51 protein-coding genes, 3 tRNA genes and 1 riboswitch (2 of these 55 only partly in view) are annotated in these 55,376 nt (G+C 70.8%); of the genes, 31 read left to right on the top strand and 23 right to left on the bottom strand.

The window, feature by feature from the left end; genetic code table 11:
- The 4 genes from ACSDR0_RS09990 to ilvC all read left to right on the top strand — a co-directional run.
- Positions 1 to 2,531: the 3' portion of a putative bifunctional diguanylate cyclase/phosphodiesterase gene (locus ACSDR0_RS09990; protein WP_435288469.1), read on the top strand. 130 nt of this gene lie to the left of the window's left edge; the window shows 2,531 of its 2,661 coding nt (coding positions 131-2,661); the start codon falls outside the window, past its left edge; it ends in the stop codon at positions 2,529 to 2,531.
- Between the two features lie 176 nt (positions 2,532 to 2,707).
- The gene (locus ACSDR0_RS09985) at positions 2,708 to 4,495 is read left to right on the top strand and encodes an acetolactate synthase large subunit (protein WP_435288468.1); all 1,788 of its coding nucleotides are present in this window, start codon (positions 2,708 to 2,710) and stop codon (positions 4,493 to 4,495) included.
- Positions 4,496 to 4,497: 2 nt separating this feature from the next.
- Positions 4,498 to 5,022 (top strand): acetolactate synthase small subunit, encoded by a 525-nt coding sequence (gene ilvN / locus ACSDR0_RS09980; protein WP_386265310.1) that lies wholly within the window; start codon positions 4,498 to 4,500, stop codon positions 5,020 to 5,022.
- 39 nt (positions 5,023 to 5,061) lie between these two features.
- The gene (gene ilvC, locus ACSDR0_RS09975; RefSeq protein ID WP_435288589.1) at positions 5,062 to 6,042 is read left to right on the top strand and encodes a ketol-acid reductoisomerase; all 981 of its coding nucleotides are present in this window, start codon (positions 5,062 to 5,064) and stop codon (positions 6,040 to 6,042) included.
- Between the two features lie 140 nt (positions 6,043 to 6,182).
- Here the strand turns inward: ilvC and ACSDR0_RS09970 are convergent, their stop codons facing one another.
- Positions 6,183 to 7,046, bottom strand: a complete 864-nt coding sequence (locus ACSDR0_RS09970) for a CAP domain-containing protein (RefSeq protein ID WP_435288467.1) — start codon at positions 7,044 to 7,046, stop codon at positions 6,183 to 6,185.
- Between the two features lie 357 nt (positions 7,047 to 7,403).
- Between ACSDR0_RS09970 and ACSDR0_RS09965 the strand changes: the two genes are divergently transcribed.
- Entirely contained in the window at positions 7,404 to 8,771 is a 1,368-nt protein-coding gene (locus ACSDR0_RS09965) for an MFS transporter (protein WP_435288466.1), read from the top strand.
- Positions 8,772 to 8,874: 103 nt separating this feature from the next.
- On the opposite strand, the gene ACSDR0_RS09960 is transcribed toward ACSDR0_RS09965, so the two are convergent.
- A complete protein-coding gene (locus tag ACSDR0_RS09960) occupies positions 8,875 to 9,420 on the bottom strand; it encodes a DUF1707 and FHA domain-containing protein (protein WP_435288465.1) in 546 nt (181 codons plus the stop codon).
- An 88-nt stretch (positions 9,421 to 9,508) separates the two neighbouring features.
- On the opposite strand from ACSDR0_RS09960, the gene ACSDR0_RS09955 reads away from it, so the two are divergent.
- From ACSDR0_RS09955 to ACSDR0_RS09945, 3 genes are all read left to right on the top strand, one after another.
- Positions 9,509 to 10,096 (top strand): PadR family transcriptional regulator, encoded by a 588-nt coding sequence (locus ACSDR0_RS09955; RefSeq protein WP_435288464.1) that lies wholly within the window; start codon positions 9,509 to 9,511, stop codon positions 10,094 to 10,096.
- Between the two features lie 49 nt (positions 10,097 to 10,145).
- A complete protein-coding gene (locus ACSDR0_RS09950; protein WP_435288463.1) occupies positions 10,146 to 10,853 on the top strand; it encodes an ABC transporter ATP-binding protein in 708 nt (235 codons plus the stop codon).
- A 61-nt stretch (positions 10,854 to 10,914) separates the two neighbouring features.
- Positions 10,915 to 13,521 carry an FtsX-like permease family protein gene (locus ACSDR0_RS09945; RefSeq protein WP_435288462.1) on the top strand — a complete coding sequence of 869 codons (2,607 nt, stop codon included), beginning with the start codon at positions 10,915 to 10,917 and terminating at the stop codon, positions 13,519 to 13,521.
- A gap of 133 nt (positions 13,522 to 13,654) precedes the next feature.
- Here the strand turns inward: ACSDR0_RS09945 and ACSDR0_RS09940 are convergent, their stop codons facing one another.
- Positions 13,655 to 14,509: a hypothetical protein gene (locus ACSDR0_RS09940; RefSeq protein ID WP_435288461.1), complete on the bottom strand. Its 855-nt coding sequence runs from the start codon at positions 14,507 to 14,509 to the stop codon at positions 13,655 to 13,657.
- 293 nt (positions 14,510 to 14,802) lie between these two features.
- On the opposite strand from ACSDR0_RS09940, the gene serA reads away from it, so the two are divergent.
- Positions 14,803 to 16,392 carry a phosphoglycerate dehydrogenase gene (serA, locus tag ACSDR0_RS09935; RefSeq protein WP_435288460.1) on the top strand — a complete coding sequence of 530 codons (1,590 nt, stop codon included), beginning with the start codon at positions 14,803 to 14,805 and terminating at the stop codon, positions 16,390 to 16,392.
- 496 nt (positions 16,393 to 16,888) lie between these two features.
- Here serA and ACSDR0_RS09930 read toward each other — a convergent pair whose 3' ends face one another.
- Positions 16,889 to 17,449: a C40 family peptidase gene (locus tag ACSDR0_RS09930; RefSeq protein ID WP_435288459.1), complete on the bottom strand. Its 561-nt coding sequence runs from the start codon at positions 17,447 to 17,449 to the stop codon at positions 16,889 to 16,891.
- A 35-nt stretch (positions 17,450 to 17,484) separates the two neighbouring features.
- Positions 17,485 to 17,718, bottom strand: a riboswitch (cyclic di-AMP (ydaO/yuaA leader).
- Positions 17,719 to 17,858: 140 nt separating this feature from the next.
- Here ACSDR0_RS09930 and ACSDR0_RS09925 point away from each other — a divergent pair.
- Together ACSDR0_RS09925 and ACSDR0_RS09920 are read left to right on the top strand one after the other, a co-directional pair.
- Positions 17,859 to 18,905 carry a 3-isopropylmalate dehydrogenase gene (locus ACSDR0_RS09925; RefSeq protein ID WP_435288458.1) on the top strand — a complete coding sequence of 349 codons (1,047 nt, stop codon included), beginning with the start codon at positions 17,859 to 17,861 and terminating at the stop codon, positions 18,903 to 18,905.
- Between the two features lie 173 nt (positions 18,906 to 19,078).
- Entirely contained in the window at positions 19,079 to 20,173 is a 1,095-nt protein-coding gene (locus ACSDR0_RS09920) for a branched-chain amino acid aminotransferase (RefSeq protein WP_435288457.1), read from the top strand.
- A 111-nt stretch (positions 20,174 to 20,284) separates the two neighbouring features.
- On the opposite strand, the gene ACSDR0_RS09915 is transcribed toward ACSDR0_RS09920, so the two are convergent.
- Together ACSDR0_RS09915 and ACSDR0_RS09910 are read right to left on the bottom strand one after the other, a co-directional pair.
- On the bottom strand, positions 20,285 to 20,872 hold the full coding sequence (locus ACSDR0_RS09915) for a Uma2 family endonuclease (protein ID WP_435288456.1): 588 nt from the start codon (positions 20,870 to 20,872) through the stop codon (positions 20,285 to 20,287).
- 101 nt (positions 20,873 to 20,973) lie between these two features.
- Positions 20,974 to 21,627 carry an O-methyltransferase gene (locus ACSDR0_RS09910; RefSeq protein WP_435288455.1) on the bottom strand — a complete coding sequence of 218 codons (654 nt, stop codon included), beginning with the start codon at positions 21,625 to 21,627 and terminating at the stop codon, positions 20,974 to 20,976.
- 471 nt (positions 21,628 to 22,098) lie between these two features.
- Here ACSDR0_RS09910 and cimA point away from each other — a divergent pair, with 471 nt between their 5' ends.
- Positions 22,099 to 23,673 carry a citramalate synthase gene (cimA, locus tag ACSDR0_RS09905; protein ID WP_435288454.1) on the top strand — a complete coding sequence of 525 codons (1,575 nt, stop codon included), beginning with the start codon at positions 22,099 to 22,101 and terminating at the stop codon, positions 23,671 to 23,673.
- 124 nt (positions 23,674 to 23,797) lie between these two features.
- Here cimA and ACSDR0_RS09900 read toward each other — a convergent pair whose 3' ends face one another.
- Positions 23,798 to 25,477, bottom strand: coding sequence for a heparinase II/III domain-containing protein (locus tag ACSDR0_RS09900; protein ID WP_435288453.1), 1,680 nt, complete (start codon positions 25,475 to 25,477; stop codon positions 23,798 to 23,800).
- A gap of 311 nt (positions 25,478 to 25,788) precedes the next feature.
- Here ACSDR0_RS09900 and ACSDR0_RS09895 point away from each other — a divergent pair, with 311 nt between their 5' ends.
- The gene (locus tag ACSDR0_RS09895) at positions 25,789 to 26,385 is read left to right on the top strand and encodes an HD domain-containing protein (protein WP_435288452.1); all 597 of its coding nucleotides are present in this window, start codon (positions 25,789 to 25,791) and stop codon (positions 26,383 to 26,385) included.
- 209 nt (positions 26,386 to 26,594) lie between these two features.
- Here ACSDR0_RS09895 and ACSDR0_RS09890 read toward each other — a convergent pair whose 3' ends face one another.
- From ACSDR0_RS09890 to ACSDR0_RS09860, 7 genes are all read right to left on the bottom strand, one after another.
- Positions 26,595 to 26,999 (bottom strand): antibiotic biosynthesis monooxygenase family protein, encoded by a 405-nt coding sequence (locus tag ACSDR0_RS09890; protein WP_435288451.1) that lies wholly within the window; start codon positions 26,997 to 26,999, stop codon positions 26,595 to 26,597.
- Positions 27,000 to 27,060: 61 nt separating this feature from the next.
- A complete protein-coding gene (locus ACSDR0_RS09885; RefSeq protein WP_435288450.1) occupies positions 27,061 to 27,648 on the bottom strand; it encodes a hypothetical protein in 588 nt (195 codons plus the stop codon).
- Between the two features lie 64 nt (positions 27,649 to 27,712).
- Positions 27,713 to 28,522, bottom strand: coding sequence for a DUF6286 domain-containing protein (locus tag ACSDR0_RS09880; RefSeq protein ID WP_435288449.1), 810 nt, complete (start codon positions 28,520 to 28,522; stop codon positions 27,713 to 27,715).
- Positions 28,522 to 29,199, bottom strand: coding sequence for an Asp23/Gls24 family envelope stress response protein (locus tag ACSDR0_RS09875; RefSeq protein ID WP_435288448.1), 678 nt, complete (start codon positions 29,197 to 29,199; stop codon positions 28,522 to 28,524). Before ACSDR0_RS09875 ends, ACSDR0_RS09880 begins: the two co-directional genes overlap by 1 nt.
- Positions 29,196 to 29,384, bottom strand: a complete 189-nt coding sequence (locus ACSDR0_RS09870; protein ID WP_435288447.1) for a hypothetical protein — start codon at positions 29,382 to 29,384, stop codon at positions 29,196 to 29,198. The genes ACSDR0_RS09875 and ACSDR0_RS09870 overlap by 4 nt, the downstream gene beginning before the upstream one ends.
- The gene (locus tag ACSDR0_RS09865; RefSeq protein ID WP_435288446.1) at positions 29,381 to 30,154 is read right to left on the bottom strand and encodes a hypothetical protein; all 774 of its coding nucleotides are present in this window, start codon (positions 30,152 to 30,154) and stop codon (positions 29,381 to 29,383) included. The genes ACSDR0_RS09870 and ACSDR0_RS09865 overlap by 4 nt, the downstream gene beginning before the upstream one ends.
- 143 nt (positions 30,155 to 30,297) lie before the next feature.
- Positions 30,298 to 30,792 carry an Asp23/Gls24 family envelope stress response protein gene (locus ACSDR0_RS09860; RefSeq protein WP_435288445.1) on the bottom strand — a complete coding sequence of 165 codons (495 nt, stop codon included), beginning with the start codon at positions 30,790 to 30,792 and terminating at the stop codon, positions 30,298 to 30,300.
- Positions 30,793 to 31,024: 232 nt separating this feature from the next.
- Here ACSDR0_RS09860 and ACSDR0_RS09855 point away from each other — a divergent pair, with 232 nt between their 5' ends.
- Both ACSDR0_RS09855 and gltX read left to right on the top strand, forming a co-directional pair.
- The gene (locus ACSDR0_RS09855; protein WP_435288444.1) at positions 31,025 to 31,801 is read left to right on the top strand and encodes a fumarylacetoacetate hydrolase family protein; all 777 of its coding nucleotides are present in this window, start codon (positions 31,025 to 31,027) and stop codon (positions 31,799 to 31,801) included.
- Positions 31,802 to 31,829: 28 nt separating this feature from the next.
- Positions 31,830 to 33,161, top strand: a complete 1,332-nt coding sequence (gene gltX, locus ACSDR0_RS09850; protein ID WP_435288588.1) for a glutamate--tRNA ligase — start codon at positions 31,830 to 31,832, stop codon at positions 33,159 to 33,161.
- A 237-nt stretch (positions 33,162 to 33,398) separates the two neighbouring features.
- Here the strand turns inward: gltX and ACSDR0_RS09845 are convergent, their stop codons facing one another.
- On the bottom strand, positions 33,399 to 35,132 hold the full coding sequence (locus tag ACSDR0_RS09845; protein ID WP_435288443.1) for a carboxylesterase/lipase family protein: 1,734 nt from the start codon (positions 35,130 to 35,132) through the stop codon (positions 33,399 to 33,401).
- 206 nt (positions 35,133 to 35,338) lie between these two features.
- Positions 35,339 to 37,318, bottom strand: coding sequence for a M3 family metallopeptidase (locus ACSDR0_RS09840; protein ID WP_435288442.1), 1,980 nt, complete (start codon positions 37,316 to 37,318; stop codon positions 35,339 to 35,341).
- A gap of 175 nt (positions 37,319 to 37,493) precedes the next feature.
- Between ACSDR0_RS09840 and ACSDR0_RS09835 the strand changes: the two genes are divergently transcribed.
- From ACSDR0_RS09835 to ACSDR0_RS09820, 4 genes are all read left to right on the top strand, one after another.
- Positions 37,494 to 37,565, top strand: a tRNA-Gln gene (locus ACSDR0_RS09835).
- A gap of 62 nt (positions 37,566 to 37,627) precedes the next feature.
- A tRNA-Glu gene (locus tag ACSDR0_RS09830) sits at positions 37,628 to 37,703 on the top strand.
- A 13-nt stretch (positions 37,704 to 37,716) separates the two neighbouring features.
- A tRNA-Glu gene (locus ACSDR0_RS09825) sits at positions 37,717 to 37,789 on the top strand.
- Between the two features lie 229 nt (positions 37,790 to 38,018).
- Positions 38,019 to 38,531 carry a PaaI family thioesterase gene (locus ACSDR0_RS09820; RefSeq protein ID WP_435288441.1) on the top strand — a complete coding sequence of 171 codons (513 nt, stop codon included), beginning with the start codon at positions 38,019 to 38,021 and terminating at the stop codon, positions 38,529 to 38,531.
- Positions 38,532 to 38,681: 150 nt separating this feature from the next.
- On the opposite strand, the gene ACSDR0_RS09815 is transcribed toward ACSDR0_RS09820, so the two are convergent.
- Positions 38,682 to 40,421: a hypothetical protein gene (locus ACSDR0_RS09815; RefSeq protein ID WP_435288440.1), complete on the bottom strand. Its 1,740-nt coding sequence runs from the start codon at positions 40,419 to 40,421 to the stop codon at positions 38,682 to 38,684.
- Positions 40,422 to 40,756: 335 nt separating this feature from the next.
- Positions 40,757 to 41,473 carry an IclR family transcriptional regulator gene (locus ACSDR0_RS09810; RefSeq protein WP_329085241.1) on the bottom strand — a complete coding sequence of 239 codons (717 nt, stop codon included), beginning with the start codon at positions 41,471 to 41,473 and terminating at the stop codon, positions 40,757 to 40,759.
- A 70-nt stretch (positions 41,474 to 41,543) separates the two neighbouring features.
- Between ACSDR0_RS09810 and leuC the strand changes: the two genes are divergently transcribed.
- The 4 genes from leuC (at position 41,544) to ACSDR0_RS09790 (ending at position 44,216) form a co-directional block, all read left to right on the top strand.
- Positions 41,544 to 42,920 carry a 3-isopropylmalate dehydratase large subunit gene (leuC, locus tag ACSDR0_RS09805; protein ID WP_435288439.1) on the top strand — a complete coding sequence of 459 codons (1,377 nt, stop codon included), beginning with the start codon at positions 41,544 to 41,546 and terminating at the stop codon, positions 42,918 to 42,920.
- Between the two features lie 12 nt (positions 42,921 to 42,932).
- Positions 42,933 to 43,520: a 3-isopropylmalate dehydratase small subunit gene (gene leuD, locus ACSDR0_RS09800; protein WP_435288438.1), complete on the top strand. Its 588-nt coding sequence runs from the start codon at positions 42,933 to 42,935 to the stop codon at positions 43,518 to 43,520.
- A complete protein-coding gene (locus tag ACSDR0_RS09795; protein ID WP_435288437.1) occupies positions 43,499 to 43,753 on the top strand; it encodes a hypothetical protein in 255 nt (84 codons plus the stop codon). The genes leuD and ACSDR0_RS09795 overlap by 22 nt, the downstream gene beginning before the upstream one ends.
- Positions 43,754 to 43,916: 163 nt before the next feature.
- Complete coding sequence (locus ACSDR0_RS09790; protein WP_362867883.1) at positions 43,917 to 44,216, top strand: HU family DNA-binding protein; 300 nt, start codon at positions 43,917 to 43,919, stop codon at positions 44,214 to 44,216.
- Positions 44,217 to 44,334: 118 nt separating this feature from the next.
- On the opposite strand, the gene ACSDR0_RS09785 is transcribed toward ACSDR0_RS09790, so the two are convergent.
- Together ACSDR0_RS09785 and cofC are read right to left on the bottom strand one after the other, a co-directional pair.
- Positions 44,335 to 44,538: a hypothetical protein gene (locus tag ACSDR0_RS09785; RefSeq protein WP_435288436.1), complete on the bottom strand. Its 204-nt coding sequence runs from the start codon at positions 44,536 to 44,538 to the stop codon at positions 44,335 to 44,337.
- A 151-nt stretch (positions 44,539 to 44,689) separates the two neighbouring features.
- Complete coding sequence (gene cofC, locus ACSDR0_RS09780; RefSeq protein WP_435288435.1) at positions 44,690 to 45,409, bottom strand: 2-phospho-L-lactate guanylyltransferase; 720 nt, start codon at positions 45,407 to 45,409, stop codon at positions 44,690 to 44,692.
- Between the two features lie 79 nt (positions 45,410 to 45,488).
- Here cofC and ACSDR0_RS09775 point away from each other — a divergent pair, with 79 nt between their 5' ends.
- The 4 genes from ACSDR0_RS09775 to ACSDR0_RS09760 all read left to right on the top strand — a co-directional run bounded on the left by ACSDR0_RS09775 (position 45,489) and on the right by ACSDR0_RS09760 (position 49,916).
- On the top strand, positions 45,489 to 46,211 hold the full coding sequence (locus tag ACSDR0_RS09775; RefSeq protein WP_435288434.1) for a lysophospholipid acyltransferase family protein: 723 nt from the start codon (positions 45,489 to 45,491) through the stop codon (positions 46,209 to 46,211).
- A 292-nt stretch (positions 46,212 to 46,503) separates the two neighbouring features.
- Positions 46,504 to 47,514, top strand: coding sequence for an NAD(P)H-dependent glycerol-3-phosphate dehydrogenase (locus ACSDR0_RS09770; protein ID WP_435288433.1), 1,011 nt, complete (start codon positions 46,504 to 46,506; stop codon positions 47,512 to 47,514).
- A 16-nt stretch (positions 47,515 to 47,530) separates the two neighbouring features.
- Positions 47,531 to 48,757: a trans-sulfuration enzyme family protein gene (locus ACSDR0_RS09765; protein WP_435288432.1), complete on the top strand. Its 1,227-nt coding sequence runs from the start codon at positions 47,531 to 47,533 to the stop codon at positions 48,755 to 48,757.
- 49 nt (positions 48,758 to 48,806) lie between these two features.
- Complete coding sequence (locus tag ACSDR0_RS09760; protein WP_435288431.1) at positions 48,807 to 49,916, top strand: D-alanine--D-alanine ligase family protein; 1,110 nt, start codon at positions 48,807 to 48,809, stop codon at positions 49,914 to 49,916.
- On the opposite strand, the gene ACSDR0_RS09755 is transcribed toward ACSDR0_RS09760, so the two are convergent.
- A complete protein-coding gene (locus ACSDR0_RS09755) occupies positions 49,899 to 50,345 on the bottom strand; it encodes a DUF3515 domain-containing protein (protein WP_435288430.1) in 447 nt (148 codons plus the stop codon). The two genes, ACSDR0_RS09760 and ACSDR0_RS09755, sit on opposite strands and share 18 nt — an antisense overlap.
- 102 nt (positions 50,346 to 50,447) lie before the next feature.
- Positions 50,448 to 50,681, bottom strand: coding sequence for an Lrp/AsnC family transcriptional regulator (locus ACSDR0_RS09750; protein ID WP_435288587.1), 234 nt, complete (start codon positions 50,679 to 50,681; stop codon positions 50,448 to 50,450).
- On the opposite strand from ACSDR0_RS09750, the gene ACSDR0_RS09745 reads away from it, so the two are divergent.
- The 3 genes from ACSDR0_RS09745 to thiD all read left to right on the top strand — a co-directional run bounded on the left by ACSDR0_RS09745 (position 50,673) and on the right by thiD (position 53,827).
- Positions 50,673 to 51,689, top strand: a complete 1,017-nt coding sequence (locus tag ACSDR0_RS09745; protein ID WP_435288586.1) for a thiamine-phosphate kinase — start codon at positions 50,673 to 50,675, stop codon at positions 51,687 to 51,689. The genes ACSDR0_RS09750 and ACSDR0_RS09745 overlap by 9 nt on opposite strands.
- Positions 51,690 to 51,914: 225 nt before the next feature.
- Positions 51,915 to 52,883 (top strand): hypothetical protein, encoded by a 969-nt coding sequence (locus tag ACSDR0_RS09740; RefSeq protein ID WP_435288429.1) that lies wholly within the window; start codon positions 51,915 to 51,917, stop codon positions 52,881 to 52,883.
- Positions 52,884 to 53,017: 134 nt separating this feature from the next.
- Positions 53,018 to 53,827 (top strand): bifunctional hydroxymethylpyrimidine kinase/phosphomethylpyrimidine kinase, encoded by an 810-nt coding sequence (gene thiD, locus ACSDR0_RS09735; protein WP_435288428.1) that lies wholly within the window; start codon positions 53,018 to 53,020, stop codon positions 53,825 to 53,827.
- 144 nt (positions 53,828 to 53,971) lie between these two features.
- Here the strand turns inward: thiD and rpmB are convergent, their stop codons facing one another.
- Positions 53,972 to 54,157 (bottom strand): 50S ribosomal protein L28, encoded by a 186-nt coding sequence (rpmB, locus tag ACSDR0_RS09730; protein WP_012894387.1) that lies wholly within the window; start codon positions 54,155 to 54,157, stop codon positions 53,972 to 53,974.
- A gap of 264 nt (positions 54,158 to 54,421) precedes the next feature.
- On the opposite strand from rpmB, the gene ACSDR0_RS09725 reads away from it, so the two are divergent.
- A protein-coding gene (locus ACSDR0_RS09725) for a DAK2 domain-containing protein (RefSeq protein WP_435288427.1) crosses the window boundary here: on the top strand, positions 54,422 to 55,376 show its 5' portion. The gene runs 632 nt beyond the window's last position; 955 of the gene's 1,587 nt are visible here — the first part of the coding sequence; the start codon lies at positions 54,422 to 54,424; the stop codon falls past the right edge of the window.

Here is a 55,376-nt window from a genome sequence, read left to right as displayed (position 1 = left end):
CGGCCGCCGCGGGCTCGCTGTTCGCCGCGGCCTCCAGGGTGACCGACCGGCGCAGGGCGCTGGCCTGGCGCTGGCTGGCCGGAGGCTCGGTCACCTGGCTGGCCGGGGTGGGCGTGCGGCCGATCGCGGACGGCGCGCCCTTCGTGGTGACCTTCGCCGACCTGGTGCTCCTGGCCGGCACGTCCATGCTCGCGGTCGGCACCGCGCTGTCGGCGGCCAGGCCCGCGCGCGGGCACGCCCTGCTGCGCGACCTCGCCGACTCCTACGTGTGCGCCGCCGCCATCATGGTGATCATCTGGGTGTCGCTGGTGGGGCCGGTCTACGGCGACAACGGTGACGCGGGCGACGCCGCGGTCACCTTCGCCTCGCCCCTGGTCTGCCTGATCCTCGCCTGTGTGGTGGGCCCCGCGGTGGTGCCGATCCGGCGGTCGGCCTGGCCGGTGGGCCTGGCCGCGCTGGCCGTGCTCGCCGCCGTCGCGACCTCCGAGACGATCACCGCTCTGGCCCGGGTGAGCGGTGACACGCCGTCCCTGACCTGGGTGTGGCTGGCCCCGGCCGCGTTCCTCGTGCTCGCCGCGGTCCCGTGGAGCGGGCCCGCGACGCGGCCTCCGGAACCCGCGGACGACGAGCCGTCCGTCCGCGAGAGCACGTCCTCGCTGATCGCGGCGGTGCCGCTGTTCCTCGTGGCCGTGGCCACCGTCGTCGTGCTCCTTCGCGTGATCAGCGGCGGGGTGCAGGGACCTCCGGCGGTCCTGGCCTCGGTGTGCGCGTCGATCGTCGCCGTCCTGCTGGTACGCCTGTTCGTGATGCTGGTGGAGACCGGGCGGCTGCGGAGCCTGCTCCACCTCGGCGAGCGGCAGCTGCACGACCTCGCCGAGAGCTCCGGGGACGTGGTCATGCTGTGCGACTACGAGGGCGTGGTGCGGCAGATCGGCGAGGGCGTCGAGATCACGTACGGATACCGCCCCGACGACGTGGTCGGCGGGAAGATCTTCGACTACATCCACCCCGAGGACGTGCCGGGAATCCAGGCGGCGCTGAGCGCGATGAGCCTGGAGGAGGAGGCCGAGGAGGGGCCGGGCGCGTGCATGGTCGCCTGCCGGGTCCGGGCCTCCGACGGGACCTGGCGTCCCGCCGAGTCGGTGGCCACCCGGCACGTGCGCGGTGACGACCTGCTGCTCGTCACCACCCGCGACATCAGCGACCAGGAGGCCCTGCGCAGCCAGGTCGCCCACCTGACCTTCCACGACGGCATCACCGGCCTGCCCAACCGGGCCTACTTCGAGGAGCGCACCCGGGAGGTGCTGGCCCGGCCGGGCGCGAGCAACGTCGCCGTGGTCTTCCTGGACCTCGACGGCTTCACCGCGGTGAACGACTCGGTCGGCCACGCCAGCGGCGACTACCTGCTCGGCCAGGCGGCCCGCAGGCTCCGCGCGGCCGTACGGGCCGACGACACCCTGGCGCGCTGGGGCGGTGACGAGTTCGCGGTGCTGCTGGAGGCGCCGGTCGACGCCCAGACGGCGGTCGACCTGGCCGAGCGGCTGGTCCGCACGGTCTCGTCCGAGCCGTTCCGGGTCGCCGACCGCGACATCGCGCTGACCGCGAGCGTCGGGGTGGCCTTCGCCACCGACGACGTCTCCTCCGCCGACCTGATCCGCAACGCCGACGTGGCGATGGCCAGGGCCAAGGAGCTGGGCGGGCGCAGGGTCGAGGTGTTCGCCGCGCACATGCACGCCGACGTGGTGCGACGCCTGGAGCTCGCCGCGGACCTGCAGCGGGCACTGCTGGAGAACCAGTTCGCGATCGAGTACCAGCCGGTGGTCGACCTGGCCACCTCGCGCGTCACCGCCGTCGAGGCGCTGGTGCGCTGGTGCCGGGGCGGCGAGTTCGTCCCGCCGGAGCAGTTCCTCGGCCCGGCCGAGGACACCGGCCTGATCGTGCCGCTGAGCGAGTGGATCCTGCGCGAGTCCTGCCGGGAGGTGGCCGCCTGGCGTGCCTCCGCCTGGGAGATAGGGCTCTCGCTCAACCTGTCCGCCCGGCAGATCATGGCGCCGCGCTTCGTGGAGACCGTGGAGGCGGCCCTGGTGGAGAGCGGGCTGCCGCCCAGCGCGCTGACCCTGGAGGTCATCGAGGAGATGCTGGTCGAGGACGCGGAGGAGACCATCACCCGGCTCTCCGAGCTGCGCGCCCTCGGGGTCCGGCTGGCCATCGACGACTTCGGCACCGGTTACGCCTCGCTGGCGTTCCTGCGGCAGCTCCCGGTCGACATGATCAAGATCGACCCGTCCTTCGTGTCCGGGCTCGGCCGTGACGAGACGCTGACCCTGCTGACCCGCACGATCGTGCGGCTCGGCCACGACCTGGGGCTGATCGTGGTCGCCGAGGGCATCGAGCGGCCCGAGCAGCTGGAGCTGCTGCGTGAGATGGGCTGCACCCGCGGCCAGGGATTCCTGGTGGCGCGTCCGATGGCCGCGCGCGGCGTCGACTCGCTGATGCGCACGAGCCTCTCCAGCCTCGGGACTCCCGCGTGACATCCCATCTCGGACTCTGAGACACGTGTCCCATGAATTTGACGCGGGGGTGCTCTGTCGGCCATGGTGGAGCCATGCAGCTTCACCGTGGGATTCTCGTAGTACTTCGCAGGCGCGCTGGTCGCTGAGCCGAGTACTCCGCCCGCGCGCCGCCCCAGCTCCGCCGACCAGGCGGAATGGGGCATTTTTTTTGCCATCAAGCATGCTCAGCCACAAGGAACGAGCCGATGACCGAACAGATGACAGGAGCCCAGGCCCTCGTGAGGGCGCTGGAGCACGTCGGGGTCGACACTGTGTTCGGGATCCCGGGCGGCGCGATTCTCCCCGCCTATGATCCTCTCTACGACTCGACCAAGGTCCGGCACGTGCTCGTACGGCATGAGCAGGGCGCGGGGCATGCGGCTCAGGGGTACGCGCAGGCCACCGGCAAGGTCGGGGTCTGCATGGCCACCAGCGGTCCCGGCGCGACCAACCTGGTCACCCCGATCGCCGACGCCTACATGGACTCGGTCCCGATGGTCGCGATCACCGGCCAGGTGCCGAGCGGCGCCATCGGCACCGACGCCTTCCAGGAAGCCGACATCTCCGGCATCACCATGCCGATCACGAAGCACAACTTCCTGGTCACCGACGCGGACGACATCCCCAGGACGATCGTGGAGGCCTTCCACATCGCCTCGACGGGGCGTCCGGGGCCGGTGCTGGTCGACATCGCCAAGGACGCGCTCCAGGCGAAGACGACCTTCCAGTGGCCGGTCGTCATGCAGCTGCCCGGCTACCGGCCGGTGACCCGGCCGCACTCCAAGCAGATCCGCGAGGCGGCGAAGCTGATCGCCGAGGCCAGGCGGCCCGTGCTCTACGTGGGTGGCGGTGTGCACCGGGCGGGGGCGTCGGCGCAGCTGCTGGAGTTCGCCGAGCTGACCGGCATCCCCGTGGTCACCACCCTGATGGCGCGGGGCACCTTCCCCGACAGCCACCCGCAGCACATGGGCATGCCCGGCATGCACGGCTCGGTGTCGGCGGTCGGCGCGTTGCAGAAGTCCGATCTGATCATCGGGCTCGGCGTCCGCTTCGACGACCGCGTCACCGGTCAGCTGTCCACCTTCGCGCCGTACGCGAAGATCGTCCATGCGGACATCGACCCGGCGGAGATCTCCAAGAACCGGCACGCGGACGTCCCGATCGTGGGTGACTGCAAGGAGGTCATCTCCGACCTGATCGCCGCGGTGCGCAACGAGGAGCGCAAGGGCGACTACACCGACTGGTGGACGGCGCTCAACGCCTACAAGGCGACCTACCCGCTGGGCTACGCCGAGTTCGAGGACGGCTCCCTCGCCCCGCAGTACGTCATGGAGCGGCTGGGGGCGCTGGTCGGCCCGGACGCGATCTACACCGCGGGTGTCGGCCAGCACCAGATGTGGGCCGCGCAGTTCATCGGTTACGAGAACCCGGGGACGTTCATCAACTCCGGCGGCGCGGGCACGATGGGCTTCTCCCTCCCGGCGGCGATGGGGGCCAAGATGGGCCGTCCCGACACCACGGTGTGGGCCATCGACGGCGACGGCTGCTTCCAGATGACCAACCAGGAGCTCGCCACCTGCACGATCGAGGGCGTGCCGATCAAGGTCGCGATCATCAACAACGGTAACCTGGGCATGGTCAGGCAGTGGCAGACGCTGTTTTACAACCAGCGTTACTCCAACACCGACCTGCAGACGGTCCGCCGGATCCCCGACTTCGTCAAGCTGGCCGAGGCGTACGGTTGTGTGGGGCTGCGGTGCGAGCGTCCGGAGGACGTGGACGCGACGATCAAGAAGGCCATGGAGATCAACGACGTGCCGGTGGTCGTCGACTTCGTGGTGCACCAGGACGCCATGGTGTGGCCGATGGTCGCGGCCGGGACCAGCAACGACGAGATCAAGTTCGCGCGCGACATGGCGCCCGTCTGGGACAGCGAGGACTAGGCATGAGCAGGCACACGCTCTCCGTGCTGGTGGAGAACAAGCCGGGCGTGCTCGCGCGCGTCGCGTCGCTGTTCAGCCGCAGGGGGTTCAACATCGACTCGCTGGCGGTCGGGCCGACCGAGCACGCGGACATCTCCAGGATGACCATCGTGGTCAACGTCGCCGACCTGCCGCTGGAGCAGGTCACCAAGCAGCTCAACAAGCTCGTCAACGTGCTGAAGATCGTGGAGCTCGACCCGGTGCAGTCGGTGCAGCGCGAGCTCACACTGATCAAGGTGCGGGCCGACGCGGACAACCGTTCCAGCGTGCTGGAGCTGGTCAACCTGTTCCGGGCACGCTGTGTCGACGTCTCCTCGGACGCGGTGACCATCGAGGTCACCGGCACGCCGGACAAGCTGCAGGCCTTCATCAAGGTCCTGGAGCCGTTCGGCATCAAGGAGCTTGTCCAGTCGGGCATGGTGGCCATCGGCCGCGGAGCCCGTTCCATCACCGACCGTTCTCTCCGGGCCCTGGACCGGACCGCGTAACGCGTACGAGAAACTCGAAAGGTTAAGCAAGTGACTGAAATCTTCTACGACGACCAGGCCGACCTGTCGATCATCCAGGGCCGGCACGTCGCCGTTCTCGGATACGGCAGCCAGGGCCACGCCCACGCGCTCTCGCTGCGCGACTCCGGCGTGGACGTCAGGGTCGGCCTGCCCGAGGGTTCCAAGAGCCGGGAGAAGGCGGAGGCCGACGGCCTGCGCGTGCTCACGCCCTCGGAGGCCGTCGAAGAGGCCGACCTGACCATGATCCTCGCGCCGGACCACATCCAGCGCCACCTGTACGCCGACCACGTGGCCCCGAACCTGGTCGAGGGCGACGCGCTCTTCTTCGGGCACGGCCTCAACATCCGCTACGGCCTCATCGAGGCGCCCGAGGGCGTGGACGTGGCCATGGTCGCTCCCAAGGGTCCCGGTCACCTCGTGCGCCGCCAGTACACGGCGGGTCGCGGCGTGCCGTGTCTCATCGCGGTGGAGAAGGACGCCAGCGGAAACGCCCTGGAGCTCGCCCTGTCGTACGCCAAGGGCATCGGCGGCACCCGCGCCGGGGCGCTGAAGACGACCTTCAAGGAGGAGACCGAGACCGACCTGTTCGGTGAGCAGGCCGTGCTGTGCGGCGGCGTGTCCGAGCTGATCAAGGTCGGTTTCGAGACCCTGATCGAGGCGGGCTACCAGCCCGAGGTCGCCTACTTCGAGTGCCTGCACGAGATGAAGCTGATCGTCGACCTGATGTACGAGGGCGGCATCCACAAGATGTACTGGTCGGTCTCCGACACCGCCGAGTACGGCGGCTACTCCCGTGGCCCGCGCATCGTGACGCCGGAGACGAAGAAGGAGATGCAGCGCATCCTCGCCGAGATCCAGTCCGGCGAGTTCGCCAAGGAGCTGGTGGACGAGTTCGACGGCGGCCAGAAGAAGTTCACCGCCTACCGCGACGAGCTCGCCGAGCACCCGATCGAGAAGACCGGCGCCAAGCTCCGCCCGATGATGAGCTGGCTCAAGTAACGGAGCCGAGGTGACGGCGCCCAGGTGAGGGCGCCGGGTGAAAGCAGCGGCCCGTGCCCCCCGCGACGTGAACTCGTCGCGGGGGGCACGGGCCGTTTTCCGCCGGGTGGCAGGTGGGTGCCCGGCGGCCCGGTGTGGCTCTAGTGCTTGGCGAAGTTCTGGGTCCAGTAGATGCCCCGGGAACTGTTGGCCACGCCCACCCCGAGGTGGGTGTAGGCGCAGTTCATGATGTTGGCCCGGTGGCCGGAGCTGTTCATCCAGGCGGTGACCACCTCGGCCGGGGTGCGCTGGCCCATCGCGATGTTCTCGGCCCAGGCCCGCATCGGGCTGAACCCGCTCGCCTTGATCCGGGCGGTCATGTCGCGGCCGTCCTGCGAGGTGTGGCTGAAGTAGTTCTTGGCCGCCATGTCGTCCGAGTGGCCCTGCGCGGCCGAGCGCAGTTGCGGGTCGGAGACCAGCGGGCCGCAGTTGCCCTTCTGCCGCTCGACGTTGGTCAGGCGCACCACTTCCTCGGACACGGAGGATCCCGGCGCGGAGCTGGGAGTCGTGGTGGGTGTGTCGCTGGACGACGGTGCCGGCGTCGGCTTGGGGGTGGTCGTCGGCGCGGGGGTGGGGGTGGGTGTGGCGGTGGGGGAGCAGCCGAGCCTGACGGGCTTGGAGCGGCCGCTGTTGCCCTGGTAGTCGGTGACGACGGCGTAGTAGACGCCGGGGGCACAGCGCAGTCTCACCGTCACCCGCCCGTTGATCCCCTGCCGGGACGCGCTCTTGACGATCGGGTCGGCGCCGGCCACGGCACGCTTGATGCGGATGCGGACCAGGGCGGCTTCGTCGCAGCCCAGCCGTGCGGCGGAGGCCTGGATTCGTCCAGCGGCGGTGACGTACGGCTTGGCGGCGTAAACACGGCACTCGGCTTGGGGAGCAGCCGCGGCGTGAGCCGTGGCGATCGGCGTGCTGAGGGCCGCCAGGCTCCCGAGGCAGAGCAGCGCCCCTAGCGGTCTGCGCATGTCGGTTCCTCCAGTTGGTTAGACGCTGGATGGACTCCGCATTCTGTCGGGGACGGATCGGTCTTGTCAGCAAATTCCGGACATTAACTGTGGGTCCCAGGTAAACCAAAGTGATCGCAGATGCGTCGGGGGTCGTTGGTGCACCGCCTCGCGCCTGGGGTGCCCAAATCCGGATATATCCCTCTATATGCCGCCTGAGCTGGACATATGCCACATGTGGTGCCGCCGGGACGCGCGGCGCGGACGGCGGCCCGCGAGCCGGTGTCCCCGGCCGGGAGGAGCCGAAATATTCTCGTCTTGAGGGACCGCGAGGTTCAGGGGCCTACCGGGCGGATACTCGCTGCGATTGAATGTGGCATGGTCTCCCCGGCGCCCTCCCCCGCCGTCGTCACCGTGTCGCGCGGCGTGCGCGTCGGCTACGGTGTCGGCTCAGTCTGTACCGCGACCTTCTCCACGGTCCCCGGACTGCTGCTGCTGTTCTACATGACGAACGTGCTCGCGGTTCCCGCCTGGATCGCGGGCATGGTGGTCTTCCTGCCCAAGCTCTGGGACATGTTCATCAACCCCTGGGTGGGTCAGCGCTCCGACCGCACGGTCTCCCGCTTCGGCGCCCGCCGCCCCTGGATGCTCCTGGGCGCGCTCACCCTGCCGGTGACGTTCGCCCTCACCTTCGCGGGCCCCCCGCTCACCGGTATCTCCGCCGCCCTGTACGTCGCCTTCTTCTACTTCCTCACCGCGACGGCCTACGCCTTCTACGAGGTTCCGTACAAGGCGATGCCGGCGGAGATGACCGACGACTACCACGAGCGCTCCTCGCTCCTGCAGTGGAAGATGGTCTTCGTCGGCCTGGGGATCCTGCTCTCCGGGGCCGTCGCGCCGGTGATCGCGGGCACCGAGGCCTCCGGCTACCGGACGATGGGGCTGGTCATCGGCGGCGCGCTGCTGCTGTCGATGCTCGCCGCCTTCTTCGGCACGGCTCGCGCCCCGGTGATCGCGCGGGCCGAGGCGGAGCCGTCGATCGCCGCCCAGTTCGCCGCCGCCCGCTCGAACGGGACCTTCATGGTGCTGCTCGGCCTGAGCTGCGCCCAGATGTTCTCGGCCGGCGTCATGCTGGCCGGCGCCCCGTACTTCGCCACCTACACGCTGGGCGATCCGGGGGCGACCACCACGCTCTTCCTGGGCATCGTCGGCCCGCTGCTGATCACCATGCCGCTCTGGGTCTGGCTGTCCAAGCGCTACGACAAGCGCGGCGCGATGATCCTGGCGTCGGCGCTGTTCATGGCGGGCGCCGTCGGGATGGCCTTCTCCGGCCCGCTCGGTTCGGCGTACGCGCACGCGTGCGTGCTCCTCGTCGGCATCGGCTACGCGGGATTCCAGCTGCTGCAGTTCTCGATGCTCTCCGACGTGATCGTCCACGACGCCCTGGTCACCGGCAAGCGCCGGGCCGGGGTGTTCACCGGGCTCTGGACGGCCGCGGAGACCGTGGTCTTCGCGTTCGGCGCGCTCGTGCTCGGCTGGCTGCTGGGCGCGACCGGATTCGTCGAGTCCGACCCCTCCACCCCGGTCGCGCAGCCCGCCTCGGCGACCACGGCGGCCCTGTACGGCTCGACGCTGCTGCCCGCGATCCTGATGGGGATCAGCATCCTGCTGACCATGCGCTACACCCTGACGGCGGCGAAGATCAAGGAAGCCCAGGCCGGAGCCGCCGAGGCTCAGGACGGCTGAGGCGACCTCCGCCCGGAGCGCGCGCCACGGTTCGAGGTGACCGTGGCGCGGCCGGGGATGAGAGCGAGGCCGGGGTGGCCGGTGCGCGGCCGGGCGGGGCCGGTCAGAGCATCTGAGGCGTGATCATCAGGAAGCCGCAGTCGCCGAAGGAGACGACGTCGCCCGGCCGGACCTTGGCCGGGCCGACCAGGCGCCAGTCGTTCAGACGGGTGCCGTTCAGCGAGCCGAGGTCGACCAGGACCCAGCCCTCCTCGTCGCGGCGCAGCTCGGCGTGCACCCGGGAGACGGTCAGGTCGGCGAGGACCAGGTCGCAGGCGGAGCCCCGGCCCACCACGTAGCGGGTCCTGCCGTCGCCCGGCAGCGCGAGCCGGGGCAGTCGCGGGCGCCGCCAGGCCGACTCCACGCGCTTGGTGAAGTCGGAGGCGGAGGCGACGGCCTCGGTGACCATGCGGCGCAACCGCCCGCGTTGCGGCAGGTCGGCGACCAGATTGTCGAGCTCGCCCTGATTGCGTGCGCGAAGGGCCATGTCGACGCGGCCGAGGAAGGTGTCGTGCGACAGTCGCCCCTCGACGGCACGGTCCCGCAGTTCGCTGATCGCGCGATCGCGGTCCCCGTCGGAGGCGCGGGCCGGGGGATGCGTCGAGCTCATCCTCCGAGTATCGGCCCCAGGGGCGGAACCTGTCCAGAATATGCAGATCTCTTGCCTCATGGATACTGAGTATGCATACTCAGTATCCATGGCGATCCGACAGGGGCTTCTGGCCCTGCTGAGTCAGGGGCCTCGTTACGGCTACCAGTTGCGTGCCGAGTTCGAGGCGTCGACAGGGGCGACCTGGCCGCTCAACATCGGCCAGGTCTACACGACGCTCTCCCGCCTGGAACGCGACGGCCTGGTGAGTCCCGGCGAGCAGGACGAGCAGGGCCGGGTCGTCTACTCGATCACCGAGGCCGGTCTGGCCGAGATGGAGCGATGGTTCGGCACACCCGTCGCCCAGTCGGACCGGCCTCGGGATGAGCTGGTCATCAAGCTCGCCCTGGCGGTCACCGCCGCCACGGACGTGCGGCCGATCATCCAGGCCCAGCGCACCGCGACCATGCGCACGCTGCAGGGGTTCGTCCGCGCCAAGCGCGCGAGCGTCGAGAGCGCCGCCCAGCGGCTGGTGCTCGACTCGATGATCTTCCAGGCCGAGGCCGAGCAACGCTGGCTCGACCACTGCGAGGCCGTGCTCGCGGCCTCCCCCCAGACACGGGACGCCCAGGCACGGAATCCCTCCACCCGGGATTCCGAGGCCCAGGATCCTCAGACGCAGGAGACAGACAGTTGACATCCTTCCCGAAACTCAGATCAGGGGCCCGCGCACCGGAGGGAGTCAGATGACCTTCGGCCCGGTCGTACGGCTCTCGGACGTGACCCGCACGCACGGTGACGGACCGCGGAGCACGGCGGCGCTGCGCGGGGTGAGCCTCGACGTCGACGCCGGAGAGCTCGTCGCGGTGATGGGCCCCTCGGGGTCGGGCAAGTCCACCCTGCTCAACCTCGCAGGGGGCCTCGACCTGCCCACCTCCGGCTCCGTGGTCGTCGAGGGCACGCCACTGGCGAGCCTGCCCGCCGGGGAGCTGGCCGGGCTCCGGCGCAGACGCGTGGGCTACGTCTTCCAGGACCTCAACCTGATCCCGTCGCTCACCGCGCTGGAGAACGTGACCCTCCCACGCGAGCTGGACGGGATCGCCTTCAAGAACGTCCGGCGTGAGGCGATGGAGGTGCTCGCGGAGGTCGGTCTCGGCGAGGTCGCCGACCGTTTTCCCGACGAGATCTCCGGCGGCCAGCGCCAGCGCGTCGCCATCGCCCGCGCGTTGGTGGGGGAGCGGCGGCTGATCCTGGCCGACGAGCCCACCGGCGCGCTCGACACCCCGACCGGCGACGACATCCTCCAGCTCCTGCGCACCCGCTGCGACGCGGGAGCCGCCGTGCTGCTCGTCACCCACGAACCCCGCTACGCCGCCTGGGCCGACCGGGTGGTCTTCCTGCGCGACGGCGAGATCGCCGACTCCACCGCCACCCCACTGGAGAGCGCCCGATGAGCGGGCGACCGGACACGCGGGGCGCGTTCGCGGATCTCCGGCGGCGAGCGGAGGTGGTCGCGTGAGCGCCCTCCTCGCCGCCCTGCGCGTCTCCCGCCGGGAAATCGGCCGGGCCAAGGGGCGCAGCGCGCTCATCATGGTCATGATCGGCCTGCCGGTCATGCTCCTCGCGGCGGGCCTGACCTGGCAGGCCACCGGGGACGTCACGCTCAGGGAAGGGCTCGACTGGAACATCGGCACGGCCGACGCGCACGTGCGGGAGACGGCCTTCAACAAGCCGGTGCGGCAGAGCGCCGACGGCCAGGCCTTTCCCACGGGGGGCCGGGGCAGCATGCAGAGGACGCTCACGGAGCGGGAGGTCCTCACCCTCTTCGGGCCGGGAAGCCGCGCGGTCCCCTCGCGCCTGTCCCGGACCGGCTACGAGGTGTCCGGCACCTACCGGGAGGCCAACCTTCGGGAGATCGACCTGCACGACCCGATCACCACGGGCATGTACACGCTCCTGGCGGGGCGCCTGCCGCGGGTGGCGGGGGAGGTCGCGGCCGTCGCCCGGCTGAGGCTGCGGGAGGGGAGCACCGTGACCCTGACCGGTACGGGCACGGTCGTCACCGTGGTCGGCGTCGTCGAGCCCCCGGCCGATCCCGAACGCCAGGAGATCGTCGCACCCCCGAAAACCGTGTTCGGCGACGGCGGAAAGGTCGCCCCGACCTGGCTCGTCGACACCCCCGCCCCGGTTTCCTGGCAGCGGGTTCGTGAGATCAACCGGCACGGCGTCGCGGTCCTCTCGCGGGCGGTGATCAACGATCCGCCCCCCGCGGGAAGTGGCCGAGAGGATCCCGTCTCCTACAGGTCGATGAGGATCTCCGACGTCGTGATGGCCGCCCTCGGCACGGCCGTCGTCGTGCTGGAGGTCGTCTTCCTGGCCGGACCGGCGTTCGCCGTCGGCATCCGGCGGCGTCGGCGTGAACTCGCGCTGATCGCCGCGCAGGGCGGCTCGCCCCGCCATCTGCGCGGCGTCGTCCTCGCGGACGGGCTCACCCTCGGGCTCGCGGGCTCCCTGCTCGGAGCCGCGAGCGGGATCGGGATCGCCGCGGCCGTCACGCCGTTCGTCCACCGCGGACCCCTGGAGGTGCCCGCCGGCCTGATCGCGCTCGCCGTGCTCCTGGGGGTGGTGAGCGCGGTGCTCGCGGCGGTCGTTCCCGCCGTCCAGGCGTCGCGGGCCGACGTGGCGGAGGTGCTGGCCGGTCGCCGGGCCCGGACCCGGGCCCGGCGCGGCCTGCCGGTGCTGGGCGTGGTGCTGCTGGCGGCTGCGCTGGCGGCCGTCCTCATGAGCGCCACCATGAGGCAGTGGACGCAGTACTACGGGCAGGGTTACGGGATCAGCCTGCTGCTGGGGGCGGTGCTCGGGCAGCTCGGGATCGTCCTGCTGACGCCGTGGCTGGTCGGCGCCGCCGCGCGCCTGGCCGCCCGGCTGCCGCTGCCGTTCCGGATGGCCGCCAGGGACGCCGCGCGCAACCGGGGCCGCACGGCACCCGCAGTGGCCGCGGTGCTCGCCGCGACCACCGTCTTCGCCACCATGGCGGTGCTCGTCTCCAGCCAGGCCGCCAACGCGCGGGAGCGCTACACGCCCAAGTACGTGATGGGAAGCACGGTCGTGTCCTCCTACGCGCCCAACCCCATGGTCTGGCGAGAGGTCAGGAAAATCGTCACCTCCGCCCTGCCCGGAGTGCCGCTGATCGAGGCGGGGACGCTCACCGGGCCCGGCGCGCTACCCGTCAACATCGTGATCCAGCCGGGCTGCGGGAGGAACTGCGGGGCACACCTTCAGGCCACGTCGTTCCGGAGCCCGCCCGTGGGCGGTGCCGACCTGGTCCGCCATTTCCTGCGCGGTCCCGATCCCGCCGCCGAGGCCACTCTCGCCGACGGCAAGGCGGTGGTGTTCGACCCGAAGGTGTTGCGCGGGGGGCGGCTGGTCTTCACCACCGAGATCGAGAAACGAATCACGCGCTCGGTGCCCGCGGTCGTCCTGCGCCCCCGGGGCGAGCCGCCGGTGGCCGCGGTGCTGCCCGTCTCGGTGGCGGCCGGATTCGGCTTCACCGTCGGCTACGACACCTTCATCGCGGACCCGGCCGCGCTGAGCACGACGCCGGAACAGGAGGAGCGGCTGCACGCCGCCGTCCAGGACGTCGGCTTTCCCGTCGCCGCCTGGGTCGAGCGGGGTTTCCGCGATGACAGCATGGCGGCGACGCTGCTCGCCTTCGCCCTCGGCGCGGCGGTCCTGGTCCTCGGGGGTACGTTCGCCGCGACCTCCCTGGCCGTGGCGGAGGGCCGCCCCGACCGGGCCACGCTGGCGGCGGTGGGGGCCACGGGCCGCGTCCAGCGCCTTCTCGTCGCGGGACAGGCCGCGTTCGTCGCCGGCCTGGGGGTGGGGGCGGGAACGCTCATCGGGCTGGTCTCCGGTGTGGCGAGCGCCTTCAGCAGGTTCTACCGTGACCAGATGTTCGGAGGGGGGTCGGTGCGCGGCATGTCGTCCGGCCTGGTCCACTTCTCGGTCGACGTGCCCTGGCTCATGCTGGCGGGCGTGCTGGTCGGCCTGCCGCTGCTCGCGGCGCTGCTGGCCGGATCGTGCGTCCGGACGAGGGTGGTGCTCACCCGCCGCCTGACCTGACCGGCCGTGCCTGGCCGTGCCCGGCCGTCCCCCGGTGCTCCGGGGAACGGCCGGGCATCGGCACGTGCGGGCACGGGGAGGCGCTCGCGGGGGTCGCCTTCACCCCCGGGATCCGCCTCCCCGACCGGCGCGCTCAGTCGGTGACGTCGGCGCAGACCACGTGGGCGCCCAGCTCGACCATCCGCTGCTCGCTGCGCGCGTCGGCGACCCTGGCCATCAGGATCGGCGCCTCGCTCGCGGCGAGCTGCGGCAGCCGGGCGCGCACCCCGCGATGGATGTCCCTGACCACGTCCTCGGCCGCCGACATGTGCACCTTCACGTGCAGCATGATTCCCGGGGCGCCCGAGGAGGTGCTGGCCTCGGAGATCCACACGTGGTGGACGAGCGGGTAGTCGATGAGCAGGTGCGAGATCGCGGCGCGCAGCGCGGGCAGGATCGGGTGGTCGCACCGGCGGTATCCCGGGTCCACCATCTGCATCGGGCCCGACAGGTGCGGCCGTGGCGCCGGGATCCACGGCTGGGAGGGCGCGGCGGGCACCGGCGCTCTCTGCGGGCGCGTGGGGGCGGGACGCGAGACCGTGGCCATCGCCCCGGTCGCGTACGCCGTCGGCGCCGCGCTCGACAGCGCGGGCGTGGGGCCGCTGCGCGTCGAGAGCAGGTAGCGCTGTAGATCCTCGATCGGCACGGCCGCGGCGGCCGGTCCCGCCGCGTCGATCACGATCTCCCGCACGCCGGTGACGCGCTGGATGTCGAGGATGGTGTCGGCGTCGCACGCCGACAGCGAGTGGCTGCCACGGTGCCGCGCGTAGGTGTCCGCCGAGGTGTATCCGAGCAGGACACGATCACCGGCCTGGGTCGTGCCGAGCACGACGGAGCGGTCGGGTCGCACGGCAACCAGGAGTCCCCATTCGGCCAGCGCCGCAAGCAGCCGATGCGGATCGCCGTGCTGCGCGAGCACGTTGCCGAGAGCGGGGTTCCCGATGCTCATATGAGGAACGATAGGTAGTGGACCACGGCTTATCAGGGTAATCGCGAAGTTTTCCTGGGATCAATACCAACTTGAATTTTGGGCGCATGAGATCTGTCAAGGACGGGTAACCGCGTTCTGGGTGAGGAAGCTCCTCGCCGTCCCGCGAGCGCCCGGAGTTTCCCGGCGTATCCGGGGCACTCGGGGGTGCGGCGGGGCGTCTCGGATCGCGGGACACTCGTGAACACGTTCACAAGCGCCGATACACTACGTGAGGTCCGTGCACCCCTCACCGTCTAGTAAGGATCCAGCCTGTGAACAAGCCCGTCGTACTGGTCGCTGAGGAACTCTCCGAGGCCGGTCTCGCGGTTCTGGGCGCGGACTTCGAAGTCCGCCACACCGACGGCGCCGACCGTGCCCAGTTCCTGCCCGCCCTCGCCGACGTGGACGCGCTCATCGTGCGCAGCGCCACGCAGGTCGACGCCGAGGCGATCGCCAACGCTCCCAAGCTGCGCGTCGTCGCCCGCGCGGGCGTCGGCCTGGACAACGTCGACGTGGAGGCCGCCACCAAGGCCGGTGTCATGGTCGTCAACGCCCCGACCTCCAACATCACCAGCGCCGCCGAGCACACCGTCGCCCTGATCCTCGCCTCCGCCCGCAACGTCGCCCAGGCGCACTCCGCGCTCAAGGGCGGCGAGTGGAAGCGCTCGAAGTACACCGGCGTGGAGCTCGACGAGAAGGTCGTCGCCATCCTCGGCCTCGGCAAGATCGGCCAGCTGGTCGCGCAGCGCCTCCAGCCGTTCGGCGTCGAGCTGATCGCCTACGACCCCTACCTGCAGCCGGCCCGCGCCGCGCAGATGGGCGTCCGGCTGGTCTCGCTGGAGGAGGCTCTGAGCGAGGCCGACTTCATCACCGTGCACCTGCCCAAGTCCAAGGAGACCATCGGTCTCATCGGCGACAGGGAGCTGCACGCGGTCAAGCCGAACGTGCGCCTCATCAACGTCGCCCGCGGCGGCATCATCGACGAGAACGCCCTCTACTCCGCGATCAAGGAGGGCCGCGTCGCCGGCGCCGGCATCGACGTGTTCCCGAAGGAGCCGGTCACCGACAGCCCGCTCTTCGAGCTCGACCAGGTCGTCGTCACCCCGCACCTGGGCGCCTCCACCCACGAGGCCCAGGAGAAGGCCGGCACCCAGGTCGCGCGCAGCGTGAAGCTCGCCCTCGCCGGGGAGTTCGTGCCGGACGCGGTCAACGTCCAGGGCGGCGCCGTCGCCGAGGACGTCAAGCCGGGCCTGCCGCTGGCCGAGAAGCTCGGCAGGGTGTTCACCGCCCTCGCGGGCGAGGTCGCCACCAAGCTCGACGTCGAGGTGCGCGGCGAGATCGCCTCCCACGACGTCCGCGTGCTGGAGCTGGCCGCGCTCAAGGGCGTCTTCACCGACGTGGTCGAGGACTCGGTCACCTACGTCAACGCCCCGCTGCTGGCCAAGGACCGCGGCGTGTCGGTCGAGCTGGTCACCAGCTCCGACAGCCCCGACTGGCGCAACGTCGTGACGGTTCGCGGCGTCCTCGCCGACGGCCGCACGGTCTCGGTCTCCGGCACCCTGTCCGGGCCGAGGCAGATCACGAAGATCGTCGAGGTCAACGGCTACCAGATGGAGATCGAGCCGACCGACCACCTGTCGTTCTTCACCTACACCGACCGCCCCGGCATCGTCGGCGTGGTCGGCCGCATCCTCGGTGACCACTCGATCAACATCGCCTCGATGCAGGTGGCCCGCGACGTCAAGGGTGGCAAGGCGCTCATCGCGCTCACCGTCGACACCGCCATCCCGGCCGAGGTGATCGACCAGATCGGTTCGGAGATCGGCGCCGACAGTGGCCGCTCGGTCGACCTGGCCGACTAGCCGTCCCGCCGATATGGCCGCCGTCCCCGAGACCGGGGCGGCGGCCATACTTCGTCTCAGCATGTGAGAAGTGCGTACGCCGGGCGAGACGGCGTTCCCGTGGCCAGGTAACCTGAAATGAAATGCGCCAGGTTCTCGTAATTCTTATCTGCCGCGGCGGGGCCTGACAGGGGCAGGCCGGCGACCCGCCGCGGTGTCGTGGCGCTTGCCGGCTCCAAGCCCCCGCCGCCGGTCCGTGATCCGGACCCGCGACATCAGGCCTGGTCGGAGCCCCGACCGGAGTCTTGACCACCTTCCTTGCTCGCATGCGACCGAGACGAGATTCGCCATGTACGACATGTATCCCTGGAACCGTCCCGACGAGGCCGAGGACGAGGCCGGCGACGCGCTCCAGACCGCTCTGGACCGCCGGGACAACGGTGGTGTCCCCACTCGCTGAACCTGTTCTCGCCGCCGGGGTCTCCGTGGCCTCCCGGCGATGATCCGCCGGCGTGTCTCATCCGCCGGTCACGGTTTCGGTCGCGAGCTCGACCTGCTTGGTCAGCTGAACTCCCTGCGGGTCGGGGCGCACCGCGCCGACGAAGGAGTCGCGGCGCCAGGAGTCGAGTTTCTCCTCCTTGACGACGTCGCCGGTCCGTGGGGCGTGAACCATGTAGCCGGGCTTGGTGATCATGCCGACGTGGCCGAGGCCGCTGAAGAAGGCCAGGTCGCCGGGCCTGAGGTCCTTCCAGGCGATCTTCTTGGAGAAGGCGGCGTACTGGTCGTTGGTGACGCGGGGCAGTTTGATCCCGGCGGCGCCGTAGGCGCGGAGCACCAGGCCTGAGCAGTCGAAGCCGCCGTTGCCGGTGCCGCCCCAGACGTAGGGCGTCCCGCGTTTGGACATGGCCCACTTCACGGCCTTCTCCCAGGCGGGCTTGACGGCCGTGGCCTTCAGCGCCTCCTTCAACGTGGGGGTGTTGAGTGCGGCGGGCCCAGGGGCGGGGGGAGGGGCGGCGGCCAGGGCGGCGGTCGCGGTCGCGAACACCGCGGTACCGGCGACGAGTATCGAGACGGACATGGACATGACGCGGGGGAGAACTGTGCCGGACAGGATGATTCCTTCCATAAGGCCGGCCGGGTGAGCTGTCGGGCTCGGGCGTGGAGGCCGCCCTACGGCGCGAGAACGCGCTGATTCGCCCCAAGGAATCCACGTGGTGGCGAGCGGGAACGCGCTCCGGGGGAGGAGCGGGGTTCCCGGGGGCCCGGTGGATTCCGGAAAGAGTGGTTCCCCGGCTCCGTACGGACCCGGTAAGGGGAGGGCCCGTACGAATTAGGCATTGATGCGAATGGGAGGACCATAACCAAACCTCACGAAACGGTCAACACCTAGCAAAGGTGGACAAAACGATCAGGGGTGCCGCCACGCGGATACGTCCGAAGGGTGAGACCGGTGTTCGATCATCGAGACGGGCCGGTAAGGTGCCTGCATGGATTCGCGTAACATTCGCCTGGCGGTCATCCCCGGGGACGGAATCGGAGTCGAGGTCGTCACCGAGGGGCTGAAGGTCCTCGAAGCGGTCGGCACGAAGGTGGAGACCACCACCTACGACCTCGGCGCCAAGCGCTACCACGAGATCGGCGAGACCCTGCCGGACCCGGTCCTCGACGAGCTGCGCGGATACGACGCGATCCTGCTCGGCGCGGTCGGCGACCCCAGCGTGCCCCCGGGCATCCTGGAGCGCGACCTGCTGCTCAAGCTCCGCTTCCAGCTCGACCACTACGTGAACCTCCGCCCGGTCAAGCTCTTCCCCGGCGTCGAGACGCCGCTGGGCAAGGCCCGCCCCGAGGACATCGACATGATCGTCGTCCGCGAGGGCACCGAGGGCCCGTACGCCGGAGCCGGCGGTGTCATGCGCCGGGGCACGCCGCACGAGATCGCCACCCAGGAGTCGCTGAACACCGCCTACGGCGTCGAGCGCGTCGTGCGCTACGCCTTCGACAAGGCGCTCGGCCGCCCCCGCAGGAAGCTGACGCTGGTTCACAAGACCAACGTGCTCACCTACGCCGGCGACCTCTGGGCCCGCACCTTCGACCGCGTCAGCCTGGAGTATCCCGACGTCCAGACCGACTACTGTCACGTCGACGCGGCCTCGATGTTCTTCGTCAGCCAGCCGGAGCGCTTCGACGTGATCGTCACCGACAACCTCTTCGGCGACATCCTCACCGACATCGGCGCGGCGATCGCCGGTGGCATCGGCCTGGCGGCCAGCGGCAACGTCAACCCCGACCGCACCGCGCCGAGCATGTTCGAGCCGGTCCACGGCAGCGCCCCCGACATCGCGGGCCAGGGCAAGGCCGACCCGACCGCCACGATCCTGTCGGTCGCCATGCTCCTCGACCACCTGGGCATGGCCCGCGAGGCCACCAAGGTCGAGCAGGCCGTCGCCGACGACCTGGTCGAGCGGCTGGCCGGATGGGCCGGCCGGACCACCCGGGAGATCGGCGACGACATCACCGCCCGAGTAGCCGGCTGAGGAAGCCGCCTCCCTCGACCTCAACGCGCCTGGCGGCTCACCCGAGCCGCCAGGCGCGTTTTTTGTTCCTCCAGCACTGCCGGTTTTCGGCATGGATGGAGTAGTTTCCCGTTACCCGGTCCGACGCAGAATGGACCCGAGGGTAAGCCAGACACCAAGAGAAGGATCCTGCGATGACCACCGCTCAGAAGCTCAGCTTCGACGTGCAGCTCTCCGACCACGCTCGCACCGCGGCAGAGCGCGAGCAGGTACTGGTGAGCCCGGGGTTCGGTCAGGTCTTCACCGACCACATGATCTCGATCGACTACACCGAGGGGGAGGGCTGGCACGACGCCAGGCTGGTGCCGTACGGCCCGCTCAGCCTCGACCCCGCGACGTCGGTCTTCCACTACGCGCAGGAGCTTTTCGAGGGGCTCAAGGCCTACCGCCAGGAGAACGGCACGATCGTGACCTTCCGGCCGGAGGCCAACGCCGCCCGCTTCAACACCTCCGCGCGGCGGATGGCCATGCCCGAGCTGCCCGAGGAGACGTTCGTCGAGTCGCTGGAGCTGCTCGTCCAGACCGACCGCGAGTGGGTCCCGACCACGCCGGGACACAGCCTCTACCTGCGCCCCTTCATGATCGCCACGCAGCCGGCGCTCGGCGTCAACTACCCGTCCAGGACCTACAGGTACATGGTCATCGCCTCTCCGGCGGCGGCCTACTTCGGGGGCGGCAAGGCCGTGACCGTCTGGCTCTCCACCGAGTACACCCGCGCGGCCCCCGGCGGCACCGGCTTCGCCAAGTGCGGAGGCAACTACGCGGCGGCCTTCGTGGCCCAGCGCCAGGCCGTCGAGCAGGGCTGCGACCAGGTGGTCTGGCTCGACGCGAGCGAGCACCGCTACGTCGAGGAGATGGGCGGGATGAACCTGTTCTTCGTCTACGGCGACCGCCTGCTGACCCCGGCGCTCACCGGCACGCTCCTGCCCGGCATCACCCGCGACTCGATCCTCACCCTCGCCTCCGGCCTTGGCCTCAAGGCCGAGGAGGGGCGCCTGTCGATCGAGGAGTGGCAGCGGGGCTGCGAGACGGGCGAGCTCAGCGAGGTCTTCGCCTGCGGCACCGCCGCGGTCGTCACCCCGGTCGGCTCGGTCAAGGGCGCCGACCGCGCCTGGACGATCGGCGACGGCACCCAGGGACCCGTCACCTCCAAGATCCGTGAGGAGCTCGTGGGCATCCAGTACGGATCGCGCCTCGACGCGCACGGCTGGGTTCACAAGATCTGCTAGTCCCGTACGGAGGGGTCCGGAGGCGTCCGGGGGTTCCGCGTACCCGGGTACCCGCGTGTCCGCGTAGAGGAGGCCCGGCCGCCCACCCGGCCGGGCCTCCTCCTGGGCGGCCTATCCTTCGATCAGCTTGCCGGTGTCGATCGTGAGATTCCAGGGCGCGGGGAGCTCGAGAGGCTTGCCCAGCGACTCGGTGATCTCGTCGGCGTAACCCTCAGGGCCCGGTCGGCTGAGCAGCCTGAACCGGTTCGCGAAGGTGTCGATGACCAGGTAGAGCGGGACTCCCGCGATCGCGCAGGCCCGAGGCTTGACCACGTGGTCGTCGTGAACGCTGCTCGGGGAGACGACCTCGGCGACCAGTAGCGTGGCGTTGGCGTACACGTGGCTGGGGTCCCAGAGGGGAGGGTTCGGGGGAACGACGATGAGGTCGGGCTCGAAGCGATCCGCCTGCACTTGCAGGAGGAGCCTGGCTTCCGGATAGACGCGCCATCCTTTCTCCATCGAGAACGGTATGAGTTGGGCCATCAGCTGGTACGCGACATCGGCGTGGGCGATCGTGGGCATCTCCCTCACCACGATCCGGCCGCTGACGATCTCGATTCGATGCTTCTCGAACCGGTCGACGAGCTCCAGATAGAGCCGTTCGAGCTCTCCCTGATCAGTGATCTGGTAAGCGATCGATCTCTCCATGAGCAGTCCCATGAGGTCATCCTTCCCCCGTGCGGGTGGGCGCAACGTGTTCGGTATGTCGCTTAAAGTAATCGGAAAGATTTCCGATCGCCCGGGATTCGGGAAAGTTCTCGTCAGTGCTTTCGAATCATGGTGAGGCCGTCGGCGATGGGAAGCATGATCGAGGTGACCCGCTCGTCGGCGCTGACCGTGTCGTTGAACTCGCGGATGTGCCTGACGGTCTCGTCGTCCCTGCTGGGGTCGGCGACGTGGCCGCTCCACAGGGTGTTGTCGACGAGGATCACCCCGCCGGGGGCCAGGCGCGACATGAGGATCTCGTAGTAGACGGGATAGTTGACCTTGTCGGCGTCGATGAACGCCAGATCGATGGCCGGGTGTTCGGGAAGCTCGCGCAGCCGCTCGGCCGCGGGGCCGATCCTCAGCTCGATGCGGTCGGCGACCCACGCCTTGTCCCAGTAACTCCGGGCGGTCGCCGTCCACTCCTCGCTCACGTCGAAGCAGGTGAGCCCGCCGCCGGGGGCGAGCCCGCGGGCGAGGCAGATGGAGGAGTAGCCGGTGAAGGTGCCCACCTCCACCGCGTTCCTGGCGCCGCAGAGCTGGGCGATCATGGTGAGGAAGCGCCCCTGGTCGGGAGAGATCTGCATCGACGCGTTGTCGCCGGTCAGCTCGCGGGTCTCGAGGGCGAGCGCGTCGAGGACGTCGTCGGGCTGGGTGGTGTGCGCGAGCAGATACTGCCCCACAGTGGGGTCGAGATAAGTCGCCTTCATAAAGCCCATTCTCGCCCGTGCCGGACGGCGGCGGGGGGTGATCCCGGGTCGTGTCCGGGTCCTGTCCAGCCCGTATCCGTCCGGTATCCGAGGTCCTGTCCGGACTCATGTATGGAGTTCCGTTCGACCTGTATCGGCGGGTATCCGGGCTCCTGGCTGGGCTTATAGGCGATGTCCCGGTCGGCCTGTCGGGCTCATGCGCGGGCCGGTGCCCGGGGTCCTGCCCGGCCCCTGTCCGGGCCGTTTCGACACGCCCCGAGTCTCGGATCCTGAGATCGATGTGTCAGATGGTGTCGTCGTGTGGCAGACTCCGAAGCATCATGTTCTACGGTCTGCTCATTATCGGCAGGCGCGCTGGCTGAAAAGGGACACCGCCAGCGCGCAGACCTCTCACGTCCGTGAGGGGTCATTTTTGTTTCCAGAAGCCGAATGAGCGCGCGGCGAATCATCGAACCCGCGAAGGAGAACGACATGGCCGACGATCGCTTCCACGTGTACGACACGACTCTCCGTGACGGTGCCCAGCAAGAGGGGCTCAACCTCACGGTGGCCGACAAACTGGCCATCGCGCGTCATCTGGACGGCCTGGGCGTCGGCTTCATCGAGGGGGGCTGGCCCGGTGCCAACCCCAAGGACACGGAATTCTTCAGGCGCGCTCAAACAGAGCTCGACCTGAAGCACGCGCAGCTCGCCGCGTTCGGCGCGACCCGCCGGGCAGGTGTGAAGGCAGCCGACGACCCGTTGGTGGCCGCGCTGCGCGAATCCGGCGCGCCGGTCGTGACCCTTGTCGCCAAGAGTCACGACCGGCACGTGGAACTGGCCCTCCGCACGACTCTCCAGGAGAACCTCGCGATGATCCGCGACACGGTCTCCCACCTTCGCGCGGGGGGTCAGAGGGTTTTCCTCGACGCGGAGCACTTCTTCGACGGCTACAAGTCCAACCCGGACTACGCGCTGGAGGTCCTGCGGACCGCGGCCGAGGCGGGGGCCTCGGTCATCGCGCTGTGTGACACCAATGGGGGCATGCTTCCCGACGAGCTGGCCGAGGTCGTGCACGCGGCCGTCGGGACATCGGCCAGGATCGGCATCCACTGCCACGACGACACCGGCTGCGCGGTCGCCAACTCCCTGGCCGCGGTGAAGGCCGGCGCCACCCACGTGCAGGGTTGCGCCAACGGCTACGGTGAGCGCTCGGGCAACGCCAACCTGTTCACCGTGGTGGCCAACCTGCAGCTCAAGCGGGGATTCGACCTCGTGCCGCGGGAGGCGCTGGCCGACATGACCAGGATCGCCCACGCGATCACCGAGGTCACCAACGTCGTCCCCAACTCCCACGCCCCCTATGTGGGCGTCTCCGCCTTCGCGCACAAGGCCGGGCTGCACGCCAGCGCGATCAAGGTCGATCCCAACCTCTACCAGCACATCGACCCCGCCGAGGTCGGCAACGACATGCGCATGCTCGTCTCCGACATGGCCGGACGCGCCTCGGTCGAGCTCAAGGGCCGCGAGCTGGGCTACGAGCTCGCCTCCGACACCTCGCGGGAGCTGGTGAACCGGGTCAAGGAGATGGAGTCGAAGGGCTACACCTTCGAGGCCGCCGACGCCTCCTTCGAGCTCCTGCTCCGCGACACCGTGGCGGGCGAGCGCAGGCGCCACTTCCAGGTCGAGTCCTGGAGGGTGATCGTCGAGCGGGCCCGAGGCGGCGAGGTCGTCAGCGAGGCCACCGTGAAGCTGCACGCCAAGGGGGAGCGGATCGTCGCCACCGGCGAGGGCAACGGCCCCGTCAACGCCCTCGACCGGGCCGTACGACTGGGGCTGGAGCGGATCTACCCCGAGCTGGCGGGGGTCGAGCTGATCGACTTCAAGGTGCGGATCCTGGAGGGTACGCACGGCACCGACGCCGTCACGCGCGTGCTGATCACCTCCAGCGACGCGGCCGGCGAGTGGTCCACGGTCGGTGTCGACGAGAACATCATCGAGGCCTCCTGGCAGGCGCTGGAGCAGGCCGTCACCTACGGCCTTCTCCGCGCGGGCCACACCGCCTGACACCCGCCAGGCCGCTCCGAGGCCGCCCCGGACCACTCCGGGGCCGCGCCCGGCGGGTCGCCGGAAGGCACCCGCCGGGAAATCCGGCCGTTCTCTCCGGGAGGAGGCCGGAGGGAAGAACCCGTCAGGAGAGGTCGGCGCCGCCGACGCGGAAGCTCACCTGGCCCTCGGAGGTCTCCAGGCTGACCTTGCCGCCGGAGCAGGAGAGCGACGGCCTGCCGCTTCCGGGCACCACCACGGTCAGCAGGGAGTCGCCCGAGGCGGGCGACACGACCGCGGGGGCGGGGTGTCTCTGCAGGTAGGCGGAGGAGACCCAGCCCTGGTACGGGTTCTTCTGGCCTCGGACCACCTTCAGCCCGGCGACCGGGCGGCAGGACGGCATCGAGACCTGGACGAGCGTCGCCTTCCAGCCCGCCTTGTCCTTCACCACGACCTGGCCGCCACCGCTGGAGACGGTGGACAGGTTGTGGGAGAAGTGCCAGACGTTGCGGACCTTCGAACCCCTGGGAACCGTGTCCAGCACGGCCATCACGTCCTGGCGGTGGTTGACGAGCACCGAGCGGGTCCTGGGCACGCCGTAGGCCCTGTCGGTCAGCCGGTAGCTCTGCCGGTCCGCCCCGATCGAGGACTTGCTCAGCGCGGTGGCGGTCTTGCCGCGGAACCTCGCCCCGGCCACCATCGACGTGTTGTGCGCCTCGGGGGACATCGTCCAGTTGCGGTAGCCGCTGTTCTCGTACGAGTCGAAACCGGCGTCCACCAGGACGTCGCGGCCCTGGGCGTAGTAGGTCACGCCCAGGTGGTCCTCGTGGCCGTGATACTTCACGCCGGGCCCGAAGCGGATGGAGTAGAACGCGGACTCGGGCTTGTCCCAGGCGGTGCGCCCGTAGACGTAGCCGCCGCCGAACACCCGTACGGTCTGCTTCGGCCGGTCGTAGCCGACCGGCCGCACGTCCGCGCCGCCGTCGCCGATCGGGACCATGAACCCGTCGGGCTGGGTGGAGTGGGAGATGAAGTCCTCCAGCGACTCCCAGCGCCGGGAGATGTCGCCCGGCACCTTCCGCTTGCACGCTTCGATGTTGTCCATCGCGACCTTCAGGCGCTCGTAGACGTAGATCGCGTAGCGCGGGGCCTGCTCGCGCAGCACGCCCTGGGAGTCGACGTCGAGCTTCACGGTCTCGGTGAGCCGCCTGATCGCGAGGCTGGACCACTGGTCGCGGCCGTAGCGGCAGCCGATGCCGAGCAGCGCGATGTCCTGGTCGATGCCGTGGTTGTGGCCCTTCTCGTACAGCTTCGGGTCGGAGAGCATCTTCGCGTGCTCGGCCAGGCTGCCGGAGAGCCACGACCCGCCGACGTGCTTGCTGAGACAGACCAGCGCGGGGGCGCGCAGCGCGATCGGGTGCTCCTGCCAGGCGTACGGGCTGGTCCCGGCGCCGCCGCGGGGGTTGTCGGCCACCCAGTCCTTGGCGATCTCGACGGCCCGCGCCAGGTACGCCTCGTTGCCGCTCGTCTCGTAGTCGGCGACGAGACGGCCCATCCAGCGCAGGGAGTGGAAGACCATGCTCCACGAGCGGTTCCGGTAGGGGTCGGTACGCCAGTTGACGTTCTTGCCGACCTTCACCGGGGCCATGTCGAGGAAGTCGACCTCGCCGTTCATGATGTCCGCCGCCGTCGGTGTGGCGGGCAGCCAGTCGCCCTGGCACTCGGTGGTGCGTTTCGCCTCCCTGGCCTCCGCGGTACCGGCCGTGACGCCGCAGGTCATCAGGAGGGTGATGCAGAGAGCGAGTGCTTTTGTGCGGCGGCGCACGCCAGTTCCTTCCGGGCCGAACGAGGGGGGCGGATCATGCTGTCCGAATCCCAACAAACCGGTCAAGCTGGGATGGTCCCTTCTGAAACATCGTTAGCAACTAGATGCGGGTCTCCCAGACTCCTCACAGCGTTCGCAGCGTTCACAAGGGTCGCAGTGTTTTCTAGCCGCCCCTGCCACCCCTGCCGCCCGCGCCGTTCTCCGCTCTCGCGGCACGTCGGCGAACCCCGCCCGTCCGGTGGCACGATCTCATCGGTCGATGTCCCTGCGGCCACTCGCGGTCGCCGCCGTGTTTCGGCAGGCTGGGCGGCATGAGACTCGCCGACATCGTCGTTCCCGACACAACGGCCGCCCGCGGCGCGCTGGAGGTGGCGACCGCCTACTGCTCGCCCGCCCTGCTCAACCACTCCGTTCGCGCCTACCTGTGGGCGGCGGCCTACGGCGCGATGAACGGCGTCGCCTTCGACGACGAGCTGCTGTACGTCGCGTCGATGATGCACGACATCGGTCTGGTCAAGGAGTTCGACAGCCACACCGTGCCGTTCGAGGAGGCAGGCGGCCATGTCGCGTGGGTCTTCGCCGCCGGGGCCGGATGGCCCGTCGAGCGTCGCGTGCGGGCGTCGGAGATCGTCGTACGCCACATGTGGGACAAGGTCGACCCCGCACAGGACCCTGAGGGGCATCTGCTCGAACTGTCCACCGGGCTCGACATCTCCGGGCGGCGGGCGGAGGACTTCCCGGCGGAGCTCCGCGCCGAGGTGCTGGAGCGTTACCCCCGGCTGGGGATCGGCCCGGAGTTCACCGCGTGCCTCACCGACCAGGCCGCGCGCAAGCCGGACAGCCTGGCCGGAGGGTTCGTCCGCTCGGGGGTCGCCGGCCGCATCGCCGCCAACCCTCTGGACCGCTGAGGGCCGCCGGGCACCTCTTCGGACCGCTGAGGTCTCCTCGCCGATCCTCTGGACGGGGCCGCCGGGCGACCCTCCGCACCTCTGAGGCCGCCCTGGGACCCTCTGGACCGCTGGGAGCCGCAAGGTGCGACCCTCCGGGCCGCGGAGGTCTCCTCGCCGATCCTCTGGGCCGCTGAGGCCACCCGCCGGGCCGGGCCCCTCGTCGCCGGTCAGGCCCCCGGCGCGGGGCCGGTGCTCTGGACGACCTCGAAGGACCACAGCTCGGCCCCGGTGGCGGCGGGCCCCTGCCCGTGGCCGTGGCCCTGGGCCGCGCTGTGGGCGTCGCCGTGTCCGTGTCCCTGCTCCTGCCCCTGGCCGGTCTGACCGGCCTCGGCGGCCTGGGCGTGGCCGCGCTGGAAGGCCTGGCTCTCGGTCCAGCGCCTGAAGTCCTCCTCGGAACGCCAGCGGGTGTAGACCAGGTAGCGGTCGCCGCCGTCCACGGGGCGGAGCAGCTCGAACCACTCGAACCCGTCCGCGGACTCGACCATCCCCGCCCGCCCGGAGAAGCGGCGTTCCAGCGCTTCACGCATCTCCTCGGACACCGTCAGCACGTTTATCTTCACGACCGAAGGCACATCGTCTCCTCGAAGCGTTGGTTTCCCTGATCACTCTATGATCGGCGCTCCGTCACGCGGGTCAGGCGACGGTCCTCGAGCGGCGCGGCGCGTTCTCCAGGGACACCCGGGCGACAGTGGGCATGTGCGAGGTCTCCAGGGCCTGGCGCATGTGCGGGATGACCACCTCGCCCAGCTGCTCGCGGACCACGCTCATCGGCGCGTCCTCGGCGACCACCACCCGCATCCGTACGGCCGGGTGGTCGCTCGTGCCGGTCATGGCGGCGGTGGCGTTGATGATCGCGGGGTGCGTGCCCGCCTCGGCGGCCGCCGCGTCGGTCACGCTGCCCGTGTCGACCTCGGTGACTCCGCCGGGGCCGCCGTCCACGCGTATGCCGCCCAGCTTCCCGCGACGTCCCTGGACCAGCAGCCAGCGCAGGCCGAACAACGCGAGCACGATGCCCGCCGCCGCGAGCACCCACCACAGCCACGGGTCGTAGTCGGCGAACGCCTGGCGTACCGAGCCGTCCACGAGCGGGCTGCTCGCGGGCGCCACGGCCTGCGGGAACGCTCTCGCGCCGCGGGCGATCGCCAGGGCGCTGAGGATCAGCAGCGCCAGTCCCACGATCAGCAACCCCAGCCGGTTGCCCCGGGCGGTCTTGTCGTTCATCAGATACCTCCAGCGTGGAGATCCCGGGCTTCTGCCGTGGGACGTGGGGAGGATGTCGAGGCGCTCACTTTTCCCGCAGGTGCACGTGGACGGGATACTTCCAGACGGGGGAGAGCGCGACGATCCGCCGGTTCACGGCCTCCCGTACGGCGTCGGCGAGTCCGCGGGTGTCCCGCATGCCGCTGTCGGCCGCGACGTGCACGGCCTTCCCGCGCAGCCGCACCCGGGCGTGCTCGACCCCCTGCACCTGCTCGGCCGCGTGGGCCAGCGACCGGGCGAAGCCCCGGCGCTGCATGCCGATGGCCAGCTCCCTGTCTCCGGTCCTCACCGGGATCAGGGTGGGCCTCCCCGGCACGATCGCGAGCAGCACCAGCAGCAGGCCGACCAGCCCGACCAGGCTCGCGCCCGCCATCATCCGCGGGTCGCTCCACGGTGTCGACGACGCCCAGGGCAGGATCCGGTCGTAGGGCACCAGGCGGAGCGGACGGCCCATCAGCGCGGAGATGACCTCCAGGGCGAGAAGGAGGCCGATCACGGTCATCAGGGTGGCCGTGATGACCGAGGGAACCACCCGGCGCGGGCGGAACGCCCTGATCGCCGCGCGATCCGCGGCGGCGTCCTTCGCCACCGCGCCGTACATCGGCGGCGCGGCCGGTTCCGTGCCGTACATCGGCGCCGTGGCGGGCTCCGTGCCGTACATCGGTGCCGTGGCCGGTTCCGCCGTTGTGCCGTACGGCGGAGGTGTGGCCTGTTCCGCCGTGTCGTACGGCGGAGGTGTGGCCGGTTGCGCCATCTCCGCACGGGGTGGCGTCGTCTCACCGGTCGGTTCCGCTCCGGGGACCGGCTCCGCCGGGTCGGGTACCTGCCTGGCCATCATCGCTCCTCACGTAGCGGGACGATGTCCTCGGTGGGGCTGTCATCGGGATCGTCGCCGGGCGCGGCGGCCCGGCCAGGGGCCCCGGTACCGGCCTGCCCGGTGTCGCGCGCCGGGTTCGTCGTCGGGTTCGTCGCCGGGTTCGCCGTCGGGGTCTCTCCGGCCGGTTCGGCGTCCCCGGCCCGCGAGGTCTCGCGGTCACCACGGGGATCGCCGTGGGGAGGGGACACGCTGGTGACGGCGACGTCGATGTAGCCGACGTCCATGCCGGTCAGGGCCATGACACGCTCGGTGACGTAGCGTCTGACCTCCTCGGCCACCTCGCGGATCGGGGCCGGATACTCCACCGTCACGTCCAGCCGGAGCGTCGCGAGATCACCGTCGAGCGTGGCGCGGGTGCCGCCGCGAAAGGACAGCGGCCCCCGCTCGCCGACCTCTTCCACCCGTGCCACCTCCCCAGCCGCGCGGGCCGCGATGCGCGACACCACCCGGTCGGATATGTCGGTCCTGCCGCGTCGCTCGGCCGGTACGGCCTGCCGTGACGGCTGGGCGGGTACGGCGGGCATCCCGGACCGCCCGGTTTCCGTGAGGGCCGAACCCGCTTCCCGCGCGGACGGGGAGGCCGGATCCGAGGCCGTCCCCGAGGACGCGGGACGGTGCTCGACCGGGGTGTTCATCGCCGTCTCGCCGCCAGCCGGGACAGGTCGACCTCTCCGGTCTCCGCGAAGCGGCCGAGGAGGAATCCGATGGCGCCGAGTACGAGCACCAGCAGGAACGCACTGAGGCCGCCGAAGGCTGCGGCGAAGCCCAGAAGGACGCCGACGATCGTGCCGACTACGGACCACACTGGGAAACTGTTCATCTCAAACCTCCGATATGGACGTTCACCGGCCGGTCGCCCACCATCGGGGCCACCGCCGCTCGCACTTCGTCGGCGATCTCCGGTAGCGGGCGTCCCAGCCTGACGACGACGGAGACCTCCACCTCGTTCTCGCGCAGCGCGATACCGGGCAACCGCTCGCCGGGCAGGTAGGTCGCCACGGTCCCGAACGGCCCTCCCGACAGGTCCACGACGTCGGGGCAGCGCAGCACGGTATCGGCGATCTTGTGCGCGAGGCCGGACGCCTCGCGGGCCGGGTTCTCCTGCTCGCGGGCGACGACCGTCTCGCGCGGCGGGCCCGATGTCTGCGAGGAATCCCGGGAAGTCTCCAGGGGCCCCCGGGAGGTGACCGTCGCGCCCCCTTTCTCGCGCCCGGGACCCGGCGCGGCCGAGGCCGCGGCGGTCGCCTCGCGGGGCGGGACCTTCGTCTCGCGGCCCTGTCCCGCCGTTTCCCGGGTTTCCCGGCCCTGACCGGCCGGTCCGCGGCCTGGGTCCTCCTGCCTGCGCGGGGGCGCGGCCTTCTGCCGCGGTACGGAGGCCGGCCTGCGGGACGGATCCTCCGGTCTGTGCGCGGGTATGGCCGTCGCCGGCGTCGGGGCGGCTGGTCTGCGGGCGGACTCCTCCGGTCTGTGCGTGGACGCGCCCGTCTCGCGGCCGGGATCTCCGTGCGGGGGCGCGCCCGCCTCCTGGCCGGGTTCCCTGTGCCGCGCGGGCCCGCTCGCCTCGCGGCCGGGTTCCTCGTGCGGGGGCACGCCTGTCTCTCGGCCGGATTCCGCGTGCGGCGCGGGCGCGTTCGTCTCGCGACCGGGATTCGCCGGCGGCCGAGGCGTGACGGCCTCGCGGGCCTGGTCCTCCGGCTCGCGGCCAGGTCCCGCCGCACCGCCTGCCGGATCTCTCACTGGACGCGGGGCTCCGACTCGGACGACTCCTCGGACCTCTCCCTGTCCTGGCCGGGCATGTGGACGTCGGAGACCTTGATGTTGACCTCGGTGACCTCAAGGCCGGTCATGCGCTCGACCGCCGTGATCACGTTGCGGCGTACGGCGGCGGCCAGGTCGGGGATGGCGATCCCGTACTCGACGATCACTTCCAGGTCGGCGGCGGCCTGCCGCTCACCCACCTCGACCGAGACACCCTGGGTGGCGCTCCTGTCGCCGCCCACCATGCCGCGTACCGCGCCGAGGGCGCGTGCCGTGCCCGTACCCATGTCGTACACGCCGGGGATCTCCCTGGTCGCGAGGCCCGCGATCTTCGATACGACCCCGCTGTCGATGGTGGTGGTCCCCTTTGGGGTGATCAGGCCACCCGGGGCTCCGGGACTGTCGGTGCGTGCTCGGGGCACCGTGGCCTCGTCGCCCTTGGGCCTGTTCACCGTGCTGGCTTCAGTCACGTCCGTTCCTTCCCCCGAAGGAAGCCTCCTGGCCCCCCGATGCTTCTGAAGCGGTCATACCCCTCATATACACATAAATCAGTACATAGCTTTTCTTAGACCAAACATGGCGGTATCGATAAAATCGGACTTATAGCGCCTTCTGGTGGTAAATGGTGAAGGTCTTCTCGGTGACGGGTTGGGAGGCACCGGCACGGTCCGGCCAGACCCGGAGCGCGACTAGCCTTGTCGTGTGCGTATAGCGAGGTTCTCCACAGGAGACGGTGTCGGGTTCGGGGTGGTCGAGGGAGGCCCGGGGGAGGAGTTCATCTCCGGGATCTCCGGTCACCCGTTCGGTCCGATCCAGTTCACCGGCGAGCGATACTCGCTCTCCCAGGTCAGGCTGGTCGCGCCCATGCTGCCCAGCAAGGTCGTCGCGATCGGCAAGAACTACGCCGACCACGCCCACGAGATGGGCGGTGAGGTCCCCGACGAGCCGCTGGTCTTCCTCAAGCCGTCGACCTCGGTGATCGGCTCGGGTGAGGCCATCGCCTACCCGACGGCGCTCTCCCAGCGGGTCGACTACGAGGGCGAGCTGGCGGTGGTGATCGGCAGGCTCTGCCGCGAGGTGCCCCGCGAGCGGGCGCACGAGGTCATCTTCGGCTACACCTGCGCCAACGACGTCACGGCGAGGGACCTGCAGAAGAAGGACGTCCAGTTCACCCGGGCCAAGGGCTTCGACACCTTCTGTCCCCTCGGCCCGTGGATCCAGACCGAGCTCGACCCGAGCGACGTCGGCATCGTCACGTCGGTGAACGGCGAGGTCAAGCAGAGCTCGCGCACCTCCAAGCTCATGTACGACATCCCCGCGCTGATCGCCCACGTGAGCGCGGTCATGACCCTGATCCCCGGTGACGTCATCCTCACCGGGACCCCCGAGGGGGTCGGCCCGCTCAACGTCGGCGACGAGGTCAGCGTCTTCATCGAAGGAATCGGCACTCTCAGCAACCGGGTGGTCTCCCGTGATTAGGGTTCGTTTCGCCCCCTCGCCGACCGGCATGTTCCATGTCGGCGGCGCCCGCTCCGCGCTGTTCAACTGGATCCTGGCCGAGCAGACCGGCGGGAGGTTCGTGCTGCGGATCGAGGACACCGACGCCGCGCGTAACCGGCCGGAATGGACCGAGGGCATCCTCTCGGCGCTCGCCTGGATCGGTATCAACGACGACAACCCGGTCTTCGAGGGCCCCTACTTCCAGTCGTCGTACGAGGAGCAGCACCGCGAGGCCGTGGCCAAGCTCGTCGCCGACGGCCGGGCCTATTACTGCACGTGCACCCGTGACGAGGTCAAGGCGCGGACCGGCTCCGAGCACCAGGGCTACGACGGCTTCTGCCGCGACCGGGGCCTGACCGAGGGCGCGGTCCGCTTCCGCACCCCCGACGAGGGCGTCACCGTGGTCCAGGACCTGGTCCGCGGCACCGTCGAGTTCCCCAACAACGCGATGGAGGACTTCGTCATCGCGCGCGGCGACGGCTCTCCGCTGTTCGTGCTGGCCAACGTCGTCGACGACGTCGAGATGCGGATCAGCCACGTGGTCCGGGCCGAGGAGCACCTGTCCAACACCCCCAAGCAGCAGCTGCTCTGGGAGGCGCTCGGCGTCACCCCGCCCACCTGGGCGCACGTGCCGGTCATCGTCAACGAGAAGCGCCAGAAGCTGTCCAAGCGCCGCGACAAGGTCGCCCTGGAGTCCTACCGCGAGGAGGGCTACCTGGCCGAGGCGATGGTCAACTACCTGATGCTGCTCGGCTGGGGCCCCGGCGACGACCGGGAGATCATGCCCTGGGCGGAGATGGTGCCGCTGTTCAAGCTGGAGAACGTCAACCCCTCCTCGGCGTTCTTCGACGAGAAGAAGCTCCGCGCGTTCAACGGCGAGTACATCCGGGCCCTGCCCCTGGAGGAGTTCATCGCCCGCTGCGAGCCGTGGCTGGAGCCCGGCTGGGACCGCGAGGCCTTCGCCAAGGTCGCCGAGCTCGCCCAGACCCGCATCGCGGTCCTGTCCGAGATCACGGCGAACGTCGACTTCCTCTTCCTGGACGAGCCCGTCTTCGACCAGGCGTCGTGGGACAAGGCCATGAAGAACTCCGCCGTGGAGATCCTCACCGGCTATCTCGCCCGCCTGGAGACGGTCGGCATGGACCCCGAATCGCTGAAGACCGCCCTGGAGGAGGTCGGCACCGAGCAGGGCCTCAAGCTCGGCAAGGCCCAGGCCCCCGTGCGCGTGGCCGTCACCGGCCGGACCGTGGGCCTGCCGCTGTTCGAGTCGATCGAGGTCCTCGGCCGAGAGCGCTCCGCCGAACGCCTCCGCGCCGCCCTCGCGAGGCTCCAGGCCTGACCCGACGCATCGAGCGGGACGAGTTTCCAGGCCTGGCCTGACGCTCCGAGCGGGACGAGTTTCCAGGCCCGGCCGCGCCTTCGGGCCGGGACGAGGTTCCAGCTCCCAGGCCCGGCGCCCCCTCGGATCAGCGCGAGGTTCCAGCCTGACGGCCCGCTCCCGGGTTTCTCCCGGGGGCGGGCCGTCACTTTCCCTCCTCGCTTCCCGACGGCCCCGGACGGAGCCTCGGGAGGGGTCTCAGGACGGGGAGCCCGAGAGGCGTCCCGGCTCCGTCCCCCGCCCGGCGAGCCCGTCCCAGAAGGCGAGGCTGTGGGCCGAGGCCCGGTCGAAGGGCCCGACGCCGCCCCGCCCCGGGGCCAGCCCCTGCACGTACGGCATGCCGTCTCCGGGGCGCACGCGCTTCCAGGAGGGCAGGCCCGGCCGGTTCGGGTCGCCGACGGCGGCGAACCGGGACCAGTAGTCGATCATCGTGTCCCCGAGCCGCCGCTGCCCGGGGGTGAGCGGGGCGGACTCCCAACCGACCCCGAAGAGGAACGACAGCTCGGAGCCGTGCGAGGCGAGCGGCCTGATCCCGTTGGGCAGCGGGAAGAGCTCGGGCGCCGTACGGTCGGTGAACTCGTAGGAGAAGGTCGGCACGTGCCGGGCGAGCAGCCGGTCGGTGTCGCGCGCCGGCCACGCCCAGTCCAGGTCGCTCATGACGGCCGCGACCGCCTGGAGGGGTGAACCGTCGTGGGCGCTCAGCGGGTAGCGGGCCAGGACCTCCGGCCCCAGGGCGCCGAACTTGTCGTTGACGGCGGTCTCGTACTCGGTGGCCGTCATCGGCGGGAACATCAGCGAGGTGAACAGCGTGCCCTCGTCCCGGGTGACGCCCGTCAGCACCGGCACCCGGTGGAAGCGGCCCTCCTGGAACACCTTCGCGGGATCCTCGGGCAGCACCGCGTTGCCGTACCCCGGCAGCGGGAGGGGCTGCTGGGCGAGCAGGTCGGCCACCGGCCTGTCCCGCAGGCAGGCGAGCGTGCTCTCCGGGTCGGTGCACCCCAGCCCGGCGGCCAGGATCTGCCCGTAGCCCTCGTGGGAGGCCCGGGGCACCCAGAGGGGCACGTCCATGACCGGCCTCAGCGGGGTCCCCTCGAAGCTTCCCGCCCCGCACGGGGTGCTCTGGGTGATCGCCCGGTGGAACAGCCCGGCCGCCGAGGGGGAGGCGAGCTGCGCGCACACCGAGTGCGACCCCGCCGACTCGCCGAACAGGGTGACGTTGCGCGGGTCGCCGCCGAACGCCGCCGCGTTGCGCCGCACCCAGCGCAGGGCCGCCTGCTGGTCCTCGATCCCGAACGCCCCGGAGTTCTCAAGCCCGGGATACCCGAAGAACCCGAAGATCCCCAGCCGGTAGTTGACCGTCACCACCACGACATCGCCCCGCGCGGCCAGCCTGCGGGCGTCGTAGTCGCTGCCCGCCCCCTTCGTCAGGCCCCCGCCGTGCAGCCACACCATGACCGGCCTGGGGCGGTCCCCGCCGCCTCGCGCCGGCGCGGTCACGTTGAGGTAGAGGCAGTCCTCCGCCTCGCTTCCCGGCAGCCCCCAGATGTCGGCGGTCTGCGCGCACCGGCTACCGGGCGCGACGGCGTCGCGCACCCCCTGCCACGGGGCCACGGCCCGCGGCGACCGCCAGCGCAGCTCCCCGACCGGTGGCGCGGCGTACGGGATGCCCTGGAAGAGCCGGTGCTCCCCGGCCTCCACGCCCCTCACCCACCCGGCGTCGGTACGCACCGTCACGCCCCCGCCCGCCCCGGCGGGGGACGCCGGTGAGATCGGGGAGGCCGCGACGGCGGGGGCGGCCCGTCGCGCCTCGTGCCCTTCCCGGGCCTGTGCGGCCTCCTGCCGGGCCATCGCCGGGCCCGCCGTTCCCAGCAGCAGGACGCCGGCCAGACCGGCGACGAGCGCAGCGCCCGTCCTGTTCCAAGGTCGTCTCATGCCGTTCAGGATGCCCGCCGGCCGTGTCCCGGCGCATTGGGCCTGCGGCCCCGGCCGGGGTGCGGGAAACCACACCCCGGCGGTGCGCCGAGACACAGACCGGAAGGTCACGACTCCCGAAGGCCCCTCGAAGATCCCCGAAGAGCTCCGGGCGGACGCGGCGTCGTACGGCGTCGTACGGGCTCGCACAGGCGCGGAGGCGGCGCTCAGACCAGCAGGCCGCGGCGCTTCAGCAGGGGCTCGATGCGCGGGTCGCGCCCCCGGAAGTCGCGGAAGGCATCCATCACGTCCCGCGAGCCGCCGACCGACAGCAGGGTGGAGCGGAAGTGGTCGCCGTTCCCCCGCCCGAGGCCGCCGTTCTCCTCGAACCAGTCGACGCTCTCGGCGTCGAGCACCTCGCTCCAGATGTACGAGTAGTAGCCGGCGCTGTAGCCGCCGACCCCGCTGAAGAAGATATGGGCGAAGTAGTTGGTCCGGTAACGGGTCCGGACCAGGTCGAAGGCGATCCCCGCGCGCTCCAGGGCCGCCTTCTCGAACGCCTCGGCGTCCTCGACGGTCTCGCCCCGGGCCAGCTTGTGCCAGGACCAGTCGAGCAGCGCGGCCGCGAGATACTCGACGGTGCTGAAGCCCTGGTTGAACTTCTCGGCGGACTTCATCTTCTCCAGGAGCTCCGCGGGCACGGGCTCCCCGGTCTCGTGGTGCCTGGCGAAGTTGGCGAGGATCGACGGCCAGGTGGCCCACATCTCGTTGACCTGCGAGGGATACTCCACGAAGTCGCGCGGCACCGCCGTGCCGGAGACCCGGGGGAAGCGCACGTCGGAGAACAGGCCGTGCAGGGCGTGGCCGAACTCGTGGAAGGCGGTGTTGACCTCGTCGAACGTCAGCAGCGTCGGCCCCTCGGCGGGCTTGGTGATGTTGAGGTTGTTCATCACCACGGGCCGTTCGTCGAACAGGTGCGACTGGTCGACCAGGTTGTTCATCCAGGCGCCGCCGCGCTTGGTGGGCCGGGCGTAGGGGTCGAACAGGAACAGGCCGAGCGGCGAGCCGTCGGTGTCGAACACCTCGAAGACCCGCACGTCCGGGTGGTATCCGGCCAGGTCGTCCCGCTCGGAGAAGGTGATCCCGTACAGCTCGCCCGCCGCGTGGAAGACGCCGTCGCGCAGCACCCGGTCCAGCTCGAAGTACGGGCGCAGGTCGGCGCCGTCGAAGTCGTACCGGGCCTTGCGCACCCGCTCCGCGTAGAAGGACCAGTCCCACGGCTCGATGGGGAAGCCGGCCTGCTCGCTCAGCGCCTCGGCCTCCCGGCGGGCGTTGGCCACCGCCGGGCCCACCAGCTTGCCGAGCATCTCCTCAACGGCTTCGGTGGTCTTGGCCGTCTGGTCGGCGACGGAGTAGGCGGCGTGGTTGGGGTAGCCGAGCAGCGCCGCCCGCTCGGCGCGCAGCGTCGCCATCCTGGCCGCCAGCTCGAAGTTCTCCGGGGCCCGGCCCGTGGACAGCTCGTACAGCCTCCTGCGGGTCTCCCTGTCGGTCAGCTCCGCGAGGGCGGGCTGGTTGGTGTGGTTGAACAGCGCCAGGACGTACGAGCCGTCCTTCTCGATCGCCTTGATCGTGCTCTCGGAGAGCCCGTCCAGCAGCCTGACGTCCTCGACGACCAGCGCGGAGTCCGTGGAGGCCGCCAGCAGGTTCTGGGAGAAGGTCGTGGCGAGCCTGGTCAGCTCCTCGTTGAGCTCCCTGAGACGCTCCTGGTCGCTCTCGGACAGGTCGGCCCCGGCCCTGACGAAGTCGACGCGGTATTTCTCCAGCAGCCACGCCTCCTCGGCGTCGCCGGTGGTCACCTGCTTGATCCTGGCGTACAGGGAGCGGTCCAAGCGGATGGAGTCGGCGTGCCGGCTCAGCCTGGGGGAGACCTGGGTCTCGATCTCCCGGATGCCGTCGGTCGCGTCGGAGGCGGAGATGCTGGAGAAAACGGTCACGGTCCGCTTGAGGATCCGTCCCGAGAGCTCCAGGGCCTCGATCGTGTTGGCGAACGTCGGGGGCTCCGGGTTGCCGGTGATCTCCCGCACCTCACGCAGCTGGTCGGCCATGCCCCGCTCGAAGGCGGGGAGGTAGTGCTCCTCCTTCACCAGGGCGAACGGCGGCAGCCCGTAGGGCAGCTCACTGGGGGTGAAGAACGGGTTCTCGGTCAAGATTGGAACTCCTCACATGCGGCTGGATCTCTCCAGCGGCGTTACACGATGGACCTTCGTGGCGGCAGCCCGGTGATACCGCGATTCGGCCTACGGCAATCGTTTTGGTCTTGACCCCCAACCTGGGCTATTCTTTCGGAGTCGCCAGAGAGTCCCGCAAGGGGGTCCAGCGCGGTGGGGTATGGTGTAATTGGCAACACGGCTGATTCTGGTTCAGTTGTTCTAGGTTCGAGTCCTGGTACCCCAGCTGCATCTTCTCTGGAAGATGCCGCAGATTCGGTCCCCTCCGAGTCTGATGACAGTGTGTAGGGTCCCGTCGTCTAGTGGCCCAGGACGCCGCCCTCTCAAGGCGGTAGCGCCGGTTCGAATCCGGTCGGGACTACCACTGTCTCTCGCAAGGCTCCGTCGTCTAGTGGCCTAGGACGCCGCCCTCTCAAGGCGGTAGCGCCGGTTCGAATCCGGTCGGGGCTACACCGCGAACCCCGGAAGCGACAGCTTCCGGGGTTTTTGCATTTCCCGATTTCCTGAAATTCCGTGCTCCCGTCCCGGATCTCCCCTCATGTTTTTTCCTCGGAGGACCAGGCCGTCCCGGCGGGCGGACCCCGAGGTCACGCCGGGGACCAGCCGGTGCCGCTCATCCAATACCGTGCAGGGTACGTAATCCATACCCAGGTATGACCCCCTCGCGATGGTGGAGCCCATGTCGACGACGCCCCAGACCCAGCCGACGATCTCGCGGACCCACTCGTGGGCGCCACCGACGGTCCCCGCCGACGTGGCGGAGCTGTCGGGCCTGGAATTCCTGGAGCGCCTGGTCGACGGCCGCATCCCCGCGCCGCCGATCGCGAGCACGCTCGGGTTCCGGATAATCCACGTCGAGCGCGGCCTGGCGGTCTTCGTGGGGGAGACCGGCGAGCACCTCTACAACCCGCTCGGAAGCGTGCACGGCGGCTATCTCGCCACCCTGCTCGACTCGGCCCTCGGGTGCGCGATCATGACCGAGCTGCCGCCCGGCACGGCATACACGACCGTCCAGCTCGGGGTGAACATGGTCCGGCCGGTCTACGCGGGCACCGGGCCGCTGCGCTGCGAGGCCAGAACCCTGCACGTCGGCCGGACCGTCGCCACCTCGGAGGCGCGGATCACGGGTGAGGCCGACGGCAAGATGTACGCCCACGCCACCACGACCTGCGCCGTCTTCCCGATGCGCTGACCCCGCCTTCGACCGTCCCCGACCGTCCCCGGCAGTTTCCCGGCCCCGGTCATCCCCGCCCCGGCAGTTCCCGGCAGTTCCCGGCCTTTTCCGCCGGAGGGCGGTCCCGCCCGGAGCCGGTCACCCGGGCTCCGGAGCGGGACCGGAAGGCTAGTTCTGACCCGAGCGGGCCTTGAACAGGGCCCGCTTGGCGGCCTTGCCCACCTGCTTGTCCGGGTGGGCCTTGCCGATCGCCTCCAGCAGCTCCTCCAGGTGCGGGTGCGGCACCTTCCAGATCACTTCGAGCAGGCTGACCAGGTTCGGTACGTTGCCGATGTCGTCAAGGCTGCTGACGAACTCCGGGCGGCCGAGACCGGCGGAGATGGTCAGCATGTCGAGGATCAGCCAGTGGGTGTCGGCCTGGGTGGGCGTGGGAGCGTCCTCGACCCCCAGCTGGGCCAGGTGGGTGGCCGCGTACGGGCGCAGGGACGGCTCGTCGAGGGCCTCCCGCCACGCGGGCACGGCCACGTCGCCGAGCGAGCCGACCATGCTGGCCGCCTGGACCCGGATCAGCGCGTCCGCGTCGTCCTCGGCGGCGGCCTCCAGCAGGTCCCTGGCGGCCTGCTCGGGGGCGCGCAGCTCCATCCAGGCCGCGAACTCGGCGTCCGCCTCCTCCTCGGGAAGCTCGGCGCCGAAGGAGAGCAGGTCGAGGGCCGTCATCGCGTCGATGGCGGGCCGGGCGTCCAGCTCGATGTCGGCGTCGTCCACGAGGTGGACCACGCCCTCCATGCCGAGCGGCGTCAGCCGCACCTGGTCGTGCTCGACCTCGACCATGCCGTATCCGGCCAGCCAGTCGAGCACGGGGTTGAGCGGGTCGCCGTACTGCGCGGTGGCGGCGGTCCAGGCCTCGGCGCCCAGGTCGTCGTATTCGGCGGCGGCCTCGGCCAGCTCGGTGCGGAGCTCGGCCAGCGGCTTCGACCCCGTCGCCAGCAGCACCCGGATCAGCAGCGCCCTGGTCAGCCCGGACAGGGCGATCGTGGCCTCCTCGTCCTCCAGCTCGGGGTCGCCGTAGTCGATGGAGTGCAGGCCCGCCATCCACGCGTCGAGGGCGTCGTCGTCCTCCTCGAAGGGCCACTCCGCCGTGTCGGCGTCGACGCTGACGGTGTCCTCCCCCTCGGGCTGGAGGAAGTCGAGGTCGATCGCGAGGTTCCAGATGTTCCAGAGCGCGGGGACGGAGTCGGCCAGCGAGGCGCCGTCCTCCTTGGGGACCGGGAGCCCCAGGACCCCCAGGGCCTCGACGATCTCGGTGTCGTCGAGCAGGCTCGTCTCGCCCACCCGGCGCTCGGACCCGACCCAGACCGCGAGGTCGCGGGCCTTGGCGATCAAGGTCGCCCTGCGGGTGGCCGCGGCCAGCTCGTTGTCCGGGCGGAGCCTGATCGTCGGCAGCTCGGAGAGCTCGTCGGCGAACGGCTCGAAGTCGCCGAGCCCCTCGGACTCCTCCTCGTCGTACTCCTCGTCCTCGTCGTCCTCGACGACGAGATCCTCCATGGCGTCGACGAAGTCGTCTTCGAGGCGGTCGAGCTCGGCGAGCAGGTCGCCCAGCGAGGCGGAGCCCTTGACCAGGCGGTCGGACTCCGACAGGAAGGTCAGGTAGGCGCGGATCGCGGGCACCATGCCGTCGGCGGCGGCGTCGGGATCCTCGACGACCTGTGGCATCCGATCGAGGAGGACCGTGCGCAGGTCGGACTGCTTCCACCGGCCCACGTCGTCGGAGGCGATCAGGCGGTGCCACAGGGCGACGGAGCCGACCAGATTGGAATCGCTGCCGGGTGCGTTCTCACGCGCCCAGAGGATGAAGTTTTGGAGCAGGGGACGCAGTTCAGCCGCGGCTGCCTCGATGCGATCTGTCACCTTCCCAGCCTAGGGGGCCGCAGGGGTGCTCGCCTCCTCATATCGCCCGCCGATCGGCCGGTGTCAGCCCGCGCGGCCCCTCCGGTCCGGCGATCCGGCCGCCGAGGGCCCGCGCGGCGCTCCGGAACGGTGATCGACTCGCCGCCGCCGGCGTGGTTTCCCGGCGTCTTCAGGCTCGGCGGTCCGCTCGCCGCCGGCCGATGGCGCGCGCCGACCGGCGGTCGACCGGCCTGGTGATCGGCTCACCTGTGATCGGTTCCCTGTGGTCGGCTCGCTTGCGGTCGGTTCACCTGTGGTCGGCTCGCCCGCGGTCGCCGCGGCCCGCCGGCCCGCCGTCAGTTGGCGCGGCGCATCGATTCGGTGATCCGCTCGGCGGCGGTGACCACGGGGGCGGCGTGAAGGCGGCCGGGGGTGCGGGTCAGGCGCTCGATCGGGCCGGAGACCGACACCGCGGCGACCACCTTGCCGCCCGCGCCCCTGATCGGCGCCGAGACGCTGGCCACGCCCTGCTCTCGCTCGCCGACGCTGTGTGCCCAGCCCCTGCGCCGTACGCTCGCCAGCGTGGCCGCGGTGAACTTGGCCCCGCGCAGGCCCCGGTGCAGGCGGTCGGGCTCCTCCCAGGCGAGCAGGATCTGCGCCGCGGAACCGGCGAGCATCGGCAGCGCCGAGCCGACCGGCACGGTGTCGCGCAGCCCGCTGGCGCGCTCGGCGGCGGCCACGCAGACCCGCTCGTCACCCTGGCGACGGTAAAGTTGCGCGCTTTCCCCGGTCAGGTCCCTGAGCTGGGTGAGGACCGGAGAGGCGACGGCCAGGAGGCGATCCTCGCCCGCGGCCGTGGACAACTCGGACAGGCGCGGGCCCAACACGAACCGGCCCTGCGTGTCGCGGGAGACGATGCGGTGGTGCTCCAGCGCGACGGCCAGCCGGTGGGCGGTGGGTCGGGCCAGGCCGGTGGCCTGAACGAGCTGTGCGAGGGACGCCGGGCCGGCTTCGAGGGCGTTGAGCACGAGGACGGCCTTGTCGAGTACGCCGACTCCGCTAGAGTTGTCCATACACCGATACTGCCGTCTCGACATATGAGAAAGCAAGTGGGAGTGGGACAGCCGATCGCAAGGAGGCGACATGGGCCGCACGCTCGCGGAGAAGGTATGGGAGCAGCACGTCGTGCGACGTGCTGAGGGAGAACCCGACCTGCTCTACATCGACCTGCACCTCATTCACGAGGTCACGAGCCCGCAGGCGTTCGACGGCCTGCGTCTGGCCAATCGCCCCATCCGGCGGCCCGACCTCACCATCGCCACCGAGGACCACAACGTCCCGACCGTGCGCGGTCCCATCAACGACCCGGTGTCGCGGGTGCAGGTCGAGACGCTGCGCAAGAACTGCGCCGAGTTCGGCGTCCGGCTGTATCCGATGGGCGACGCGGGGCAGGGCGTGGTCCACATCATCGGCCCGCAGTTCGGTCTGACCCAGCCCGGCATGACGATCGTGTGTGGCGATTCTCACACCTCGACCCACGGCGCCTTCGGCGGCATCGCGTTCGGCATCGGCACCTCCGAGGTCGAGCACGTGCTGGCCACCCAGACGCTCCCCGCCTACCGGCCGAAGACGATGGCCATCGAGGTCTCCGGCGAGCTGCCGCCGGGCGTCACGGCCAAGGACCTGATCCTGGCGATCATCGCCAAGATCGGTACCGGCGGCGGTCAGGGCTACATCGTCGAATACCGCGGCGAGGCCATCCGCAAGCTCTCCATGGAGGGCCGGATGACCGTCTGCAACATGTCCATCGAGGCGGGCGCCCGCGCGGGCCTGATCGCTCCGGACGAGACCACCTTCGAATACCTCAAGGGCCGTCCCCACGCGCCGGCCGGCGCCGACTGGGACGCCGCGGTCACGTACTGGAAGTCGCTGGTGAGCGATGAGGACGCCGCCTTCGACACCGTCGTGGAGATCGACGCGACGACGCTGACCCCGTTCGTCACCTGGGGCACCAACCCCGGCCAGGGCGCCCCGCTGGGGACGTCCGTGCCGCGCCCCGAGGACACCGACGACCCGGCCGCCGCCACCCGCGCCCTGGAGTACATGGGCCTGACGGCGGGCACCCCGCTCCGCGAGGTCCAGGTCGACACGGTCTTCGTGGGCTCCTGCACCAACGGGCGCCTGGAGGACCTGCGGGCCGTGGCCGACGTGCTGCGCGGGCGCCAGGTCGTCACGCGCACGCTGATCGTGCCCGGCTCGATGCTGGTCAAGCTCCAGGCCGAGCAGGAGGGGCTGCACGAGGTCTTCAAGAACGCGGGCGCCGAATGGCGTGAGGCCGGCTGTTCCATGTGCCTGGGCATGAACCCCGACACCCTCGCCCCCGGCGAGCGCAGCGCCTCGACCTCCAACCGCAACTTCGAGGGACGCCAGGGCAAGGGCGGCCGTACGCACCTCGTGTCCCCGCAGGTCGCCGCAGCGACCGCCGTCACCGGCAAACTCACCGCGCCCGCCGACCTGTAAGGAGTCCTCGCGATGGAAGCGTTCGTCACCCACACCGGCCGGGCCGTGCCGCTGCGCCGCAGCAACGTGGACACCGACCAGATCATCCCCGCCGTCTGGCTCAAGCAGGTCAGCCGGACCGGTTTCGAGAAGGGCCTGTTCTCCGCCTGGCGCGAGGACCCCGGCTTCGTCCTGAACGACCCCGCCTACGAGGGCGCCACGATCCTGCTCGCCGGGCCCGACTTCGGCACCGGCTCCTCCCGCGAGCACGCGGTCTGGGCCCTGCAGCAGTACGGTTTCCGCGTCGTGATCGCGGCCCGTTTCGGGGACATCTTCCGTAATAACTCCACCAAGATGGGGCTGCTCCCCGTCGTCCTGCCGGACGAGATCGTCAAGGCCCTGCAGGGCGCGGTGGAGGCGGATTCCAGCCTGGAGATCACCGTTGACCTGGGAGAGCGTCAGGTCCGCTGGGGCGGCGAGATCGCCGCGTTCGAGATCGACGACTACACGCGCTGGCGGCTCACGGAGGGCCTGGACGACATCGGGCTGACCCTGCGCAACGCCGACGCCATCGGGACATACGAGAATGGTCGGCAGCCATGGCTGCCGACGACCGTCTGACGAGTTCAGAACACGAGCTGGCGTGGCGGCTGCGCGAGGCGCACCGCCACGTCCGTTCCCTGCCCATCCCCGCCGAGGAGAGAAAGCGTCTCGCCAGGCGGCTTCTGGCCATCTGCGATATGGCCAAACGCGACCTCGAACACGCCGCCGGGCGTCTTGATTTGTTCCTTCTCAGTATTGATGTCGTGGTTTCAGATACGCCAAGCACTGGAAACATTGCGGAAGGTGATTGAGTCATACGGCTCCGTCCCCTAATTTCAAGCGGGCAAGGGGTTTCTCATCGTGATCGTTGATGAGAGATCTGTGATGAGACCCCTCGCCGTGACAAATCGGGTGAGACGGGTTTTCTGCCTCGTGACCCACTCCCGGACATCGGTAAGCAGGGGGAGCAACCTTATGAACAAAAAGGAACTCGTCGACGCCATCGCGGATCGGGTGGGCGACAAGAAGACGGCCACCGAGGCCGTGAACGCGGTGCTCGACGCCATCCAGACCGCCGTCGCGAATGGCGACAAGGTCTCGATCACGGGGTTCGGTGCTTTCGAGATGGTGCACAAGCCGGCCCGTACCGCCCGCAACCCCTCGACGGGTGCCGAGATTCGCGTCGCCGAGAGCTGGGGGCCGAAGTTCCGGCCGGGCTCCGACTTCAAGGAACTCGTCAACACCGGCGGCAAGAAGGCATCCAAGAAGAAGTAGGCCTCGGGCGCAGGCGCCCGGCCTCCCGCGACGGGAGGCCGGGCGCCCGGCTTTTCCGCCGGATTCGTCCGGTGAGGACGCTCGTTCGAAGATTCGCCCGGAGGGCCGTCGGGGCCGCCTATCCGGGTACGGGGAAGGTCGAGAGGGTGACGTAGGTGACGTCGTCGCCGTCCATGACGATGTTGACCCGCTGGCCTGACCGAAGCAGCCGCAGCGGCCCCGCGTCGAACGCCGCCGCGTCGAACGGGATCTGGGTCCCGTCGTCCAGGAATACCGACCCCGACCGGGTCGCCGGATCGAAGTCCCGCACCGTCGCCTGCACCCGCCCAGCCTAACTCCCGCCCGGGCGCCGGGCCCCGCCCGAATCGATCCAGCCCGAATCGGCCTCATCCGAACCGGTCTCGCCCGGACCACGCCCGCTCGCCCGCGGCCCCGCTCCTCGCCGTCCGAGCCTCGTGCGCGCCGTTCTCGTCTCACTCACCGGCACCGGCACCGGCACCGGCACCGGAACCGGAACCGGCGGGCCCGGACCTTCGGCCGCCGTCCGGGCTCGACGCCGCGATCCTCTCCGCCGTCGCCAGCGTGCGGGGACCGACGCCGAGGGTCAGCGCCAGGCGCAGGTCGTCCGGGGTGTCCACGTCGTGGCGGACCGACTCCACCCCCTCCACGAAGAGCTCCTTGGCGCCGCGCCGCAGGTGCCGCTCCCTGGACTCCCCGCCGAACCCCGGGGTGAAGGGCACCCCCGGCCGTACGCCGTAGAAGGTCGTGCCGATCTCGGCGGCGTCGGGCAGGAACATCTGGTCGAACTCCGCGGCGGCGGCCAGCACCCGGGCCAGCTCCGCCGGACGCAGGGCCGGGAGGTCGGCCTGGAGGGCGCCGACGGCGTCGCCGGGCGCCAGCCGCACCGCCTCCAGGGCGCCGTGGCGCAGGGCGGCGTTCAGCCCCGCCTCCGGGTCGCCGACCACGTGCGCTCCGACCTCGCCGAGCGCCTTCGCGGCGACCGGATCGCCCGTCACCACGACCACCCGCGCGACGAGCGCGCAGCTCAGAGCCGCCTCGACGGTGTCGCAGGCGATCGCCACGGCCAGCGCGGCCCGGTGCGGACCGGCCGCGGCCGACAGGCGGGTTTTGGCGGCGACCAGTGTCTTGACCGGGACGACGAGGGTCCAGCCGGAGCTCTCCGAAGCAGACATAGCCTTAAGCATCCCGTCTCGACATCCCCGGGAGCCAACCGGGAGACTTGGGACGCATCCCGCTCAGATGGAGGAGCCCATGAGACGCCCCGGATGGCCTTCGCGATTCTGGGTGGCCTTCGCCGTCGTGATCGTCAAGCCGATCTCGTGGCTCCTGGTCAAGAAGGACTGGCGTCGCGCCGACCGCCTCCCCAAGAGGGGCGGGATCATCATGGTGACCAACCACCTGTCGTGGCTGGACCCCATCCTCGTCGCGCACTTCCTCTACAACCACGACCGCTGGCCGGTGATCCTCGCCAAGTCGGGGCTCTTCTCGGTGCCGCTGGTCGGTCCCCTGGTGAGGGCGCTGCAGGCCATCCCGGTCTACCGGGGGAGCGCCGACGCGGCGCGCTCGCTGGAGGAGTCGCGGCGGCGGCTCGCCGCCGGGGCGTGCGTGATGTTCTACCCGGAGGGCACCTGCACCCGCGACCCCGAGTTCTGGCCGATGGAGGGCAAGACCGGCGCGGCCAGGCTCGCGCTGGCCACCGGCGCGACGGTGATCCCCGTCGCGCACTGGGGAGCGCAGGAGATCCTGCCGTACGGCGCCAAGAGGCCCCGGCTGCTGCCGCGCAAGACCTTCCGCGTGCAGACGGGGCCGCCGGTCGACCTGTCGAAGTACGCGGGGCACGAGGGCGAGCCCCTCTCCGCCGGCGTCCTGCGCGATGCGACCGCCGACATCATGGCGGCGATCACGGCCCAGCTGGCCGAGATCCGGGGGGAGAAGCCACCCGAGACGCCGTTCAAGCGGCCGTCCGACAACTGACTTCGGCGTACGGTGTTGACATCCTCCCCTCCCCGAAGGGAGGGGATTCCCACGGTCGCCCGTGAGAGTTCCCGATTCACCGCCGGTCGCCCGCCAGGAGAGATCCCTTGAGGTCCTACACCAGCCCCACAGGCGTTTCACCTCTCCGCCCTCAGGGCGGGAAGGACGTCGCCGGTCACACCCGTGGTGGCCCGGTCATCGCCGTCGCAGGACACGGCGCCGAACCGTACGGCACCGCGCCGCGCTCTCTCCCCCGCCCCGAGGCGGAGGTTTCCAGGCCCGAGGAGAACCGATGACCAAGGCGGCCGTATTCGGCACGGGCTCGTGGGGGACGACCTTCGGCATGATCCTCGCCGGGGCGGGCACCCGGACGACGCTGTGGGGCCGCAGGCCGGAGGTCGTCGAGGCGATCGACCGGCGGCACGAGAACCCCGACTACCTGCCGGGCGCGGTGCTGCCAGAGGCGATGCGCGCCACCACCGACCCCGCCGAGGCCCTCGACGGCGCCGACTTCGTGGTGCTCGCGGTGCCCTCCCAGACCCTGAGGCAGAACCTGACCAGCTGGAAGCCGCACCTGCCGCCCGACGCCGTGCTGGTCAGCCTGATGAAGGGCATCGAGCTGGGCACCACCAAGCGGATGAGCGAGGTGATCTGCGAGGTCGCCGAGGTGCCCCAGGAGCGGGTCGCGGTGGTGTCGGGGCCCAACCTGGCCGGTGAGATCGTCCGGGGCCAGCCCGCCGCCACCGTGGTCGCCTGCACCGACGAGCGGGCGATGGAGCGCCTCCAGGAGGCCTGCTACCTGCCGCCCTGGTTCCGCCCGTACACCAACCCCGACGTCATCGGGGTCGAGCTCGGCGGGGCCGTCAAGAACGTGATCGCCCTGGCGGTCGGCATCTCGGCGGGGATGGGACTCGGCGACAACGTCGGGGCGATGCTGATGACGCGCGGGCTGGCCGAGATCTCCCGGCTGGGCACGGTGCTCGGCGCGGACCCACACACCTTCGCGGGCCTCGCGGGCATGGGCGATCTGGTGGCGACCTGTACCTCCCCATTGTCCCGGAACCGTACTTTCGGTGAGAATCTGGGGCGAGGCATGACGCTGGCCGAGGTCATCGCCGCCACGAAACAGACCGCCGAGGGGGTCAAATCCTGCGAGTCGGTGCTCGAACTGGCCAGAAAACACGACGTGGAGATGCCGATCACCGAGGTGGTGGTGGCCGTCGTCCACGACGCAATGCCCCCCAGCGAGGCCGCGGTGCTGCTGATGTCGCGGACTCCCAAGCCGGAACGGTACGGCCTGTGAACAGACGGCGTGGTCGATGAACAGACGGATGCGCAGGCGCAAGGGCGAGAACACCCGGTCGGTGCACCTGCCCGCTTTTGAGACACCGCGGCAGACCCCTCTCGGCTCTCCCGTGTGGCGCAGTTCCGCGTGGGGCTTCGGCGACTCCGCCGAGTACGCCGAGGTGTTCGACGAGAAGGGTCCCGGTTACGCGTACGGCCGGATCGACAACCCGACCACCGCCGCCTTCGCCTCGGCGGTGGCCTCCCTGGAGGGCGCGGCGGCGCCCGAGGACGTGGCGGGGCAGGCGTTCGCCTCGGGGATGGCCGCCGTCAACGCCGTTCTGATGACCTTCCTGCGCGCGGGGGCGCACATCGTGGCTCCCACCCCGCTGTACGGCGGGACCCACTCGCTGATCACGAACGTGCTGGCCAGGTTCGGGGTCGGCGCCGACTTCGTCGGCTACGGGGACCTGGCCAGGGTGCAGGCGGCGATCAAACCCAACACGAAGATCATCTATGCGGAGACGCTGTCCAACCCCACCATGGCCGTCTCCGACATCCGGGGCCTCTACCGGATCGCCCGCGCCGCGGGGGCGCTGCTGGTGGTCGACTCCACCTTCGCCACCCCGATCGTGTGCCGCCCCCTCGAACACGGCGCCGACCTGGTCATCCACTCCGCGACCAAGTATCTCGGCGGCCACGACGACTGCGCCGGAGGCGTGACGGTGGGCCGCCCCGACCTGATCGCCCAGCTGCGCGAGGTCCGGATCGACACCGGCGGCTCCCTCTCTCCCGACGACGCGTTCCTGCTCCGCCGGGGGCTGGAGACCCTGCCGCTGCGGGTCCGCCGGATGTGCTCCACCGCGATGGTCTTCGCCGCCGCCGTGGCCAAGCACCCCGCCGTCCGCCGGGTCGACTACCCGGGGCTGCCGGGACACCCCGGCCACCAGCTCGCCAGGCACCTGTTCGACTCCGGTCCCGAGGGCACCAGGTACGGCGCCTGCGTGACGATCACCCCGCGCGGCGGCTACGACGCGGGGGTGGCCCTGGCCGACGCCCTCAAGCTCGTCTCGATCGCCACCTCCGCGGGGGGAACCCGTACCAAGGCCGCGCACGTGGCCTCGACCACCCACCGGAGGCCCGGTGAGGGAGCGGGGATCGACGCGGCGGCGGTCAGGTTCTCCATCGGGCTGGAGGACGCAGAGGATCTCATCATGGACGTGACCAAGGCACTCGACTCGTTACCCGCATCGGGTAGGTAGCGCGTCCAACAGCCGGATTGCCCCCTAACAGGGGGTACATTCGGTCATCATGAGTGAGCAGCACAAACCTCGACCGAGGGTGGCCGTCGTCTTCGGCGGTCGCAACTCCGAGCACGCCGTCTCCATTCTGGGAGCGGGAAGCGTGCTGGGGGTCATCGACAGGTCCAAGTACGACGTGGTCCCCATCGGGATCGCCCAGGACGGCCGGTGGGTGCTCGCCTCGGGGGAGCAGCGCTACGAGATCGAGAGCGGAGAGCTTCCCGCCGTCGATGCGGCGAGCGCGACGCTGGCACTGACGTCCGGCGGCGGCTCGCTGGTGGCGTACGACCCTGGCAGCATCCCCCTGGAGCTCGGCCAGGTCGACGTCGTCTTCCCCGTCATGCACGGCCCCTTCGCCGAGGATGGCACGATCCAAGGGCTGCTGGAGATGGCCGGGGTCCGCTACGTCGGCTCCGGGGTGCTGGCCAGCTCGGTCGGCATGGACAAGGGGTACATGAAGCTGGTCCTCGCCGCCGCCGGCCTGCCCGTCGGCCCGTACGTCACGATCCGTGACCGCGACTGGCGGACCGACAGGGGGCGGGTCCTCAAGGAGGTCCAGGAGCTCGGCTGGCCGGTCTTCGTCAAGCCCGCGCGAGCCGGGTCCAGCCAGGGCATCTCCAAGGCCGCCAATCTGGAGCAGTTGGAACAGGCCATCGAGTTCGCCCGCGAGCACGACCCCAAGGTGCTGGTCGAGGCCGCCGTCACGGGCCGCGAGATCGAGTGCGCGGTGCTGGAGTCGCCGGGCGACGAGGCGCCCAGGGCCAGCCTGCCCGGAGAGGTGCTGGTCCACGGAGACCACGAGTTCTTCGACTTCGAGGCCAAGTACATCGGCGATGACATGTCCCTGTCCGTGCCCGCCGACATCCCCCAGGAGACGGCCGAGGAGCTGCGGGCGATGGCCGTCCGCGCCTTCGAGGCGCTGGGCTGCGAGGGCCTGGCGCGGGTCGACTTCTTCTACACCCCCGACCGGCGGCTGATCGTCAACGAGATCAACACCATGCCGGGCTTCACCGCGATGTCGGTCGCGCCGCAGCTGTGGGCCGCCACCGGGGTGTCCTACGCCGAGCTGGTCGACCGGCTGATCCAGCTCGCGCTCGGACGCTCACCCGGTCTGCGGTAGGGCGCCCTTGATGGGGGCCGCGAGGTCGATCAGCACGTTCTGCGGGGTGTGCTCCCGCGCGATCGTCACCTCGACGTAGGCCTCCCTGCCGATCGCCGTGAACAGCGTCGGCCTGGCCGGGTCGGCGTACCACGCCACCCCGTCGATCTCGGGCACCTGGTCGGTCGGTGACATCGTCACCGGTCGCGGCACCCCGCAGCGCAGGGCGATGCGCGCCTCCCCCCACACGGCGACGTAGGGGGAGGCGGGGGTGGACTCCGCCCGGTCCGCGCCGTCGAGTTTCTGCGGGAGCCGCTCGGCGAGCGTCCGGCACGCGGCGGCGGCGGGTCCGTCGGGGGTCGGAGGCTCGACCCGGACGGCGCCGCCGCAGCCCACCAGGATCAGCAGGGCGCAGGCGCACCCCGCCCGGAGGGCGAACCGCAGTGGCATGTCACGTTCCAGACGGTCGGATGCGGACTCGGAGGCTCGGATGGGAGTCCGGGCAAGGCCTCGGTCCCGAGCGCGGCCTCGGACACGGACTCCGGTGTGGGCTCAGATGTGGACGATGGGACACGTCAGCGTACGCGTGATCCCCTCCACACCCTGAATCTGCGCCACCACGAGCTTCCCCAGCTCGTCGACGTTGCGGGCCTCGGCGCGCACGATCACGTCGTACGGCCCGGTGACGTCCTCGGCCTGCGTGACACCTGGGATGCCCGCGATCTCCGAGGCCACGTTGGCGGCCTTGCCGACCTCGGTCTGGATAAGGATGTAGGCCTGCACCATAACGACCTCCCGGGCGATTGGATCAGTGCCGAAGGGCCACCGTACCCTGTGATGAACGGGAGGTGTGTCATCACAGTCGGAGATCTCGGCGAATTCGGGGTTGTTGCACGTATTGCCGGACGTTTGCCACAAGGTAGGACCGTGTTGCTCGGCCCCGGGGACGACGCCGCGGTGGTGGGCGCTCCGGACGGGCGGGTCGTCGTGACGACCGACCTGTTGATTGAGGGTAGGCACTTCCGCCGCGATTGGTCCAGTGGCTACGACATCGGACGCAAGGCCGCGGCGCAGAATCTCTCCGACGTCGTGGCGATGGGGGCCGATCCCACCGGTCTCGTGGTCGGCCTCGGACTGCCCGCCGACGCAGCCGTCGGCTGGCTGGACGACCTCACGGACGGCTTCCGCGACGAGTGCGACCTCGTCGGCGCCAGCGTGGCGGGCGGCGACGTCACCCGCTGCGACCTCGTCGTGGTCGCCGTCACCGCCCTCGGCGACCTGGGCGGCCGGACACCGGTCACGCGGTCGGGAGCCCGTCCCGGTGACGTGGTCGCGTTCGCGGGCCGTCTCGGGCACGCCGCCGCGGGGCTCGCGCTGCTCCGCGCGGGCCTGGCCGGGCCGGTGGAGCTGATCGACGCCCACCGCCGCCCGCTTCCCCCCTACGCGCGAGGCCCGGAGGCCGCCGCGCTCGGCGCGACCGCCATGCTCGACGTGAGCGACGGCCTGCTCCAGGATCTGGGCCACGTGGCGGCCGCGGCGGGGGTCTCGCTCGTCCTCGACCCGGAGGCGTTCACCGTCCCACCGGCGATGCGGGAGGCCGCCCTGCTGCTCGGCGCCGATCCGATGGAGTGGGTGTTCTCCGGCGGCGAGGACCACGCGCTCGCCGCGACCTTCCCGGCTCACGTACGGCTCCCCGAGGGCTGGAACGTGGTGGGCCACGTCATCGAAGGGGAAGGTGTGCAGGTCAAGGGCCTCTCGCTCGATCGCGGAGGCTGGGATCACTTCCGGGAGTGATGCTTACCACCTCCTGTGATATTTGTGAAAATTGCGACAAACGGTTACCTAACTGGTATGAAGATGGGCGGTCGAGTTTCCCTTCGAGAAAGGGGCCGTATGGGCCGCCACGGGGCAAACGGGGAAGAGGCTTCCCTGAACCGGGGTAAACGCGGGCCGGAGTCCGCTCCGGAATCCGGTCGTGAGGACGAGCCGCTCGGGCGCCGGCTCCGTCCGGAGGAGTCGGTGGTCGCCGAGACCCGGACGGGTTTCCTGGGGTCGGGATGGACTTCGGAGTCCGAGCTGTCCGACACGTCCAAGGAGTCCACCGGGTTCGACCCGTGGCCCGAGGACGAGGAGAGGTCCGGCGGGCGGGTCAGGAAGACGTTGCTGACCGTCGCGGCGGTGGCCGTGGTGCTCGGCGGGACCGTGTTCGGCGTCCGGGCCCTGGCCGGGTCGCAGGGCCCCGCGGACTGCCCGCCCGCCGGTTGCGTAGCGGCGGCGTCGAACCAGCCGGTACCGGAGGCCGACGCCACCGAGCCCGCCGAGGAACCGGCGGAGGAGTTCGCCGAGGAACCGGCGCCGGACGACGAGACCTCGAAGACCGGCGACGAGACGCCGGAGCCGGGTGACGAGCGGGCGAGGTCCACCCCCGCCCCCGACCGCCCCTCCACCCGCGGGGGAGGCGGGGTCACCTCCACCCCCCGGCCCACACCGACGCGGAAGGCCACCCGCGCGCCCCTGGACACCGACGAGTCGTCACTCGCCGACGAGTCCGCCGACGAGGCCGAGCCCAGCCCCACCCCCGAGCCCCTCGTCGGCGGCGACCGGACACCGCCCACCGAGCAGCCCCTCAGCAGCGCCGAGCCCGATCCCGTGCCCAGCGAGACGACCTCCGGCGGGCCCCCGCTCGCGGGGGGCGCCGCGATCACGGTCGGCGCCGACGTCGTGAGCGACAGGTCGCGGACCTACACCGTCGAGCTCGTGGTCGTCGCGAAGGAAAGTGTCGAGAACCTGAAGGTGAGCGTGCCGGTCAGCGGGGAGGTCTCCTCGGTGAACGGAGCCGACTGGGAGCAGGTCGGCGACAACCTGGTCATCGAGTCCCCGGAGGGGCTGGGGGCCGGTGAGGAACTCGTCGTCACCTTCACCGCGAGCGGTGACGCGGAGGTCCCGGCGAGCTGCCGGAGCGACCAGGGAGAGTGCGCCGTCACCTGACCCGGGTGTCGCGTGCCGGAGCCGCCGGGGCCGTCGGGGAAGGCGCCTTGGTCCCGGGGAGCGGCGTCGGAGGCCGTCCGGAAGCGGCGGGAAAGCCGAGGGAGCGCTTCGCGGGCTGGAGCGGGGCTGGTTGGATGGGGAACATGACCGTTTTGACCCCCCCTCGCGTGCTGACCGTCGCCGGCTCCGACTCCGGAGGCGGCGCGGGTGTCCAGGCCGACCTGAAGACCATGCTGGCCCTCGGCGTGCACGGCATGAGTGTGATCGCCGCGGTGACCGCACAGAACTCGGTGGGCGTGCAGGGCTACTGGGAGCTTCCCCCGGAGGCGGTACGGGCCCAGCTCGACTCGGTGCTCGGTGACATCGGGGCCCAGGCGGTCAAGACCGGCATGCTCGCCTCACCGGTGCTGGTGGAGACCGTGGCGGAGGTCCTGGCGGGGCTGGACGTGCCCGTCGTGGTCGATCCCGTCGGGGTCTCCAAGCACGGCGACGCGCTCCTCGCCCCCGAGGCCGTGGAGACGGTGAGGTCACGCCTGCTGCCCACGGCCACGGTGGTCACCCCCAACCTGTGGGAAGTCCTGCAGCTCACCGGGGTGAAGGTCGAGGACGAGGCCGACCTGCGCCGTGCCGCCGACGCGATCCTGGAACTCGGGCCCGTGTGGGCGCTCATCAAGGGCGGCCACCTGCCGGGTGCCCCGGTCGACCTGCTGACCGACGGAACGCGGGAGTTCCGCTTCACCGCGGAGCGCCACGACAACCGGCACACCCACGGCACGGGCTGCACCCTGGCCTCCGCGATCGCCTCCCACCTCGCCCTCGGCGAGGACGTCCCGTCCGCGGTGGAGAAGGCGAAGGCGTACGTCACCGGCGCGATCGCGCACGGCTTCCCCCTGGGCGCGGGCATCGGCCCCGTGGACCACGCCTGGCGCCTGCGCGCCTCCTGACAGGGAACGGCCTCCCGAACGGAACGGTCTCCCCGCGGAACGGTCCCCTGGAAGGGGCGGTCTTCCGGAGGGAACCGAGGCCCGCCGGGAACGGCGAAGCCCGCCGCCCCATCGAGTGGGACGGCGGGCTTCGCGGAGGTCTGGCTAGCGGGTGACCTTGCCGGCCTTGATGCAGGAGGTGCACACGTTCAGCCGCTTCGGCGTGCCGTTGACCACTGCGCGCACGGGCTGGATGTTCGGGTTCCAGCGGCGGCGGGTGCGGCGGTGCGAGTGGGAGACGTTGTTGCCGAAGGTCGGCTTCTTAGCGCAAACGTCGCAGACGGAAGCCACGGTTCGCTCCTTATATCAGTCGAGAGGCTCGATCCGCCGCACTGGCGGCGGTCATCGGGCACGCCGGGACGACCGGCTGGCCACACGAGGATATCCGATGTCCGGCCCTGCACGCGAACGCGAGCCGCCGTGAACGGCCGAACGGGATAATCTCCGGAGGCAACCGTAGCGCATTCCGGGACACGCCACGGCGGGTCTCCTCCGGAAAACGGCGAGGGTGTCCGGCGGGAGGCGAGCGGGAGCCCGGAGAGCAGGAGGGCAGGAATGCTGCAGGTTCTCGACCCGCTCGCGGTGCGCAGGTGGTCGCGGCTGGCCGCCGAGACGCTGGGGAGGGCACGCGAGGAGATCGACGCGCTCAACGTCTTCCCCGTGCCCGACGGCGACACCGGCACCAACCTGCACCTGACCATGCTCTCCGCCGCCGAGGCGCTCGACGGGCTGCCCGACGACGCCGGGGCCGAGGCCACCTGGCGGGCGTTCGCGCAGGGGGCCCTGCTCGGCGCCCGCGGCAACTCGGGGGTGATCGTCAGCCAGGCGCTGCGCGGCCTCGCCGAGGTGCTCAGGGAGGCCGAGGGGCGCGGCGCCGATCTCGGGCGGGGCCTGGTCAGGGCCGCCGAGCTGGCCCGCGCCGCGGTGTCCAGGCCGGTCGAGGGCACGATCCTGAGCGTCCTGACGGCCGTGGCCGCGGCCGTGCGCGACGGGCGGGAGGATCTCGCCTCGGTCGCGAGGAGAGCGGCGGGGGAGGCGCGCTCCGCGCTGCGCCGCACCACCGAGCAGCTCGACGTGCTGGCCCGCGGCGGGGTGGTCGACGCGGGCGGCGCGGGCCTGACGATCATCCTGGAGAGCCTCGCCGCCGTCGTCACCGACTCCTACACCGGGCGGGTGGACATCCCCGCCCCGGCCCACCGGGTCGTCCCGGAGACCCCCGTCGCGGCCCAGGGGGGCGGGGACGGGCCCGGCTACGAGGTCATGTACCTGCTGGACGCCGGAGCCGAGGAGGTCGCCGCGCTGCGCGAGGAGCTCGACGCGCTCGGCGACTCACTGGTGATCGTGGGCGGGGACGGCCTGTGGAACGTCCACGTCCACACGGACGACGCGGGCGCGGCGATCGAGGCGGCCATGAGGCTGGGCCGCCCCCACCGGATCAAGGTGACGTACCTGGTCGGCTCGGACAGGACCCATCCGGCCGCGCGGGGGAGGGGCGTGGTGGCCGTGGCCG

Source organism: Streptosporangium sp. G11, assembly GCF_051192615.1.
Taxonomy (GTDB): Bacteria; Actinomycetota; Actinomycetes; order Streptosporangiales; family Streptosporangiaceae; genus Streptosporangium.
This window is presented reverse-complemented; position numbering and strand designations above follow the sequence as displayed.

Excerpts from the sequence above, each read along its gene's own strand:
- ACSDR0_RS09985 (WP_435288468.1), top strand. The coding sequence starts at position 2,708 with ATGGGGCATTTTTTTTGCCATCAAGCATGCTCAGCCACAAGGAACGAG.
- ilvN (WP_386265310.1), top strand. The coding sequence starts at position 4,498 with ATGAGCAGGCACACGCTCTCCGTGCTGGTGGAGAACAAGCCGGGCGTG.
- ACSDR0_RS09970 (WP_435288467.1), bottom strand. The coding sequence starts at position 7,046 with ATGCGCAGACCGCTAGGGGCGCTGCTCTGCCTCGGGAGCCTGGCGGCC.
- ACSDR0_RS09965 (WP_435288466.1), top strand. The coding sequence starts at position 7,404 with ATGGTCTCCCCGGCGCCCTCCCCCGCCGTCGTCACCGTGTCGCGCGGC.
- ACSDR0_RS09960 (WP_435288465.1), bottom strand. The coding sequence starts at position 9,420 with ATGAGCTCGACGCATCCCCCGGCCCGCGCCTCCGACGGGGACCGCGAT.
- ACSDR0_RS09955 (WP_435288464.1), top strand. The coding sequence starts at position 9,509 with ATGGCGATCCGACAGGGGCTTCTGGCCCTGCTGAGTCAGGGGCCTCGT.
- ACSDR0_RS09950 (WP_435288463.1), top strand. The coding sequence starts at position 10,146 with ATGACCTTCGGCCCGGTCGTACGGCTCTCGGACGTGACCCGCACGCAC.
- ACSDR0_RS09940 (WP_435288461.1), bottom strand. The coding sequence starts at position 14,509 with ATGAGCATCGGGAACCCCGCTCTCGGCAACGTGCTCGCGCAGCACGGC.
- ACSDR0_RS09930 (WP_435288459.1), bottom strand. The coding sequence starts at position 17,449 with ATGTCCGTCTCGATACTCGTCGCCGGTACCGCGGTGTTCGCGACCGCG.
- ACSDR0_RS09925 (WP_435288458.1), top strand. The coding sequence starts at position 17,859 with ATGGATTCGCGTAACATTCGCCTGGCGGTCATCCCCGGGGACGGAATC.
- ACSDR0_RS09920 (WP_435288457.1), top strand. The coding sequence starts at position 19,079 with ATGACCACCGCTCAGAAGCTCAGCTTCGACGTGCAGCTCTCCGACCAC.
- ACSDR0_RS09915 (WP_435288456.1), bottom strand. The coding sequence starts at position 20,872 with ATGGGACTGCTCATGGAGAGATCGATCGCTTACCAGATCACTGATCAG.
- ACSDR0_RS09910 (WP_435288455.1), bottom strand. The coding sequence starts at position 21,627 with ATGAAGGCGACTTATCTCGACCCCACTGTGGGGCAGTATCTGCTCGCG.
- cimA (WP_435288454.1), top strand. The coding sequence starts at position 22,099 with ATGGCCGACGATCGCTTCCACGTGTACGACACGACTCTCCGTGACGGT.
- ACSDR0_RS09895 (WP_435288452.1), top strand. The coding sequence starts at position 25,789 with ATGAGACTCGCCGACATCGTCGTTCCCGACACAACGGCCGCCCGCGGC.
- ACSDR0_RS09885 (WP_435288450.1), bottom strand. The coding sequence starts at position 27,648 with ATGAACGACAAGACCGCCCGGGGCAACCGGCTGGGGTTGCTGATCGTG.
- ACSDR0_RS09880 (WP_435288449.1), bottom strand. The coding sequence starts at position 28,522 with ATGGCCAGGCAGGTACCCGACCCGGCGGAGCCGGTCCCCGGAGCGGAA.
- ACSDR0_RS09875 (WP_435288448.1), bottom strand. The coding sequence starts at position 29,199 with ATGAACACCCCGGTCGAGCACCGTCCCGCGTCCTCGGGGACGGCCTCG.
- ACSDR0_RS09870 (WP_435288447.1), bottom strand. The coding sequence starts at position 29,384 with ATGAACAGTTTCCCAGTGTGGTCCGTAGTCGGCACGATCGTCGGCGTC.
- gltX (WP_435288588.1), top strand. The coding sequence starts at position 31,830 with ATGTTCCATGTCGGCGGCGCCCGCTCCGCGCTGTTCAACTGGATCCTG.
- ACSDR0_RS09845 (WP_435288443.1), bottom strand. The coding sequence starts at position 35,132 with ATGAGACGACCTTGGAACAGGACGGGCGCTGCGCTCGTCGCCGGTCTG.
- ACSDR0_RS09820 (WP_435288441.1), top strand. The coding sequence starts at position 38,019 with ATGTCGACGACGCCCCAGACCCAGCCGACGATCTCGCGGACCCACTCG.
- ACSDR0_RS09810 (WP_329085241.1), bottom strand. The coding sequence starts at position 41,473 with ATGGACAACTCTAGCGGAGTCGGCGTACTCGACAAGGCCGTCCTCGTG.
- leuC (WP_435288439.1), top strand. The coding sequence starts at position 41,544 with ATGGGCCGCACGCTCGCGGAGAAGGTATGGGAGCAGCACGTCGTGCGA.
- leuD (WP_435288438.1), top strand. The coding sequence starts at position 42,933 with ATGGAAGCGTTCGTCACCCACACCGGCCGGGCCGTGCCGCTGCGCCGC.
- ACSDR0_RS09795 (WP_435288437.1), top strand. The coding sequence starts at position 43,499 with ATGGCTGCCGACGACCGTCTGACGAGTTCAGAACACGAGCTGGCGTGG.
- ACSDR0_RS09790 (WP_362867883.1), top strand. The coding sequence starts at position 43,917 with ATGAACAAAAAGGAACTCGTCGACGCCATCGCGGATCGGGTGGGCGAC.
- cofC (WP_435288435.1), bottom strand. The coding sequence starts at position 45,409 with ATGTCTGCTTCGGAGAGCTCCGGCTGGACCCTCGTCGTCCCGGTCAAG.
- ACSDR0_RS09775 (WP_435288434.1), top strand. The coding sequence starts at position 45,489 with ATGAGACGCCCCGGATGGCCTTCGCGATTCTGGGTGGCCTTCGCCGTC.
- ACSDR0_RS09770 (WP_435288433.1), top strand. The coding sequence starts at position 46,504 with ATGACCAAGGCGGCCGTATTCGGCACGGGCTCGTGGGGGACGACCTTC.
- ACSDR0_RS09765 (WP_435288432.1), top strand. The coding sequence starts at position 47,531 with ATGAACAGACGGATGCGCAGGCGCAAGGGCGAGAACACCCGGTCGGTG.
- ACSDR0_RS09760 (WP_435288431.1), top strand. The coding sequence starts at position 48,807 with ATGAGTGAGCAGCACAAACCTCGACCGAGGGTGGCCGTCGTCTTCGGC.
- ACSDR0_RS09755 (WP_435288430.1), bottom strand. The coding sequence starts at position 50,345 with ATGCCACTGCGGTTCGCCCTCCGGGCGGGGTGCGCCTGCGCCCTGCTG.
- ACSDR0_RS09750 (WP_435288587.1), bottom strand. The coding sequence starts at position 50,681 with ATGGTGCAGGCCTACATCCTTATCCAGACCGAGGTCGGCAAGGCCGCC.
- thiD (WP_435288428.1), top strand. The coding sequence starts at position 53,018 with ATGGGGAACATGACCGTTTTGACCCCCCCTCGCGTGCTGACCGTCGCC.